We start from the raw sequence: 40,640 nt of genomic DNA, 5'->3' as shown, positions 1-40,640 counted from the left end.
GGCGGCGAGCGCGACGAGGTCATCGGCGCTGGTGGCCGCGAGGGCCGGGTGCGTGGAGGCGACGACGGCGAGCCGTCCCCGGCGGGGCGGACGCCGACGCTGGCGCCGACGACGACCTGGACGCCGGCGCCCTCGAGGTGCACGGGCCGCGCCAGCTCCTGGACGACGCGCCGGGCGAGGTCCTCGAGGTCGCGCGCCGGCCCGGCGGCGGAGCAGAGGGCGGCGAACTCGTCGCCGCCGAGCCGCGCCACCACGTCCTCCGGGCCCAGGCAGCCGCGCAGCCGGCGGGCCACGTGCTGGAGCAGCTCGTCGCCGGCGGGGTGCCCGTGGGCGTCGTTGACGGCCTTAAACCCGTCGAGGTCGAGGTAGAGCAGGCCGAGCGCGCGCGCCCCGCCGCCCGCGACGGCCTCGAGCCGCTCGCGCAGCAGCAGGCGGTTGGGCAGGCCCGTGAGCGCGTCGTGCCGCGCCTGGTGGGAGAGCCGCTCCTCGGCCTCGCGCTGCGCCGTGACGTCCTCGACGAGGCAGACCACGTACGGGTCGCCCGCCGCGGGGCGCACGACGGCGGCCGACACCGACCCCCAGCGGCTCGTGCCGTCGGCGCGCAGCACCCGCCGCTCGCACCGCACGCGCTCGTCCGCGCCGGCGAGGAGGTCGCGGAGCGGGCCGTCCCGGTCGTCGGGGTGCAGGAGGTCGAGGAGGTCGCGGCCGAGGAGGTCCTCCTCGTGGCGGCCGGTCAGCGCGCACGCCGAGCGGTTGACCCGCAGGAGGCGGCCCGGCGCGGCGGGGTCGAGGGACGCGAGGAGCATCGCGGAGGGCGCGACCTCGAACCCGAGGCGGAACAGCTGCTCGGAGTCGGCGAGCCGGCGCTCGGCCTCCAGGCGCCCCGTGACGTCGGTGGCCACGCAGATGAACCCCGTGGGCGTGCCGGCGTCGTCGCGCACGGCGGTGGTCGTGAGCTGGACCTGCAGGGTCGAGGCGTCGGCGCGGCGGTAGGTCCAGCGCCGCGTCTCGTGCCGCCGGCTCCGGGCCACGGACACGAGCGCCTCGAGCGGCGCCGCGTCGTCGGGCAGCGCGAGGGCCCGGGTGCGCCGGGCGAGCTCGTCGGCGTCGTGCAGCTCGACGAGGGCGCGCCCGAGCAGCTGGTCGCGCCCGCACCCGAGCATCCGCTCGGCGCCCGCGTTGACGACGGTGACGAGCCCGGCGGCGTCGGCGCCGATGATCGACTGCTCCGTCGCGCCGTCGAGGACGCCGGCCAGGAGGTCGCGGGCACGGGCGAGCTCGGCGGCGGCCTCGCGCGCGGCCGACACGTCGACGTACGCGGCGACGGCGCCCGTGGGCGCGCCGTCGGCGTCCGGCGGCAGGGGGCGCGCGGCCACGGACAGCACCGCCGGCTCCCGACCGGGGCGCTGGACCCGCACGTCGACGCCGTCGACGCTCTCCCCGGCGAGCGCCCGCGCGACCGGGAGCTCAGCGGCGTCCAGGGGGCTGCCGTCGGGGCGGGAGAAGCGGAAGAGCTCCGACCAGGTGGCGAGCGGTCCCGGGACCGGACCGACGAGGGCCTCGGAGGCCGGGTTGCGGCGGACCGCCCGGCCCGCCGCGTCGTAGACGTCGAGGCCCGTGCCGGTGGCCGCGAAGACCGCCTCGAGCAGGGCGTGCTCGCGGCGGTGCGCGGCGAGGGCGTCCTCGCGCTCGTCGCGGTGGAGGGCGAGGACGAGGCTCAGCAGCGCCACGACGGCGATGAAGCACTGCGCCTGGACGACGGCCTCGGGCGTCGGCAGGTCGCCGAAGGGGCCCGAGCGCAGGAGCGTCGCGGCGATCACCACCGCGGCGGAGACGATGACGTGGCCGGCGACGGCCGTGGTCGAGCGGCGCAGGGCGTGCCACACGCTCACGGGCAGCAGGGCGAAGGGGAGCAGGTCGCCCGTGGCGAACCAGAAGACGTCGGCGTAGCTGGCCGCGAAGGCCAGGACCATGAGGGCGCGCTCACGCCGTCCGGCGGCGGTGTGCTCCCGCGGCCGGGGGCGGGCCAGCAGGCGCAGGGCGAGCGGCACGACGACGACCAGGCTGACGAGGTGGCGCACCCAGTACTGGGCCGCGGTGGTCGCGGCGCCGGCCACGTCGCCGGTGGCGCCCAGCACCACGGCGGCCAGGGCCAGCAGCGCCCCGGCGGCCCCGGCCGCGAGGGCCGCGGCCGCCGCGAACCACCAGAGGTCCCGGGTCCTGCGGAGGCCGGTGGCGCCGTCGCCCCCGGGCCGCCGCGCGTAGACCTCGACGACGGCGAGCGCCTGGGCGGCGTTGAGCACGCCGAGGACGAGCGACAGGTCGACGCGCATGCCGGTGGCGGCGATGACGACGCCGACGACGCCCGCGACGACGACGGCGCCGGGGAGGTAGCAGCGCGTGCCGCGCAGGACGGCGAGGGCGACGACGGCCACGCCCGCCGCGGGCCAGACGAGCGAGAGCTCGCTGTCCGCGGGGCGGGTCAGGCGGCCGAGGACGGACGCGGCGACGAGCGCCGCGAGGAGGAGCACGAGGGTGGAGGGCCGAGCGACGGCGCGGGTCGCCGCCCCGTCGCTCGCCGCGGTGGTCTCCACGGTGCCCATGGGTGCTCCTCGGCAGGAGGGCGCGGCGGCTTGAGCGCGCCGTCCCGGCCGGGGACCGGCCGGCGACCGGGGTGGTCGACCGGGTGCCGGTGCGGTCGCCCGCGCGACGGACCGGGATGCTGGGGCGATGGACCCGCTGGAGCCCTCCGCCGCCCGCGCGCAGCGGCGGGCGCTGGCGCGGGCCGTGCGGGAGGTGAGGTCGGCGCTGGTGCGCCTGCCCCTGCCCGACGCCGCCCGCCTGCCCGGCACGGTCGTCCTCCCGGGCGGTCGGCCCGTCCGGCTCCCCCTCACCCGTCACGAGCGGCGACGGGCGCTCGTGCGACGGGCGGCCGCCGTCGCGCTGCCGCTGGCGTCGCTGGCGGCGTCCTACCTCGTCGTCGTCCGGCGCCCCTCCGGCGGGGACGTCGTCGCGCGGATGACCCACCGCGAGGTGTCGCCGACGGCGGGCGCCGGGTCGGGCACCGACGTCCCCCCGCTGCCGTCGTCGGGCGGGACGTCGGCCGGGTCCCTGCCCCCCGTGGTGCTCGTGCACGGCCTCGGCATGTCCTCGCGCTCGATGGAGGGCCTCGTGCGCGGGCTCGGGCGCTCGACGCGCGCGCTCGCGCCGGACCTGCCCGGCTACGGCCGCAGCCCGCAGCCGCGGTTCGGGATGCTCGACGTCGAGCAGCTCGGCGACGCCGTCGCCGCGTGGATGCGGGCCCACGACGTCGGCCCGGCGGTGCTCGTGGGCCACTCGCTCGGCGCGCAGGTGGCGGGCGAGGTCGCGCTGCGCGCCCCCGACCTCGTGCTGCGGCTCGTCGCCGTCGCCCCCACGGGCGACCCGGAGCGCCCCCGCGTGCGCGAGCTCGCCGGACGGCTGGCGCAGGACGCCCTGCGGGAGAGCCCCGGCCTGTGGGTCGTCGCTGCCCTGGACTACGTGCGGGCCGGTCCGGGCCAGATGGTCGCCCTCATGCGCCGCGCGCTGCAGCGGGCCCGGCAGGAGCTCGACGACCGGCTCGAGGTGCCGCTGCTCGTCGTCCGCGGCGACCGGGACCCGGTGTGCCGGGCCGGGTGGTGCGAGGACGTGGCCTCCTCGGTGCCGGACGGGCGCTGCGCCGTCGTCCCCGGGGCGCACGGCGTCGCCTACGACGCCCCGCCGGAGCTCGTCGACCTCGTCCTGGACGAGGTGCGCGCCGCGGCGCGCTGACCCAGGGCGCGGACGGCCCGCCACGACCTGTTCGTCGGAGGTGACCGTGCACGGTCACCTCCGACGAACAGGTCCTCCGGGGGCGGCGGTCTCGTCAGCCCGCGAGCACCGCCCACCCGTGCGGCGGCAGGACGACGCGGTCGCCGTCGAGCCGCGCGCCGTCGCCGGCGAGGACCTCGCGGGCGCCGGGGGCCTCGAGCGCCACCTCCTCGTCCTCCAGCGACAGGGCCAGCAGCAGGCGCTCGCCACCGCCGGACGGGTCCTCCGAGGCGACGACGAGGCGCCGGTTCTCCACCGAGACCACCGACGGGCGCGCGGCGTGGAGCCAGCGGTGGCGCCGACGCAGCGCGACGAGCTCCTGGTGGCGGTGGAAGACGGGCAGGCCGACCGGCGAGAGCTCCTCGGGCGCAGCGGGGAAGGACGGGCGGACGTCGTCGTCGCCGCCCTCGCGGTCCTCCTTGACGCCGCGGTAGGCGTGCTCGTCGCCGTAGTAGACCGACGGCGTCCCGCCCACCCCGAGGAGGACGACGAGGGCGTGCGCGAGGTGGCGGTCGTCGTCGAGGCGGCTGGCGATGCGCGTGACGTCGTGGTTGCCGACGAAGGTCTGCGGCGTGAAGGCCTCGAGGAACTCGGCGTGCCGGCCGAGGGCGTGGGAGAGCTCCCAGAGGTTGCCCTCGACGAGGCTCGACCACACCGCCTTCCACAGCTCGTACTGCGTGACGGCGTCGAGGTGGCCCTCGCGGACGACGCCCGCGTAGTCGCCGTGGATGACCTCGCCGAGCAGGTACGCGTCGGGGTGGCGCTCGCGCACCCGGTCGGCCACCTGGGCCCAGAACGCCGTCGGGACGGCGTACGCGGCGTCGAGGCGCCAGCCGTCCGCGCCGCGGTCGAGCCAGTGGGACATGACCTCGGCGACGTGGTCGACGACCGCCGGCGAGGAGTGGTCGAGCGCGACGAGGTGGTGGTGGCCCTCGAAGTCGTCGTAGTCCGGCTCGACGCCCGGCCGCCACCCGCCCTCGGGCCAGCGCAGGCGGAACCACGACGCCGTCGACGCCGAGGGACCCTGCTCGAGGACCTGCCGGAAGGCCCAGTGGTCGCGGCCCACGTGGTTGAAGACGCCGTCGAGCAGGACCCGCACGCCCTTCTCCCGCGCCGCGGAGAGCAGCGCGTCGAGGTCGGCGTCGTCACCGAGGCGGGGGTCGACGCGCCGGTGGTCGACGGTGTCGTACCCGTGCGTCTGCGAGGCGAAGACGGGCCCGAGCAGGAGGCCGTTGGCGCCGAGCGCGAGGAGGTGGTCGAGCCAGCCGACGAGGTGCGGCAGCCGGTGGACGACGGGCCCCTGGGGGTCGCCCTCCTTCTCCGCCCCCACGAAGCCGAGGGGGTAGACGTGCCAGAAGACGGCGTCCCGCACCCAGGCGGGACCCTCGACGCGCGCGGTGCTCATGGCCCCACCCTCCCGCACGGCGGGGGCGCCTCGCGCGCTCGCCGGACGGGCCCCCGGGAGGGCGAGTCGTCGCTGGTCCGCCCCCGGGCGTCAGCCGGTGGCGCCCTGGTCGGCGTGCTCGTACGACGTCGGCGCGGAGGAGAGCAGGTGGCGCGCGGCCGCCCCGATGACGGCGCTGTACGTCGGGTAGGCGTACTCGACCCGGGCGAGGGTGGCGACGTCGACGCCCGCGGCCATCGCCGTCGTCACCGCCTGCACCACCTCGACGGCGCTCTCGCCGACGGCGTGCGCCCCCAGCAGCTGCTCGCGCCGGCTGTCGGCGACGAGCTTGAGGAAGCCGCGGGTGCGGTCGTCGATGACGGGGCGCTCCATCTGCGCGAAGGGCACGAGCGCGACGACGCAGCCCGGGTCGCGCTCGCGGGCCTGCGCCTCGGTGAGGCCCACGTCGGCGTAGTCGGGGTCGGTGAAGCCGCCCGCGGGGAGCAGCTCGTGGCGGCGGCTGCGGCGCGGCCCGAGGACGGCGTTGACGGCGGCGTCCTCGGCCTCGCGGTGCGCCGCCTGCACGAGCATCGACTCCTGGTTGGCGTCGCCGACGGCGTAGACGTGCTCGACGTTGGTCCGCAGGTGCTCGTCCACGGGGATGCCGCGGCCGGTGTGCTCGACGCCGGCGGCCTCGAGGCCGAGGCAGTCGAGGGAGGCCGGCCAGCCGGTGCTCATGAGCACGGCGTCGAAGACCTCGGAGCGCTCCTCCCCGCCGTCGTGCTCGCCGTCGGTCCAGGTGAGACGCACGCCGTCGCCGTCGCGCTCGAGGGAGGAGACGCCCGCGAGGCCCGTGCGCACCCGCACGCCCTGCTCGACGAAGGCGCGGTGGACGGCCGCGGAGACGTCGGCGTCGGTCTGGGCGAGGATCCGCGGCGCCACCTCCAGCAGCGTGACCTCGCTGCCGAGGGCGTCGAAGACCGTGACGAGCTGCGCGCCCGTGTTGCCCGCCCCGATGACGGCGAGGCGCCGGGGCACGGCGGGCAGGTCGAGCACCTCCTCGGGCAGGACGGCGAGCTCCGCGCCCGGGACCGGCAGGCGCCGCGACCGCCCGCCGACCGCGACGACGACCGACCGGGCCCGCAGCCGGCGTCCCGAGCCCTCGAGCTCGACCTCGTGCGGGCCGGTGAAGCGGGCCCGCCCCTCGAGGACGAGGTCGACGCCGGCGGCGGCGAGCTTCTCCGGCTCGGCCTTGGCCTCCTGCACCCGCTCGATCGTCGCCCGCACCCGCGCGACCGTCCGCCCCCAGTCGACGGGCTGCTCGGTGACCGCGAGGCCGTAGTCGCCGGCCTGGCGCACCTCGCGCACGAGGCGCGCCGTCTTCGCGAGCACGCGCGTCGGCACGCAGCCGGTGTTGACGCACGTGCCCCCGGTGCGCCGCGCCTCGACGAGCGCCGTCCGGGCGCCCAGCCCCGCCGCCCGCAGCGCGGCGGCGGTGCCGGCGGGTCCGCCGCCGATGACGAGGACGTCGTAGGGCTCGGGCTCGGCACCGGTCGTCGCGCTCACGGGCGCCATGCTCGCCCGGCGGACGGCGCCCTGCTCGGTGACCGGACGTCCGCGAGGCCGTGCGGCGGCTCAAGGCGGCGCTCGGCGCCGTCGATGCCCGCGGCATGACCCCGGCGGCAGGAGCTCCCCCGTCGGGTGGGCGGCCGACGGGCGTGCTCACCCGGCTGCCCCTGCCCGTGCAGGTGCTGCTCATGCTCACCGCGACCGTCGTGGTGGTCCTCGGCGTCATGGCCGCGGTGCGCGCCGCGGGTGTCGAGGTGCCGCACCCCGTGGTGCAGGTCGCTGCCTGGTGCGTCGCCATGGGGCTGCGCGTCGACGGCGTCCAGCGCCTGCTCGGCGGCCCCGACCTCGACCGGCGCTCGACGACGCGGATGGTCCTGGGGGCCGCGGCGGTCGCCGCTGGACTCGTCGCGGGCGGCCTGCTCGTCCTCGTGCCGCAGGGCTGCGCCCTCGTGGTCGCGGTGAGCACCCAGTGGGACCGGCGGCCCTCGCTCGTGCGGGCGGCCGTGATGACCGGGGGGCTCACCGGGCTGGGGGCGGCGGCCGCCGCCACCGGGCTGGCCCCCCAGGTCGTCACCGGGGCGCTCGGGTGGGTGGTCCTGGGGGTCTCGGTGCTCCTCGGCCTCGGGCTCGCCGTCAACCTCGTCGTGCTGGCGCGCCAGCGGGCGCAGGCGGACGCGTCGCTGGACGAGGCGCGCCGCGCCCAGCACGCCGAGCTCCAGCACGCCGCCGACCACGACGCGCTCACCGGCGTGCTCGGCCGGCGGGGCTTCGGACGCCGGCTCCTCGAGCAGGGCCTCGTGGCAGAGGGCACCACCGGCCTGGTCCTCGACCTCGACGGCTTCAAGCCCGTCAACGACAGGCACGGCCACTCCGTCGGCGACGAGGTGCTCGTCGTCGTCGCCGAGCGGTTCCGCGCCGTCCTGCCCGCGGGGGCGCTGCTGGCGCGCACCGGCGGCGACGAGTTCGCGGCCGTCGTGCCCGAGGTGCCCGATGCCGCGGCGGCCGAGGCCCTCGCCCGGCGCCTCGAGCGCTGCCTCGACGCGCCCGTCCCGGCCCTCGGGGTGGAGGTGGTGCTCGGGGTCAGCGCCGGCGCCGCCTGGGCCGACGGCCCGGCGTCCGCCGTCGACCTCCTCGTCCGGGCGGACGCGGCGATGTACGAGGCCAAGGGCCGGCGGCGCGCAGGACGCCCCTCAGCGGTCGGCGACCTGCACCCAGGCCCCGGCGTCCCCCGGCAGGACGCCGCCGTCGACCTGAGCTGAGGCCACGAGCACCCGCGCGCCCGCCGGCAGCGCGACGGGCTCGGCGCCGAGGTTGACCCAGCACTGCACGTCGGTGCCCTCGCGGGCCAGCGCCAGGACGTCGGGCGACGGCGTCGGCAGCCACCGCATCGGCCCGGCGGGCGCGAGGTGCTCGCGGCGCAGGGCGAGGAGCCGCCGGTAGAGGGAGAGGGTCGAGGTCGGGTCGCCGTCCTGGGCCGCCGCCGTCAGCGCCGCCCACCCGGCGGGCTGCGGCAGGTGCGGCTCCGCGGCGGGCGAGCCGTCGGCGCGCGTCGGCGGCGAGAAGCCGAAGGGCGGCGCGTCGCCCGACCACGGCAGGGGCACCCGCGACCCGTCGCGGCCCGGGTCGGTGCCGCCCGACCGCCAGAAGATGGGGTCGGAGCGGCGCTCGGCCGGGACGTCCTCGACCTCCTCGAGGCCCAGCTCCTCGCCGAGGTAGACGTAGAGGACGCCGGGCAGCGCCGCCGTCAGCACGACGGCGGCGCGGGCGCGGCGCCGTCCGAGGTCCAGGTCGGGCACCTCGGTGGGCCAGCGGGCCCGCTCGGTCTCGTTCGTGCCCTTCTCGGGGAACTGGGTGCGCGCGTACCGCGTGGCCTGGCGGACGACGTCGTGGTTCGTCAGCACCCAGGCGCACGGCGCGCCCGTCAGCTCGGCCATGGCGAGCGAGCGGTCGACGACGTCGCGCCACGGCCGGGCCCGGAACGCCACGTGCAGGGGCTCGAACTCGAAGGCGGTGTGCAGCTCGTCGGGGCGCAGGTAGAGCGGCAGCCGCTCGGCGCGCCGGGCGGGCCACGCCTCGGCGACGAAGACCCGCGGCGGGTCGTAGGAGTCGGCGAGCGCCCGCCACTCGCGCCAGACGTCGTGGACCTCGTCCTGGTCCCAGCCCGGGTGCTCCTCGGTGCGCCGGTCGCGGCCCGCGGCGTCGGGCAGGCCGGGCGCCTTGACGAGGCCGTGCGCGACGTCGACGCGGAACCCGTCGACCCCGCGGTCGAACCAGAAGCGCAGGACGTCGAGCATCTCGTCGGCGACCTCGCGGTTCGACCAGTCGAGGTCGGGCTGCTCGGGCGCGAACATGTGGAGGTACCAGTCGCCCGGCTCGCCGGTGGCCGGGTCGGTCGTCCGGGTCCACGCCGGGCCGCGGAAGCAGCTCTCCCAGTCGTTGGGCGGCTCGGCGCCGTCCGCCCCGCGCCCGGGCCGGAAGAGGTAGCGCGCGCGGGCGGTCTCGTCGCCGGCGAGGGCCGCGCGGAACCACGCGTGCTGGTCGCTCGTGTGGTTGGGGACGACGTCGAGCAGCACCCGCATGCCGAGCGCGTGCGCCTCGCGGACCAGCGCCTCGGCGTCCTCCAGCGAGCCGTACCGCGGGTCGAGCCTTCGGTAGTCGGCGACGTCGTACCCGGCGTCGACCATCGGCGAGGCGTACCAGGGGTTGACCCACACGGCGTCGACGCCGAGGTCGCGCAGGTGCGGCAGCCGGGAGCGCAGCCCCGCCACGTCGCCGACCCCGTCGCCGTCGCCGTCGGCGAAGGACCGCAGCACCACCTGGTAGACGACGGCCGTCCGCCACCACGCGCGCCCGGCGTCGGCGGGCACGTCGAGGGGCGCGACGCCGTCGAGGGCCGGGTCGGCGGGGTCCGGCTCGGGGGTGCGCGCGTCCGTGCTGCGCGGCTCGAGGGGGCGCTGGGTCACGGGCGCCATCGTCACCCAGGCGCCGCGCGGCCTCGACGGCACCTCGGCGGCGTGCTCGCGGTCCGGCAGCGCTCCGGGTGGAACAGGAGGAGGCCCGGCGTCGCTGGCCGACCCGTGACCACGACGACGACCCCGTCCGACCTCGGCGCCCGATGGGCCGGCGACCCCGGCGCCGACCGCGCGCCCACGCCCGTCCGCACGCCCCCCGAGGGCGCGCACGCGCTCGTCGTCGGGGCGACGGGCATCACCGGCTCGGCGCTCGTGCGCCAGCTGCTCGACGCCGGGTGGCGGACGACGGGGCTCTCGCGCCGCCGCCCCGCCGACGACCGCGCGGCGCACGTCGCCGCCGACCTCACCTCGCGCGCCTCGCTCGAGGAGGCGCTGGCCGACCTGCGGCCGACCCACGTGTTCGTCGGCGCCTGGGCCCGGCAGGACACCGAGGCGGAGAACATCCGCGTCAACGGCGGGATGGTGCGCGACCTCCTGGCCGTGCTCGGCCCGCAGGGCTCGGTGCGGCACGTCGCGCTCGTCACCGGGCTCAAGCACTACCTCGGCCCCTTCGAGGCCTACGGCCAGGGCGAGATGCCGGACACGCCCTTCCTCGAGGACGCCGAGCGCCTCCCGGTCGACAACTTCTACTACGCGCAGGAGGACGAGCTCTTCGCCGCGGCCGACGCCCACGAGTTCACCTGGAGCGTCCACCGCTCGCACACCGTCGTCGGCCACGCCGTCGGGAACGCCATGAACATGGCGGCGACGCTCGGCGCGTACGCCGGGATCCAGCGCCGGCTCGGGCGCCCGTTCGTCTTCCCCGGCTCCCGGGCGCAGTGGGACGGCGTCGTCGACGTCACCGACGCCGACCTCCTCGCCGACCACCAGCTGTGGGCGGCGACGACGCCCGCGGCCGCGGACACGGCCTTCAACGTCGTCGACGGCGACGTCGTCCGCTGGCGCCGCCTGTGGCCCCGGCTCGCCGAGCACCTCGGCGTCGAGCCGCAGGGCCCCCGTGACGAGCCGCAGCCGCTCGAGGAGCAGATGGCGGGGGCCGAGGGCGTGTGGGCCGACCTCGTCGCCGAGCACGGCCTCGCGGAGCCCGACCTGGCGCGCGTCGCCTCCTGGTGGCACACCGACGCCGACCTGGGGCGCCCCTTCGAGGTCGTCGCCGACATGACCCGCAGCCGCCTCCTGGGCTACACGGGCTGGGTGAGCACCGAGCGGGCGCTGCTGCGCCAGGTCGACGCCTACCGCGCGGAGCGCCTCGTCCCCTGAGCTCCGCGCCCCCGGCGCGAAGGAGACGTCACCTTCGCGTCTGGGAGCCCGCCCGGCGTGAAGGGGGCGTCACCTTCGCCGAGGGGCGACCCCGGGCGGGCGGGACGACAGCGCCCGGGTGACGATCGGGCCGTGCCCCTCCTGCCCGCCCCGCCGACCGACCGGGACGGCGTCGTCGCCTACGTCGCCGAGCACCTGTCCCACCTCACGTGCGACGAGCCGGCCGCGTACGGGACGTCGAGCGTCCGCGGCGGGCAGGTCGCGGCGGACGCGGCGCTCGCCGCGCTCGACCTCACCGGGTACGCGCGGCGGCGCAGCGTCGTCGCCCCCGAGAGCGGTCGCGGCGCCACCCGGCTGAGCCCGTACATCCGCCACGGGCTGCTCCCGCTGCCCGACGTGTGGGACGCCGCCGCGGACGCCCCGGCCAAGGACCGCCAGCGCTTCCGCGACGAGCTGCAGTGGCAGGAGTACAGCCGCCACCTCTACGCCCGGGTGGGCCGCGAGCTGCGCGAGCCGCTGCGCGCCGGCTCGCCCGTCCCCGCGCCGGGCGCCCCGCCCGCCGACGCGGGCCTGCAGCGCGACCCCTGGCCCGAGCGGATGGCGTGCATAGCCGCGACGACGGGCGAGCTCCACGAGCAGGGCTGGCTCGTCAACCAGACCCGCATGTGGATGGCCTCCCAGTGGGCCGTGCGCGCCGGCGCGGACTGGCGGGACGGCCGCGACGAGATGTACCGCCACCTGCTCGACGGCTCGCCCTTCGCCAACGGCCTCGGCTGGCAGTGGACCGCCGGCACGGCCACGGGGAAGGTCTACGGCTTCAGCCGCTGGCAGGTGGAGAAGCGGGCCCCGCAGCTGTGCCGCTCGTGCGCGCTGCGCGACGCGTGCCCGGTGCAGGACTGGCCGGAGGCGCAGTCGGGCGCGCGCCTCGAGGGCCCGCCCGGCCTGTCCGGTGGCCCCACCGACGCCGGCCCACGGCGCCCCGAGGTCACCGGCGAGCCCGAGGCGGTGTGGCTCACGGCCGAGTCGCTCGGCGACGCCGACCCCGCGCTCGCCGCCCACCCGGACCTGCCGGCCGTCTTCGTCCTCGACGAGCCGCTGCTCGCGCGCCTGCGGCTGTCGGGCAAGCGCCTGGTGTTCCTCCTCGAGACCCTCGCCGAGCTGGGCGCGCAGGTGCACCTCGGCGACCCCGTCGAGGAGCTGGCGGGGCGCCCGCTCGCGACGACGTGGACCTTCACGCCCGGCTGGAAGCGCCGGTCGGCGCGCCTCGACGTCGTCGCGCTCCACCCGTGGCCGTGGCTGCGCCGCCCCGGCTCCGGGTCGCTGCGCTCCTTCTCGGCCTGGGTGCGGTCCGCACCCGGCCGCGGGTGAGGCGCCCGGTGGCGCCGTGAGCCGCAGCACGAGCCGCAGCGGGCGGGGGTCGGCGCGCGACGCCCTGCCCACGAAGCCCTGCGCGGCGTGCGGGCGCACCATCACCTGGCGCAAGGCGTGGGAGCGCGACTGGGACGACGTCCGCTACTGCTCCCAGCGCTGCCGCCGCTCCGGGGCGGACCCGGTGGGGCGCGACCTCGAGGCGGCCGTCCTGCGCCTGCTCGACGCGCGGGCGCCCGGGGCGACGATCTGCCCCTCGGAGGCCGCGCGCGCCGTCGGCGGGGAGGACTGGCGCCCGCTCATGGAGCCCGCGCGCGCCGCCGCCCGCCGCCTGGCCGCCGCCGGCGAGGTGGAGGTGACCCAGCGCGGGTCCGTCGTCGACCCCTCGACGGCGCGGGGGCCGGTGCGGCTGCGCCGCGCGGTCCGTCCCTGAGGGCTCCCCCGCCGGCTGGTGGTGCCGGCGTGCCTCGGAGGCCTCAGCCGTCGGCGCCCGGCGCCGCGCCGGCCGCGGTGTCGTCGGCGGGCGAGAGGCCGTGGTGCCGGTAGAGGGCCAGGACGTCGTCGGGCCCCACGTGCTCGACGTCGCCCGCGACGGGGGAGGCCTCGACGGCCGCGGCCGTGACGGCGAGGTGCAGGCGCGCGCCCTCGGTGCGGGCGCCGACCAGCGGCACGAGGCGCTGGCCGTCGGGCAGGGCGACGAGCGCCAGCTCGGCGCGGCCGGTGTGGTCGTCCTCGAAGACGGCGGTCACCGGCCCGACCTCGCGGCCGTCGACGTCGACGGCCGTCGTGGCGTCGTCGGGGGCGTCGTCGAGGGCCGCGTCGGCGGTCTCGTCGGCCGCCGGGGTGGCGACCTCGTCACGGCCCCCGGTGGGCGGTGGCGCCACGGTGCCTCCTCGTCTCGCGCGTGCGCGCCTGCGGCGCTGCCCCCCGTCCGGGCGACGCCCGGCGCTCGATCATCACCGCCGACGGGCGGGGGCGCGCGCGGGGGAGGACGATCGGCACCCGGAGCACGCAGCCACCCCGACGCGGTCGGGCGACGGCGCGCGGGCCGAGGTGACAGGAGCCCAGCACCCCGAGGAGGACCGGTGGTCGACGGCGAGCCGGCGGGCGAGCGCGCGGGGGCCACCCGCCGCCGCCCCGGACTCTCGCGCGCCGCCGTCCTCGACGCCGCGCTCGAGCTCGTCGACCGCGGCGGCCTCGCCCAGCTCTCGATGCGCCGTCTGGGCGCCTCGCTGCAGGTCGAGGCGATGGCGATCTACCGGTACGTGCGCAGCCGGGACGCGCTGCTCGACGGCCTCGTCGACCGCGTGATGGACCAGCTCTACGCCGACCCGGCCGTCCTCCTGCAGGAGGGCGACGACTGGGCGGACTTCCTGCGCCGCGTCGCCGACGGGGTCCGGCGGGTCGCCCGCCAGCACCCGCAGCTCTTCCCGCTCATCGCCACGCGCCCGCCCGCGGCGCCCTGGGTGCGCCCCCCGCTGCGGAGCCTGCGCTGGGTCGAGGGCTTCCTCACCGGTCTGCAGTCCCGCGGCTTCTCCGAGGACGGGGCCATCTACGCCTACCGCGCCTTCGCGTCCTTCCTCGTCGGCCACCTGCTGCTCGAGGTGTCGGCGAAGGGCGTGGACCCGGTGCCGGCGGAGCCGACGGGCCCGCCGCCGCCCGACGTCGACCTCTCGGCCTACCCCGAGCTGCAGCGGCTCGCGCCCCGCCTGGCCGTCGAGGACCTCGACGAGGAGTTCTCGCACGGGCTCGAGGACCTGCTCGAGCGCATCGGGGAGCGGGCTCGGCTCGCGCGCCCGTGAGGGCCGGTCTACCGTCCTTCGAGACAGGGTCCATACGGCGTAAACACGTCCGCGGTCCGCCGCGGGGAGCAGGAGCCCGACATGAGCGAGAAGTCGCCCGAGCGCAGCACGTCGTCGACGAGCACCACCACCTCCGCGCAGGGTGCGGCCTCGCCCAGCGCCCTCGTCACGAGCCAGGGCCGCACCTCCATCGCCGACAGCGTCGTCGCGAAGATCGCCGGCCTCGCGGCCAAGGAGGTCACGGGCGTCCACGCGCTCGGCGGCGGCGCGGCCCGCGCCATCGGCAGCATCCGGGAGCGCATCCCGGGCGGCCGCACCAACCACAGCCAGGGCGTGGGGGTCGAGGTCGGCGAGCGCGAGGCCGCCGTCGACATCGACCTCATCGCCGAGTACGGCGTCGCCATCGCGGACCTCGCGGCCGGCGTCCGGCGCAACGTCATCGCCTCCGTGGAGCGCATGACGGGGCTGAAGGTGACCGAGGTCAACATCGACGTCAACGACGTCCACCTCCCGCAGGAGGACGACGCCGACGACGCCGACGCCGAGCCCGCCCCCTCGCGGGTCCAGTGAGCTCCGCCCCGGGCGCCCCCGACCCCGAGCGCGACGTCGCGGAGGTCGTGCGCGACGCCGTGGTCGCGGCGCCCGGGGTCGTCTCCCTGCACGCCGGCCCCTTCGGCGAGGTGGGCACGTACCTGCCCGGTCGCCGGGTCGCGGGCGTGCGCATCTCCGAGGACGAGGTGGAGGTCCACGTCGTCGCCGCCCTCGGGCAGCCGGTGGCCGTCACGTCCGCCGCCGTCATGACGGCGCTGGCGGACCTCCCCGCGTGGACGGGACTGGCCGACCGGCCGGCCCACGTCGTCGTCGAGGACGTCGCCGACCCCGCCGAGGCGGCCCAGGCGGCTCTGCCCGCCGGTCCCAGCTCCTGAGCCGGGCCCACGCGCCCCACGCACCGCACCCGTCCGGGCCACCGGTCGGGCCACCGCACCACGGGCCCTCCAGGCCCCCCACCCTCTCGGAGTCGCCATGTCCCCCGCCGTGACGGGCCTGCTCGTCGGCCTCCTCCTCGCCCTGGTCGCCGCCCTCGGCGGCTTCGGCTACTTCCTCCTCGCCGTCGTGCTGGGCGCCGTCGGCTGGGTCGTCGGCGCGGCCGTCGACGGCAAGCTCGACCTGGCCGCCGTGGTGCGCGGCCGCGGTCGTGGCTGAGGCCCCGGCCGCCGCGGGAGCCTCCACCGGCCAGCCGCCGTCCGGGCCCGGTCCCGACGACGGCGCCGACCGCGGCCACCTCGTCGTGGCCGACCGGGTCCTCCAGCGCATCGCCGTCGTCGCGGCGCGCGAGGTCGAGGGCGTCGCGCCCGACGACGGCGGCTCCGGCCCCCTGGGTCGGCTCTTCAGCTCGGGCTACCCCGCGGTGGAGGTCGACCAGGCCGGCTCGCGCGTCCGGGTCCAGGTCGACGTGGCCACGCTGTGGCCGCGCCCGGCCGCCCAGGTCGCCGGCGGGGTCCGCGACGCCGTGGCGCGCCGGCTCGGCGAGCTCGCGGGCGTGCGCGTCGACGCCGTCACCGTCACCGTCCGCGACGTCGTCCGACGTCGTCCCCGGCAGCAGCAGGAGGCGAGGGCCCGATGAGCGGCACGACGCAGCAGACGCGCCCCCAGCAGCCCCGTCAGCAGCCCTCCCAGCAGCAGGGGGGTGCCGGCGGCGGGCGCGAGCCGATGCGCGCCGCGCCCGAGCGGACCGGGTCGGGGGCGGTGCCGGTCGTCGGCGTCCTCCTCGCCCTGTGCCTGCTCGCCCTCGCGGTCGCGCTCGTGCAGCACGCGCTCGTGGCGCTCGGCGTCATCGGCGGGCCGGCCTGGCCGCAGGTGCTCGTCGAGGGCGTCCGCGGCACGGCGCCCGCCACGTGGATGGTGCCGGTGGGTGTCGTCCTGGCCCTCGTGGGGCTGTGGCTCGCGCTCCGCGTCGCTCTCGGGCGCCGCACGCGCTCGGAGATCCGCCTCCGCTCCCGCACCGCGGTGTCGGTGGAGCCGCGCGACCTGGCGCGCCTGGCCTCCAGCGCGGCCCGCGACGTCGACGGCGTCCTCGGCGCCCGCTCGTCGGCCGACCGCCGCAAGGTCGTCGTCCGCGTGCAGACGACGGGCGAGGGGTCGGTGCCCGGTGCCGTCCAGCAGGCGGTCGCCGAACGCCTGCGGGCGGTCGAGCGCCAGCCGTCCGTCAAGGTCCGCGTCGAGGGGGGTGACCGGTGATCAAGCGCAGCGTCCTCGGCGTCGACCGCCTCGCCGCCTTCGTCGCGGGGCTCCTGCTCCTCGTCCTCGGCGTCGGCATGGTGCTCTGGTGGGGCGGCTGGCTCTCCTCGCTGTGGCCCCGCGCCCCCCAGGAGCTGACGCTCCAGACGGCGACCGACGCCTTCGAGGCGTCGTGGTGGTCGGGCGCCGCCCTCGGCGCGGGCGTCGTCCTGGGCCTCCTCGCCCTGTGGTGGCTCCTCGCGCACCGCACGCACCGCGGCGTGGGCCCGGTCCGCCTGGAGGGCTCCGGCTCCTCCGGCGAGCTGCTCCTCGACGGGTCGGCCGCGGCGTCCGCCGCGTCGGGCGCCCTCGAGGACGTCCCGGGGGTCCGGGCGGCCCGCGGCAAGCTCGTCCGCGACCGGGGGAAGCTCGTCGTCGAGCTGTCCGCCGTGGTCGAGCCCACCGCCGACCTCGAGCGGGTGGTCGAGGGCTCGGAGGCGGCGCTCGCCGACCTCGGCGCCGTCCTCGGGCGGCCCGACGTCCTCGCCCGCGTGCGCCTCGACGTCGCCCGCTCCGGCCCTGGAGGGGGGACGCTCGTGGAGACCATCGACGACTGGACTCAGACGTTGACGGCGGGCCCGCTGCTCGCCATCGCGGCGGCGGCGATCGCCGTCCTGCTCGTCCTCATCATCGTGTTCCGGGTCCACGCCTTCCTGGCGCTGATCCTCGTCAGCCTGGTGACGGCGTTCGCCACCGGCATCCCGCCGCAGTTCCTCATCTCGTCCCTGACGGCGGCGTTCGGCTCGACGCTCGCGAGCGTCGCCCTCCTCGTCGGGCTCGGGGCGATGCTCGGGCGCCTGGTCGAGGTGAGCGGCGGCGCCCAGTCGCTGGCCGACAGCCTCATCGGCCGCTTCGGCGAGCAGCGCGCACCGCTGGCGCTCGGCATCACCTCGCTCGTCTTCGGCTTCCCGATCTTCTTCGACGCCGGGCTCGTCGTGCTGCTGCCCATCGTCTTCACGGTGGCGCGCCGCCTCGGCGGCGGCGTGCTGCGCTACGCGCTCCCGGCGGCCGGCGCCTTCTCGGCCATGCACGTCCTCGTGCCGCCGCACCCCGGGCCCGTGGCCGCGACCGCGCTCATCGGGGCGAACGTCGGCCTCGTGCTCCTGATCGGGCTGGTCGTCGCCATCCCGACGTGGTTCCTGTCGAGCTACGTCTTCGGCCTGTGGATCGGCAAGCGGGTGGTCCTCCCGGTGCCGAGCATCCTCGGCGAGGCGAGCGACGAGGCGGAGGCGAACCCCCCGTCGCCCGGCACCGTCGTCGGGCTCCTGCTGCTGCCGCTCGTGCTGATCTTCCTCGAGACGGGCCTCAACACCCTGGCCACCTCGGGCGTCGTCGACAGCGGCGCCACCTGGGTCGCGGTGCTCCGCGTCTTCGGCTCCACGCCCGTGGCGCTGCTCCTCACCGTCCTGCTCGCGAGCCTCGTCCTCGGCACCCGCCGCGGTCGCCCGAAGGAGGACGTCGAGGAGCTGCTCAACTCGGCCCTCGGCCCCGTCTGCGCGATCATCCTCATCACCGGCGCCGGCGGGATGTTCGGCGGCGTCCTGCGCACCTCCGGCATCGGCGACGCCCTCTCGGACACCCTCACCGACGTCGGCCTGCCCGTCGTCGTGGCGGCCTTCGTCATCGCGACGCTGCTCCGCGTCGCCCAGGGCTCGGCCACCGTCGCGCTGACGACGGCCGCGGCCCTGGTGCAGCCGGCGGTGGCCGCCGGCGACTACAGCGCCGTGCAGCTCGTCGGCGTCGTCATCGCCCTCGCGGCCGGCTCGGTCGTCCTCAGCCACGTCAACGACTCGGGGTTCTGGCTCGTGGGCCGCTTCCTCGAGATGGACGTCAAGACGACGCTGAAGACGTGGACGGTGCTCGAGACCCTGCTCGGCCTCGTCGCCTTCGCGCTCGCGGCGGTCGTCTTCGTCATCGGCTAGCGCCCGCCGTCGTCGTCAGGGCGCCGGGGGGCTCAGGACTCGAGCGCGGCGTCCAGGGTGATCTCCACGCCGGTGAGCGCCTTGCTCACGGGGCAGCCGGCCTTGGCCTTCTGCGCCGCGTTCTCGAAGCCCGTGGCGTCGAGGCCCTCGACCTCGCCGCGGACGGTGAGGACGATGCCGGTGAGCCGGAAGCCGCCCCCGGTCTCGTCCGGACCGAGCGAGACGTCGGCCTTGACCTCGAGGCTCTGCGGCGTGCCGCCGGCCTCGGCGATGAAGGCGGACAGCTGCATCGCGTAGCAGGCGGAGTGGGCCGCGGCGATGAGCTCCTCGGGGCTCGTCGTGCCTCCGGCGTCGTCGGCCGCGCGCTTGGGGAAGGAGACGTCGTACGTGCCGACCTTCGAGCTGGACAGCTCGACCTGGCCGGAGCCGTCCTGCAGGCCGCCGTTCCAGGCGGTGCGAGCGGTGCGCGTGGGCATGGGACCTCCGAGGGGGCGGGCGCCGGATGCTCCGGCGCCGGTCGCGGTGACGTGCACGAGCGGCAACACCCTCGTCGCCCCCGGCGCTTCCCGCTCGCCGGAGGTCCACCCGGTCGGGGGGCGCCGCTCGGTGCCCGTGAGCGCCGGCGCACCGGCCCGCCGCCTACTGCAGCGCCGAGGTGAGGCTGGCGAGGTCCTCGACGACGCGGTGGCGCCGGGGGCGGGCCGCCCACTCCTCCTCGGTGAGCAGGTGGCTGACCTCGCGGCGGCCCTCCTCGGAGTCGCGCACGGCCGCGGTCGGCCCGTCGCCGCGGACGACGAGCGAGAGCTCGAGGTCCAGCTCGAAGGACCGGATGTCCATGTTGGCGGAGCCGAGCATCACCACGTCGTCGTCCACGGTGATGTGCTTGGCGTGCAGCACCGTCGGGGCGGGGTACAGCCAGATCCTCACCCCGGCCGAGAGCAGCGCCTCGTAGTAGGAGCGCTGCGCCGCGGTGGTGATCGCCTTGTCGGCGATCTCGCCGGTGAAGAGCTCGACCTCGACGCCGCTCATCGCCGCGGACGTCACGGCGTGCAGGAGCGACTCGTCGGGCACGAAGTACGGCGTCGTGATGCCCACGCGCCGCTGCGCGCCGCTGACGAGCGCCGTCGTCATCCGCAGGGCGCTCTGGCGGTCCAGGCCGGGGCCGCTCGGCACGACCTGGACGAGGTCGTCACCGCGGGGAGCGGGCGGCCGGTCGGCGAGCGGCGGCGGCTCGCCCGCCTCGCTGCGCCAGTCCGCGGCGAAGACGGCCTCGACCGCGGCGACGGCCGGCCCCTCGAGGTGCACGAGGACGTCCTGCCAGCGCAGGCCCTTCCGCCGGTTCGAGCGCTTCTCGTAGCCCGGGTCGATGAGGTTCATCGACCCGACGACGGCGACCTCGTGGTCGACGACGACGACCTTGCGGTGGTTGCGCAGGTCGGGGCGCTGGTAGCGGCCGCGCAGCGGCTGCACGGGCAGGCTGTAGCGCCAGTCGACGCCGGCCTCGTCGAGGGCGCGCCGGGCCGCCTCCCACCCGGGGTACGGCAGGCTCCCGAGGTGGTCGGCGAGCACCCGCACCTGCACGCCGCGGCGGCGCGCGCGCACGACGGCGTCGAGCACCGGTCGCGTCGTGTCGTCGAGGGCCAGCGTGTAGAAGGCGACGTGGAGGGTCTCCCGGGCGCCGTCGACGACGCGGGCCAGGTGGTCGATCTGGTCCTCGATGCCGAGGACGACCTCCACGCGCCCACCGCGCAGCAGCGGTGAGGCCCCCAGCGTGCCCATGAGCCGCGAGAGGCCGCCGAGCCACTCCGGCTCGGGGTCGTGGACGACGAGCTCGTCGAGCTCGGCCGCCCCGCGGGCGAAGCGCTCGCTGGCCCGCGCCTGGTGCTCGCGGCGCTCCTCGGGCAGCCGGGCCCGCCCGAGGACGAGGTAGACCAGCCCGCCCACGACCGGCAGGAAGAAGATCGCCATGAGCCAGGCGAGCCCCGAGGTGGGCAGGCGGCCGCGGGGCACGGTGAGCAGGGCCAGCACCCGGATGACGAGGTCGACGACGAGGAGGACCGCCCCGACCTGGGCGGGCAGCTGGAACAGCTCGGCGAGCACGAGACCCCCTCGGGCGGACGGCGAGGTGCCGCCCGGAGGAGGACACGGTGCCCGACGCGGGTGGTCGCCGCCCGTCCGCGCCCTGGACGGGCGCTGGGCGTCCCGGTCGCCCCGGTCGGGGCTGCGGGGTGCCGGCGCGGCCGCCCCCGGGGGAGGATCAGCCCGCGCCCGGAGCAGCCCGGAACCGCCCTGGGCCGGCCGACCTGGGGTCCGTGCCCCGCACCGGGCGGTCCGCCGTCGTCGCGCGTCGCGTCGTCGCCCGTCTCGTCGACCTCCGGAGCCGTCCGTGCCGCTGCCCGAGCCCGTGGTGCCCGAGCGCGTGGTGCCCGCCGTCCTCCGCGCCGTCCGCGCTGCGGCGCCCTACGCGACCGCCGAGGCCGCGCGGGCGGAGGTGCGCGCCCTCGACGTGCGGCCGCACGCCTACGGGCCGCCACGGCGGCTGCGTCGCGGCGTCACGACCACGGCGTCGCGCGTCGACGGCGTCCCCGTCCACACCGTGGCGCCCACGGACGGGCCACCCCGCGTGCGGGTGCTCTACGCGCACGGCGGCGGCTGGGTGCACGAGATCAGCCGGTGGCACTGGTCGCTCGTCACCCAGATGGCCGCCGAGGCGCACGCGGCCGTCACCGTGCCGATCTACCCGCTGCTGCCGCACGGCAGCGCGCGGGAGGCCGTCGACATCGCCGCGGGGCTGGTCGAGCGCCTGTCCGCCGCGGGGGACGAGGTCGTCCTGGCGGGCGACTCGGCGGGCGGCCAGATCGCCCTGTCGACGGCCCTGCTCCTGCGCGACCGGGGCCTCCGGGACCTGCGGACGGTGCTCGTGTCCCCGGCGCTCGACCTCACCGTCTCGAACCCGCGGATCCCCGACGTCGCGCCGTCCGACCCCTGGCTCGGCGTGGAGGGCGTGCGCTGGCTGGCGCAGGCCTGGGCGGGCGACCTGCGGCTGCGCGACCCGCGCGTCAGCCCGCTGGAGGGCGACATGGCCGGGCTCGGGCCGATGCTCCTGCTGACGGGGACCCGCGACATCCTCAACCCCGACGCCCACCTGCTGGCGGAGAGGGCGCGCGCGGCGGGCGTCGACGTCACCCTCCTCGAGCACGAGGGCGGGCTGCACGTCTTCCCCCTCCTGCCGACCCGCAGCGGCGCGCGGGCCCGTCGCCGGATCGTCGAGACGCTGCGCGGCTGACGCCGCCGGGGCGCGCTGCACCGGCGTCGTGCGTCGTCGAGATGGAGGCTGTCGTCACCAGCCGGGCCTCCCGGTGACCACAGGCTCCACCTCGCCGGGCGCGGGCGGGTCAACGCCGTCGCGGGAACCCGCGCTGGCGCGCCACCTCGTAGAGCGCGACGCCCGCGGACGCGGCGGCGTTGAGCGAGGACGCCGCGCCGCCGATGGGGATGGCCGCGACGTGGTCGCAGGCGCGCCGCCATGCGGCGCTCATGCCCGTGGCCTCCGTGCCGACGACGAGGACGACGGGGCCGGTGAGGTCGAGGGCGTCGAGGTCGGCGCCGCGGTCGTCGTCGGGAGCGGCCTCGTCGGTGCCGACGACGCGCAGCGGGACGCCGCGCTCGCGGTGGCGCGCCACCCACGCCAGCACGTCCGCCGGCGCGGGCGCCGCGACGACGGGCAGCGCCAGCGCCGAGCCCGTCGACGCCCGCAGCGCCCGGGAGTCCGTGGGGTCCGCGGCCCGCCCGCAGACGACGACGCCGTCCGCCCCGAGCGCGTCCGCCGAGCGCACGGCCGACCCGAGGTTGCCGGGGCTCGCCGGCCGGTCGAGCACGAGGACGAGCGCGTCGGGGCCCACGGGGATGCGGTCGAGGTCGTCGGGCGCCGTGCGCGCCACGAGGACGAGCTCGACGCCGTCCTCGCCCTCCTCGGCGTCCTTCTCCGAGAGGACGGCGAGCAGCTCCGGCGCCATGCGCGCCCGGACGGCGCCGGGGTCGGCGCGGTCCCACACGTCCTGCGCCCACGGGGACAGCCGCCGGTCCAGCGGCGCGAGGACGGCGGCCAGCGGCCACCCCCGCTCCAGGGCGACGGTGATGGGTCGCACGCCCTGGACGAGCATCTCCCCGGCGCGGTGGCGCTTCGAGCGGTTGCCGCGCAGCGCCTCCCACTGCTGGAAGCGCGCGTTGCGGGTCGTGATGCGCAGGACGTCGGCGGGCACGGGCGAAGGGTCCCAGACGGCGGGGCCCCCACGGAGGCGCGGGCGTCCCCGTCACTGGGCGTGCGACCCCGGCCGCGCGGTGCTGGGGTCGGGGCACCCGACCCGCGCGCACGGAAAGGACCCGCCATGCCGAAGCTGCTCGTCGCCCGCGACGACCGCACCGACGTCGAGATCTCCTACGAGGACCAGGGCACCGGCCGGCCGGTGGTGCTCGTGCACGGCTGGCCCCTGTCGGGCCGCTCGTGGGAGGCGCAGGTGCCCGCGCTCGTCGGCGCTGGCTACCGCGTCGTCACCTACGACCGCCGGGGCTTCGGCGACTCCTCCCGCCCGTGGCACGGGTACGACTACGACACCCTCGCCGCCGACCTCCACGCGCTGCTCGAGCACCTCGACCTGCGCGACGCCGCCCTCGTCGGCTTCTCCATGGGCGGCGGCGAGGTCGTGCGCTACCTCGCCCGGTACGGCACCGAGCGCGTGTCCCGAGCCGTGCTCGCCGCCGCCGTGCCGCCGTACCTGCTCCAGACGGACGACAACCCGGACGGCGGGCTGGACGAGGCGACGATCGGGCAGTTCGAGGAGGGGGTCGCGACCGACCGCCCGGCCTTCCTCGAGACCTTCGTCGAGAGCTTCTTCACCGCGGGCGACGAGGTCGTCGTCAGCGACGCCCAGCGGCGCTTCGCGTGGACCCTCGCGCAGGCGGCCTCGCCCCGGGCGACCCACGCGTGCATCGCCGCCTTCGGCCGCACCGACTTCCGCGACGACGTCCGCGCGCTCGACCTGCCGCTGCTCGTCGTCCACGGCGACAGCGACGCCGTCGTGCCCTTCGAGGTGAGCGGCGAGCGCACCGCCGAGATGGTCGAGGGCGCCGAGCTCGTCGTCATCGAGGGCGGCCCGCACGGGGTCAACGCCTCGCACCCGCGCGAGTTCAACCGCGCGCTGCTCGACTTCCTCGGCGGCGAGACGACGGCGGCGCGCGCGAGCTGACGAGGCCGGCCGCTCCCGACGCGAGGAGGGCCCCCGCCCCGACCGGTGCGGTCGGGGCGGGGGCCCTGTCGTCGTGGTGCTGGGTGGTGGTGCTCGCCCCGGCGGGGCGTCGGGTCAGCGGACCTGGACGGTCATGAACCCGTTGCGGTTGGCCTGGACGACGCGGATCTGCGTGCCCGTGCCGGCCACCTTGACGCTGTTCTGCGGGGCGGCCGGGTCGTAGTACGCCATGGGGTCGGAGTCGTCGAAGACCGAGACGGCCGGCCGCGACGGGACGTCGAGCGTCGTCATGCCCGCCGCGGTCTCGCGGTGGAGGCTGATCGGGTCCGTGGCCTCGGTGCCGAAGGTGGCGTCGAAGGTCTGGATCCGGTTGCGGGCCACCGTGCCGTCCGACCACCGCAGGGCGGCGGGCCGGGCGTCGACGGGCAGGGCCAGGCCCTCACCCGGGTGGCGCAGGGTCTGGTTGTTCGTGAAGGCGGTGTTCCAGTACGTCACGGACAGGCCGTTCTGGTACGGGAAGTGCTCGACGCGGTCGGGGGAGGAGAGCGGCCAGCCGAAGTTGTACGGGCCGGTGGCCAGGGTGCGGTCGTAGCCGACGTACTGGCGGTTCTCCGCGAGGTAGAAGCGGTCGTTGCCCGCGGCGTCGGGGCCGAGGTCGACGACGAGCGCCTGCGGCTTCTTCGTCGCGTGCTCGGCGACGCCGAGCTGGTGGGTCGACTTCTCACCGGCGCGGGCGACCTCGTAGTCGAGCCACCCGAGCTGCAGCTTCTCCCAGGCGCCCATGTGGTTCGGCACGGTGCCGATGGCGCCGTCGCCGTCGCCCAGCCACGAGCCGGAGCTCATGAGGGTCCAGAAGCCGGTGCCGTTCTCGCCGCCGCTGGTGTCGTAGAGGTCGGGCAGGCCGAGGTCGTGGGCGTACTCGTGCGCGAAGACGCCGAGGCCGCCGTTCTCCGGCTCCGTCGTGTAGTCGCGGATCCAGAAGCTGGACTCGCCGACCTGCACGCCGCCGAACTTGTTGAAGTCGGGGCCGTCGGTGCCGTAGCCGCGCTGGCCGACCGACCAGCGGTGCGCCCAGATCATCCACTCGGGGGCGCCGGCGGACTCGTCCTCGCCGGCGCGGACCGCCTGGAAGTGGTCGATGTAGCCGTCGGGCTCGTCGAAGACGCCGTCGCCGTCGTAGTCGTAGCGGTCCCACTGGTCGAAGGTCGCGAGGTACTCGTCGACCTCGGCCGGGGTCTTCCCCGTGGCGAGCTGGTCGGCGTACCAGGCGTCCGCGCTGTCCTGGATGAAGCGCGTCATGTCCGTCTGGCTCTCGGTCATGCCGTAGCTCGCGGAGCTGTAGGGCACCGTGACCCAGTCGCTGACGTCGCCCTCGACCGTGTAGCGGCCGCTGGAGAGCTCCTCGTAGACGCCCTTGAAGGAGTCGCCGCCGTCGCCGCGGGCGTCGAAGAACATGTCCATGAAGTGGTCGCGGCCGAGGTCGGCCTCCCAGTACGTCGAGTTGTCGACGCTGCGGTCCGGCTCGGGGATCTGGCCGGCCTCCGGCCCGGACGCCGGGGCGTCGGGGAAGCGCGGGTCGGCCTGGTCGCCGAACTCGACGAGGAAGGTGAGCAGCTGGTCGGTCTTCTGCGTGCCGTACTGCACCCACTGGCCGGGGGCGACGCGCACGGACTTCCCACCGCCGCGCTGCTGCGGCGTCGCCTCGCCCGAGAGGACCATCGAGACGGCCTCCTGCTGCAGGGCGCGCTGCTCGGCGACGACGGGGTCCGGCCGGTCGTCGACGCGCTCGGCGCCCTGCGGGGCGGGCGCGGCGGCGGGGGCGCCCGAGGCGGGGGCCGCGACGGCGGTGGACGAGACGGTGGTCGCGAGCAGGGCGGCTGCTGCCGCCCCGCCGACGACCGCGAGGGTGCTACGGCGCACGGGGGTCCTCCGGAGAAGGGGTCGTGGACGGGTCGTCCTGCGGCGGGGGTGCTGCGGGTGGGCAGCAGCATCCGTCCGTTTCGGGATGCTTCGTTCCCGCCGACGTGCTACCCGACCACACGATCGACGGTGTGTCGAGACCCCCCTCGCAGATCGGCGGCCGCCGGGGGCCGAGCCGGCCCGCCGTAGGCTCGGCCTGGCGCGGGCGCTCGTCGTCGTCCGCCGGGCGCTCGACATCGACGTCGCGGACCAGCGGTGTTCTGAGCCCACCAGGGCCTGCCGGTGGTCGCGGCGGTCGTCCTCGTGCTGGGCGTCCTGTCGATCCGGACCACCCTGGACACCGACGTCTCGACGGCGGTCGGTCTCGTCACCGCCGGACTGGCCTCGCCCCGCAGCAGGTGGTCCTGCCCGTGGTGCCTCAGAGCGTCTCGTCTCGGTCCTGGACCTCGATCCGCCGCTTCTCCGCGCGCAGCTGCTCGCGCTGCTCGAGTTTCGGGCCCAGGTCCTCCGCCAAGGCGGCTGACGCCTTCGACGCGAAGTCGGCCCAGTCCGAGGCGGCGCGATAACGGTCCTGGGAGAGCTCCTTCGCGTTGGCGAAGCCCATGCCGGCGTTGAGGGCACCTCCGACGACGAGGAGGAGCGCTACCGTCCCGCCGTCGAGTGCTTGCCTGTCGACGAGGACGCTGAGACCGGAGGCCCCCGCGAAGAAGCCGTAGACGAGCAGGTAGACGTCCTTCACCCGGCCGAAGACGCGCCAGAAGCCGCTGCTCCTCTTGCGGCGGGAGACGCGGGCGTCAGCTTCCACAGCCCAGCGAGCGAGCTCCTGGTCCGCCTGGGCGACGAGCCGGCCCTCACGCGGGAGGGACCGGTCGATGCTCTGCAGGAGATCCGTGATCGCCTGGTTGGTCTTCTGCTGCTTCCGGCGCTGTCGAGGCGCTGGTCTTCGTTCTTGCTGCGAGGCGGACACTTCTTGCTCCCGGAGAGTGCGGTGGATGCGTCAGAAACCGGCCTCGCGTCTTCTGCGCGCGCGTTCCGCCAGCCACCACTCGAGGTCCACGTCTCCCGTCACGATGTGGTAGGTCACCGTGTACTGCCACGTCGACCAGCCCCATCTGCCCGTCGTCTTCTGGAAGGGGACCGACTGGGTGCTCACGACCGTCGCCCGCACTCCGACGGGGTACTCGTAGAGGTGCTGCCCGAGCTCGTCGTCAGCGTCCAGCTGGACCGCCAGGCCGAGGCCCTGCACGGCGAGAGGCAGCACCTGGGCGGCGGCGACCGCCTGCGGGTTGCCGCTGGCCCTCAGGCCGTCGCTGACGTTCTTCGTGACCTTGGTGATCAGCTCTTCCCTGCGCGCCCAGTCCTTGCCGGCGTCCTCGTCCATGGCGGCGAAGGCGATCTTCAGGAGGCGCCCGTCCTCGACGTGCGCGTCGAAGACGGTGCCGCCGCCTTCGCCGAACTTCGACGTCTGACCGTTGTCGATGCTCAACGGTCTGGTGAGGATGGCCCTCGTGCTGGCCTCGTCGCCGGCCGTCACTGCGCCGACGAGGTAGAGCTCGTCGGCACCGGTCACGTCCTCGGTGTCGCGACAGGTGACGGAGTCGAGGGTGACGCGCATCCTGGGCACATCGGTCTCCTTCATGAAGAGGAGCTGGCCTGACGCCGGGCGCGACCAGGCCGTGATGATGTGAGGACTTCAAAGACTGCATCGACCGGGACGAGTGACGTGTCCTGCGCTTGGTGGGAGAAGCGTCGACCTGTCGTCACGCTCTGTCAATAGTCTCCTCACGTCGAGGAGCTGCAACGCCGGGCGGACGTCCGAACCGCTAGGACGCGGTCGTCACGCCCCCTCCGCGCTGCTCCCGGGGAGCTCGCGCAGCGGCGACGTCAGCGGGCCGCCTGCGTCCCCGGTGCTGACCGTCCCGGCCCGCTCGACGAGCACGGCGTGCACCTCCTCCTCGGCTCGCGGGCGGTGCGCGACGCCGAGCAGGACGACGAAGACGTCCTGCGGCCCGAGGACGACGTCGCGGTCGCGCAGCTCAGTCGTCAGCCGGCCGCTGAGCACGAGGAAGAACTCGTCGGTCTCGGGGTGGGTGGGCCGGACGAACTCGCCCTAGAGCCTCACGACTTTGACGTCGTGGTCGTCGACGGTCGCGAGCCGGTGCGGCGCCCAGTGCTCGGTGATGGCCGCGAGGGCGCCCGTGGTGCTGCGCACGCCGTCGCTCACGGCTCGAGGCTCGCAGCCCTCCGGCCGGTCGGCGAGACGGGTCGCGCCCGGCGCCCGCGGCCGAGGGCGAGGGTCAGGACGAGCGCGCCGACGGCCAGGGCCGCGCTCGTCGTCGTCAGCAGCGCCTCGCCCCGGGCGAGCAGCAGCCCGCCCGTCCACGCGCCGACGGCGATGCCCGCGTTGAAGGTCGCGTTGACGACGGCGGGGGCGGCGTCGGGCACGGCGGTCGCCCGCAGCGCCGAGAGCTGCAGGAGCGAGGGCAGCGCGCCGAAGGCGGCTCCCCAGGCGACGACGACGAGCGCCGTCGCGACGGGGGAGCCCGACGCGGGCGCGAGCGCCAGCAGGCACGCCGCGACGATCCCCACGGCCAGGCGCAGGGCGGCGACCGGGTGGCGGTCGCCCGTGGCACCGGCGGCGACGAGCCCGACGACGCCGGCCGCGCCGTACCCCAGCAGCACGAGGCTGACGAGCGCCGTCGGGACGCCGGCCTGCAGCACCAGCGGCGTGACGTAGGTGTAGGTCCCGTAGTGACCGACCATGAGCACGACCGTCACCCCGGCGACGAGCAGCAGGGCCGGCCGGCGCAGCTCTCCCAGCACCGAGGGGCGGGCGGGCGGCGCCCCCGAGGCGCGGGGCTGCGGGGCGTCCGCCGGGAGGACGAGGGCCGCCGCGACGGCGAGCCCGGCCAGGACGAGGGCCACGCCGGCGAAGGCCCACCGCCACCCGAGGGCCGTCCCGACGGCCGTCCCCAGCGGGACCCCGAGCGTGAGGGCCAGCGCGACGCCGCTGTTGACGAGGGCGACGGCCCGCCCCACCCGCCGGGGCGGCGTCACCGCGACCGCGACGGCGACGACGACGGAGAAGACGGCGGCGTGCGCCAGCCCGCAGAGCAGCCGGGCGGCCAGCGCCCACCGGTGGTCGTCGGTGAGGGCGACGGCGAGCGTGCCGACGGCGTAGAGCAGCGCGAGCCCGACGAGCACCCGCCGCTGCGGCCAGCGCGCGACGAGCGCCGTCACCGGCAGCGCCCCGACCGCCACGACGACGGCGTAGGCCGACACCCACGTGCCGATGGCCGCCTCGTCGACGCCGAAGTCCCGTGCCAGCTGGGGCAGGAGCCCGACCGGCAGCACCTCCGTGGTGACGGCCGCGAAGACCACGGCCGCCAGCAGCAGGAGCGTGCCGAGCGGGAGGCGGTCCGCCGTCCGGAGGGGCGCGCCCGTGGTGGGCGGGCCGGGCAGCGTCACCGCGGCACCGTACTGAGCCGCCGAGCGGCGTCCGGAGACCTGGTCGACGGCGGTGACCGTGCACGGTCACGAGCGTCGAACAGGTCCTCCGCGGCGGCCCTCGGGCGCGCCCGCCCGGACGGTCGCTGCTGCCCCGAGGTCGAGCCCCAGGCGGTCGCCGGGGCCGAGGGCTGCAGCACGGCCGGCGGGCAGCGCGACGACGGCGCCCGGCCACCCGTCGTCGGCGTCCTCGCCGCGCACGAGCACCACGCCACCCCGGGGTTCGAGGCCCGCCACCCTCAGCAGGACGGCGGCGGACTGGTCGTCCGCGGCGGGCACGAGGTCCTGCGGCGCCAGGTGCACGAGCGCGGCGTCGCCGGGCCGGACGCCGTCAGCGAGGCGGCTGGGGACGAGGCGGCCGTCGTCCGTGCGCAGCCCGCCGGCCTCGGCGGTGCCGCGCAGGACGGTGAGCCCGGACAGGCGCGCCGCGAAGGCGCTGCGGGGAGTCGCGAGGACGTCGGCGGCGGTCCCCGTCTCGACGACGCGGCCGTGCTCGAGGACGACGGCGCGGTCGGCGAGCGCGAGGACGTCGAGCGGGTCGTGCGTGACGAGGAGGGCGGAGCGGCCCTCCGCTCGCAGGACCTCGCGCAGCAGCTGGCGCAGCGCCGGGGCCGCGGCGACGTCGAGGGCGGCGAGCGGCTCGTCGAGGAGGAGCAGCCGCGGCTCCGCGGCGAGCGCCCGCGCGAGGGCGACCCGCTGGGCCTGCCCCCCGGAGAGCTGCGCGGGGCGGCGGTCGGCGAGGTCGCCGGCGCCGACCCGGTCGAGCCAGCGCCTCGCCGTCGTGCGGGCGTCGGTCCGGCCAGCCCCGCGGGCTCGTGGTGCGAAGGCGGCGTTCTCGAGGGCGGTGAGGTGGCCGAAGAGCAGCGGGTCCTGCGCGAGCAGCGCCGTGCGACGCCGGTGCGGCGGCACCCACGTGCGCGGGCGCCCGCCCTCCCCAGCGCCGTCGTCGCCGGCGTCGGCGAGGACGTCACCGTCGAGGACGACGCGCCCGCGGTCGGGGCGCAGCAGCCCGGCGACGAGGCCGAGCGCCGTCGACTTCCCCGCGCCGTTCGGGCCGAGGAGGGCGACGACCTCGCCCGGCGCGACGGCCAGCTCGACCTCGAGGTCGCGCGCGTCGACGCCGGCGTGCAGGTCGAGACCGGCCGCCTCGCAGGCGCTCACAGCGCCGGCCGCCCGCGCACGGCCACGACGACCACCGCGGCGACGACGACGAGGAGCAGCGCGAGCGCGACGGCGGCGTCCGGGTCGGTCTCGCGCTGCAGGTAGACCTCGAGGGGGAGCGTCCGCGTCGTCCCCTGCAGGCTGCCGGCGAAGGTCAGGGTGGCGCCGAACTCCCCGAGCGCTCGGGCGAAGGACAGCACCACCCCGGAGGCGAGCCCGGGCAGGACGACCGGCAGCGTCACGCGCCGCAGCACCGTCCAGGGGCCGGCGCCGAGGACGGCGGCGACCTCCTCGTGGCGGCGGCCGGCCGTCCGCAGCGCCCCCTCGAGGCTGACGACGAGGAAGGGCAGCGCGACGAAGGTCTGCGCGAGCACGACCGCCGCCGTGGTGAAGGCGATCGAGACGCCGAGCGCCTCGAGCTGCCCGCCGAGGAGGCCGCGCCGGCCGAAGGCGTGGAGCAGCGCGAGCCCGCCGACGACCGGGGGCAGGACGAGCGGCAGGAGCACGAGGGAGCGCAGCACCCGCAGCCCGGGCAGCGACGTGCGCGCGAGGACGAGCGCCATCGGCACCCCGAGCAGCACGCACAGCGCCGTCGCCGCGGCCGACGTGCGCAGGCTGAGGGCCAGCGCCGCGCGGGACGCCTCGCTCGACAGCAGCGCCGGGAGGTCGGCCCAGTCGACCTGCAGCACGAGCGCCGCGAGCGGCAGCAGCACGAGCAGGGCGCCGACCGCCGCGGGTGCGAGCACCCAGCGCGGCAGCTCGGCACCGGCACTCGCGGGACGCCGCGCCGCCCTGCGCGGGACCGGGCTCACGACCCGTCGGGCGCGCCGAAGCCGGCCTGCGCCAGCACCTCCCGCCCCTCGGGCCCGGTGAGGAGGTCGACGAAGGCCCGCGCGGCCGCGGGCTCGGCGGCGTCGTCGAGCACCGCGACGGGGTAGGTGTTCACGGCGCCGTCCGCCGCGGGCACCGCGACGGTGCGGACGGCGTCGCCCGCCCGGCGTGCGTCGGTGGCGTAGACGACGCCGGCGTCGGCCTGGCCGCTCGTCACCGCGCCGAGGACGTCGGTGACGGAGCCGGCCTCGCTGACCGGCGTCAGGGTCGTGCCCGTCAGCTGCTCGAGCCGTTCCGTCGCCGCGCCGCACGGCACCTGCGGCGCGCAGACGACGACGGCCAGGCCGGACCGCGCCAGGTCGGCGAAGGAGGCGACGCCGCCGGGGTCGTCGGGCGGCGTGACGACGGCCAGCGTGTTCGTCGCGAAGGGCACGGGGTCCGCGGCGAGCCCGGCGTCGACGACCCGCTGCATCGTGCGCTCGTCGGCCGTCGCGAGGACGTCCGCGGGCGCGCCCTGCTCGACCTGCGCGGCCAGGTCGGAGGAGCCAGCGAACGACGTCCGCACCGTGAGGCGGGGGTGCTCTTGCTCCATGACCGTCGCGAGCTCGCCGACGACCTCCGTGAGCGACGCCGCGGCGAAGACGGTGAGCGTGCCGTCGAGGCCGTCGGCGGCGGGGGCGGGCGCCGTCGCCCCGGCGGGCGCGGTGTCGGGCGGGGCGGCGTCGCCGCCGCCGCACGCGGCGAGCAGGAGGGCGGCGACGGCGACGACGCCTGCGGCCGTCCTCACGACGCGCCCCGCGGCGTCTCGACGACGACCGTCGTCGCCTTGACGACGGCGACCGCGACCGCTCCCGGCTCGAGCGCCAGCTCGCGGGCGGCATCGGCGCTCATGAGCGAGACGACGGCGTGCGGGCCGCACTGCACCTCGACCTGCGCCATGACGCCGTCGACGACGACGCGCGTCACGAGCCCGACGAAGCGGTTGCGCGCCGAGCGCGCGACGCCGGTCGGGTCGCTCGCCGGGGCGCCGGCGTGCTCGCGGGCGTGAGCGGCGAGGGCGGCGCCGTCGACGACGAGGCGACCGGCGACGTCCTTCCCCGCGTCGAGCGCACCCGTGTCGACCCAGCGGCGCACGGTGTCGTCGCTGACGCCGAGGAGATCGGCGGCGTCGCGGATCCGGAAGTGCGGCACGAAAACAAGATTACTGCCGTACATGCGGCCATGGGAGCGCGACCTCCGCCCGGTGCGCGCGTCACCGAGGAGAGGGGGCCAGTCCGGCGCTCTTCACAAGTCAGGGCAGACGTGCCAATCTCCGCGCGTCCCCACCCCCTCGAGCACAAGGACGTGAGCGTCGAGATGAAACGATCCATCGTGATGGTGCTGGCCACCGCCACCTCTGCGGTGATGGCGGCGACGATGACGACCGGCGTGGCGGCGCGTCCCGCGCAGGCTCCGGCCGAGGCGGCGCCTGCGGCACGGGGCGATGCCGCCCCGGCGGCCTCCACGCTCCTCGACACCGGCCTCGAGGACCCGCTGACGCACCCCGGCACCTTCGCCGAGCCGCCCGAGGAGGTCCGGCCCCGGACCCGCTGGTGGTGGGGCGAGACGCTCACGCCCGAGCGGACGCGGGCGGAGGTCGACTCGCTGCACGAGGCGGGCTTCGGCGGCTTCGAGGTCGCCTTCGACGCCGACGAGTGGGCGACCCAGGAGCAGCGCGACAACCTGCGGGTCGCCGTCGACCGGGCGAACGAGCTGGGCATGTCGGTGGACGTGACCCTCGGGGCCGCCTGGCCGATCCGCACGCCGAACACCGGCGCGGGGACGGGCCTGTCGCAGACCGAGCTCATCTACGGGCGCGCGGACGTCGCCGGCGGCTCGACGTTCGACGGCCCCCTGCCCCGGCCCTTCGACGACCCGGAGAACGAGAAGCAGGGCCGCGTCGTCGGCGTCTCCGCCGCGCGCGTCCTCGAGCGGCACGAGCCCGCCCGGCTCCTGCCCGAGGAGCAGCAGCCCCGCTTCGGCAACCCCATCGCGGGGCCGGAGCGCTCGACCGTCCTCGACCCGGACTCGCTCGTCGACCTCACCGACGAGGTCGAGGGCGACGCGCTCACGTGGACGGCGCCCGAGGGCGACTGGATCGTCTTCGCCTACTGGGCGCGCGACGCGGAGGAGTCGGTGATGAACCACTTCTACGCGGAGTCCGCCCGGGCCGCCGGCGAGTACCTCGTCGAGAACGAGATCGGGCCCGAGAACGTCGAGGCGCTGCGGCAGGCGGGCGGCGCACTCTTCGAGGACTCCCTCGAGCACAGCGCCGTCTCGCTCTACTGGTCGCCCGACATGGCCGAGCAGTTCAAGGAGCGCCGCGGGTACTCGCCCACGAAGTACCTGCCGCTCATGTACGAGCACGGCATGACGAACTACTGGGTGCCGGGGCCGGCGGACGAGCCCGTCCCCGACTTCGACACCCCGGACGCGGACGGCGAGAAGGTCCGCGACGACTACTACACGACCATCACCGACCTCTACGTCGACGCCCACATGCTCGCCTTCCAGGACTGGGCCGACGGGTTCGGGATGGACTTCAAGAACCAGGTGGCCTACGGCCTCCCGCTCGAGCCGGTGCGCAGCGCCCGCGAGCTGGCGCAGGACGGCGGCCGCGTCGAGAGCGAGTCCTTCAACTCGGGCGACCGCATCCCGTGGGACCAGGAGGACAACCCGCTCTGGCGCTACTCGCTGGACCACCAGCGCACGCTCGTCGGCGGAGCCCACCAGGGCGGGGCGACGCGCATCTCCACCGAGCTGGGAGCCCAGTACTTCAAGACCTACGAGTTCAACCTCGCGGACTACAAGGGCTTCATGGACAAGGAGTGGGCGGCCGGCATCACGCTGCCCTTCCTCCACGGCTACCAGTACGACACCGGCGAGGACCGCTGGCCCGGCACCACCCGCTTCGGCGACGTCACGGCGGAGAGCTGGAACGACGACTTCCCGCAGCACCAGCACTGGCCGGGGCTCACCGACTACTGGGCGCGCGGCACCTACGTCCTCGAGGCGGGCACCCCGCGCACGGACGTCGCCGTCTACCGCGACGGGTTCCTCACGACGACGGCCCGCGGTCGCAACCCGCTGCGCGACGAGTACGGCGCACCGCGGAAGCTGTACGACACGGCTCCCCTCGAGCGCGAGGGCTACAGCGTCCAGTACCTCGACCCGCAGGGGATCGTCGACGAGGCCGCCGGCCGCCGCGGCGTCCTCTTCCCGGGCAGCTCGTCCTACCGGGCGCTCGTGCTCGACACCGAGGACATCACCGAGGAGTCCGCTCAGGCGCTGGTGAGCCAGGCGCGGCGCGGCCTGCACGTCGTCGTCGTCGGCGACGCCCCGTCGCGCGCCAGCTCGCTCGAGGGTGGCGACGTGGCCGACCGCCGCGTCCGGCGCAACATGGACCGGCTGCTGGGCATGGACACCGTCATGCAGGTGGCCACGCCCGCCGAGGTCGCCTCCGCCCTCGAGGGCGCCGGCGTGGTCCCGCGCGTCGCGATGGACGACTCCCCCGTCCTCACCCAGGCGCGGCAGACCGCGGAGACGGACTACTACTACCTCTACAACCCGTCCACCGACGCCGTGGAGGTGACGCCGTCCTTCGCCTCCGTGGGCGCGCCGTCGACCATGGACCTCGCCGACGGGTCCATCACGCCGCTCGGCCAGTTCTCCCAGGCCGACGGGCGCACGACCGTCCCGCTGCGGCTCGACGGCCTCGGCAGCGCCGTCATCGCCTTCGACCGCGACGCCCAGCCCGGCCCCCACGTCACCTCGACCGACGAGGTGCTCGACGTGCGGGTCACCGGTGACGGCCTCGTCCTGCGCGCGACGAGGTCGGGCGTCCACGAGGTCGCCCTCGCCGACGGCAGCACGACGAGGGCCGTCGTCGACGAGCCGGCGGCGCCGTACGCCGGCATCGGGCCGCGCAGCTGGGACCTCTCGCTCGACCGCTCCGGCCCCGAGGGCGTGGAGGACGTCGCGCTCTCCCTGCCCAACGGCTTCCTGCAGGACTGGCGCGACATCGAGGGCCTGCAGGACGCCGCCGGCGTCGCGACCTACACGGGCACCTTCTCGGCGCCGTCCGAGCTCTTCGCCGAGGGCGCTGGGGCCTACCTCAGCCTCGGCGAGGTCCACGGCAGCGTGAAGGTGCGGCTGAACGGCGAGCTCGTGGCGCCGGACAGCGTCGCCGGCCGCCAGGTCGACGTCTCGTCCCTGCTCGTCGAGGGCGAGAACGAGCTGTCCATCGAGCTGGCGTCGACCCTGCGCAACGCCGTCACCGCGATCAACGGGACGAGCGCGCGCACGCAGGCGCAGGGCCTCCTCGGCCCCGTGCAGCTCATCCCGTACGCGAGCACCCCGCTGGGCTGAGCGCGCACGGAACGGCGGGCGGCCGCCCCACCCCGGACCCGGGGTAGGGCGGCCGTCCGCGTCCGGGAGCGTCCCGGGCCGCGGGGCACCGGTGTCCGTGGCGCTGCTGCACGACCTCCCGGACCTCGGCGTCCGGCCGTCCGCCTCGGTCGACGCCCTGGACGCGGCGCGCGAGGGACGCTGACCGGTGGCCGTCGTGCTCGACGCCTCGGCGGCGGTGCACAGGCTCCTCGGTGACGGGGACGCCCGTGCGCTCATGGCGACGGAGGTCCTCCACGTGCCCCACCTGGCGGACAGCGAGATGGCGGGCGTCCTGCGCCGGCACGTCTCGGCCGGGCGCCTCGCCGTCGACGACGGCCGGCGCGCCCTGGTCACGTGGGGTCGCGTGGGGGTGACGCGGCACCCCGCGGTGGGGCTGCTCGACCGGGTGTGGGAGCTGCGCGGGAACGTCAGCGCCTACGACGCCACGTACGTCGCGCTGGCGGAAGAGCTGGGGTGCGCCCTGGTCGCGGGAGACGCCCGCCTCGGCCGGGCCCCCGGCCTCCGGTGCGACGTGCTCGTCGTCCCGGGCTGACCGCCTGCGCCGGGCGGTCTACCGGTCCCTCCGCCGCCGCGGCACCAGCCGCACGCCCGGCAGCGGCGGGGCGGGGATGCGCGCGTCGCCGTGGCCCGCGACGACGCCGAAGCGGGCGCTGCGCTCCTCCCACTCCTCGCGAGCGGCCACGACCTCCTCGTGCGTGCGGGCGACGAGGTTCCACCACATGAGCAGGTCCTCGCGGAAGGGCTCGCCGCCGAGCAGGAGCACGCGCACGTCGCCGCGGGCCTCGAGCGCGAGCTCGGTGCGGCCGGTGCCGAGGTGCAGCAGGCCGGGGCGGGCGCCGTCCGGCAGCAGGGGTGCGCCGTCGACGTCGAGGTCGGCCGGGTCACCCGTCAGGAGCAGGAGGGCGTGCTCGTCGCGCGGGTCGAGCGGCAGCACCGTGGTGCCCGGGCGCAGCGCGACGTCGGCCGCGAGCGCGCGGGTGTGGACGAGCGCCGGGGACTCCGCGTCGCCGAGCCGCCCGACCATGACCGTGCTCGCCGACGCCGGCCCCCGTAGCACGGGCAGGTGGCGGTGCTGCTCGAAGCGCGGGGCCTGGTGGCGCACCTCGTCCGGCAGGGCGATCCACAGCTGGACGCCGGACAGCTCGGCGCCGTCGTCGGCGATCTCCGAGTGCGAGACGCCGTGCCCGGCGGTCATGAGGTCGAGCTCGCCGGGGCGCACGACGACGTCGCTGCCGGTGCTGTCGCGGTGGCGGATCGGGCCGGACAGCGGCCACGTGACGGTCTGCAGCCCGGTGTGGGGGTGGGGCAGGACGCGCATGGGCGCCGTCGACGGGCCGTACCGGTCGACGAAGCACCACGCGCCGACGGTCGGGACGTCGCGCTGGGGGAGTGTCCGCTCGACCTCCGTGCCCCGGACGCCGCCCAGCGGCACCTTGCGGGCGGTGAGGAGCTCGCGCCGCGGGCCCCCGGCCGCGCCCATCGGCTCGGCGGGCACCGCGTGCTCGGTGGGGCGGGTGTCGAGGTCGCTCACGACGTCCTCCTGCGGGGGTGGCCTGGCGTCCATGGTGGACGACGTCGCACCCGGGCACGAGGGGGCGAGTCGTCGCCTGTTCGCCCTTGGAGGGGGCGTCGAGGGGCGAGTCGTCGCCTGTTCGCCCTCGGAGGGGGCGTCGAGGGGGCGAGTCGTCGCCTGTTCGCCCCGGAGGTGGGCGCGGGGCGGGCGGCTGGAGACCCGCCCCGCGCGGTGACGCTCAGGCGCCGGTGGACTCCGCCTGCTCGGCGGCGGCGACCTGCTCGGCGCCGCTCGTCTGCTGCTGCGCGGCGGCCGCGGCGACGGCCTTGCGGCGCTGGGTGATGACGTGGGCGGCGGCCAGGCCGAAGAGCGGCAGCGCGACGGCGGCCATCCACGGCTTGTCGAGCTTGTGGCCCAGGGCGTGGTCGAGGGAGTAGCGGCCCGGGCCGGCGACGGCGAGGGCCGAGCCGACCGTCGCGAGGACGGCGTTGTACTCGAAGCCGCCGTCGGTCACCCAGAAGCCGGCGGGACCGTGCACGGTGCCGGCCGTCGTCATGGTGGCGGCGGCCGCAGCGCCGGCCGCCGGCGTCGCGAGGCCCAGCGCGAGGGCCGCGCCGCCGCCCGCCTCGCCGAGGCCCGCCATGAGGGCGCTGCGCTTGCCGGGGGCGAAGCCCATGGACTCCATGGCCCCGCCGGTGGCCTCGAGGCCGTAGCCGCCGAACCAGCCGAAGAGCTTCTGGGCGCCGTGGGCGAAGAGCGTGCCGCCGACGCCGGCGCGCAGCGCCAGGAGGCCGAGGTCGGTGCGCTTGCTGCGGTGGTGCGTCATGGGTTCTCCTCGCCGACGCGGCGACGTGCGCCGGTCGACCGTTCGTGGCCGCCGGCAGGCGGTCCGTGGTCGGTGTCGGCGACGTCGGTGGCGCCGCCGATGACGGTACGTCGATCTAGTTGAGCGCACAAGCAGCCGTCGCGGACGAGCGTCCGGAGCGTTGCTCCGCGAGGGGGCGGAGCGCCCGTCCGTCCCCGCGGAGCGTCGCTCCGCTCGCTGACCGCCGGGTGCGGCCACCGTCGCTCGCCGCCTGCCACGCTCGCACGCCCCGGCCGGCAGCGCCCGCCCGCGCCGGTCCGGCGACGTCGGCGCAGACTCGCCCGGTGAGCCCCGCCCGCCGCCCCCAGCCCGTCGCGCCCGGCCCCGGCCAGGAGTCCGTCTGGGACTACCCGCGCCCGCCCGCCCTCGTCCGCAGCGAGCGCCTCGTCGAGGTGCGCCTGTCCGACGACGGCCCCCTGCTCGCGACCACCCGCCGCGCCTGGCGCGTGCTCGAGACGAGCCACCCGCCGACCTGGTACGTGCCGCGCGAGGACGTCGCCGACGGCGTCCTCGCCCTCTCGGACGCCCCGGCGACGACGTGCGAGTGGAAGGGGCGGGCGACGTACTGGGACGTCGCCGAGCCCGGCGGCCGCGGGGAGCCGCGCCGCGCGGCCGCCTGGAGCTACGAGGACCCGACGTCGCGCTTCCGCGAGCTGGCGGGCGCCATCGCCTTCACGCCGTCGCAGGTCGTCGCGACGGTCGACGGCGAGCGCGTGCGCCCGCAGGAGGGCGGCTTCTACGGCGGCTGGGTGACGGACGACGTCGTCGGCCCCTTCAAGGGCGGCCCCGGCACCTGGGGCTGGTGACCCGGTCGGCCGCCCCCGCGCCGCCGGACGCGGCCGACGAGCGCTCAGGCCAGCAGCACCTCGCGGTCGCGCCGCAGGCGCACGTCGTCGGGGCGCCTGACGTCGGTGCCCGGCCCGCGCCCCGGCTCGGCCTTCTCGAAGACGACCCGGGCACCGGGGCCGGTGAGCTCCAGCGTGGCGAAGCCGTTGCCGAACATCGGCCCGGTGGTGGAGCGCCAGGTGACGCCGAGCGGCGCCGCGCCGACCGAGCGCCGCAGCAGGCGGCCGAGCAGCCGCGCCGGCGGCGTGTGCAGGAAGCGGAACATCGCGGGGAGGCCCTTCGGCAGCGCGTTGCGCAGCGGCGAGCTGACGACCTGCACGACGGGGGAGCGCACCCCGCGCTCGACGGGGTAGCGCAGCGGCGCGACGTAGCCGTGGTGGACGTCGCCCGAGAGCATGAGCACCGAGCTCGGCGCCCGCCCGAGCCGGCCGGCCGCGACGTCACCGAGCCGGTCGACCAGGCGGTGGAAGGAGGACTCGAAGGCGCCCCAGTGCTCGAGGTCCACCGCCTGGCGCAGGGCCTCGGCGTGCGGGCGGAAGCGCTCGCCCCACGCGCCGGCCGACGCCGTCTCGGCGTTCCAGAGCTCCACGTCGTGCAGCGCCGGCTCGAGCAGCACCGGCAGCGAGGCGGCGACGAGCAGGTGGTCGACGTCGCCGGTGAGGTGCTCCTCGACGTCGGCCCACTCCTGCTCGTCGAGCATCGAGCGGTGCTCCTCGGAGAGCACGCGGCCCGAGCGCGTGTCGACGACGACCAGGCGCGTCCGCCCGAGGTCGCGGACGTAGGACCACTCCGAGGTGCCGCCGCCGTCGATCTGCTCGTCCGCGGCGACGGCGAACTCCCGCAGTACCTCCGCCGCGTCGCCGTCGCGGCCGACCTCGCGCACCCGGGCCCACAGCTCGTCCTCCGCGAGCCGCGAGGGCATGAGGTTGCCCAGGTGCTGGTGCAGCCAGTAGGCCGCGTAGGCGCCGACGATGCGCTCGCGCCACCACGGCAGCCGCTGGACCTGCTCGCGCCACGTGCGCGAGGTGTTCCAGTCGTCGCGGACGTCGTGGTCGTCGAAGATCATCGCCGTCGGCGTGGTGGCGAGCAGCCAGCGCACCTCCGGGTCGGCCCAGCTCTCGCGGTACAGCCAGGTGTACTCCTCGAAGTCGCCGATCTCGCCCTGCGGGTCGGCGTCCCCGCGCTTGTCGCGGATGCGCTCGCGGAGGTAGGGCGACAGGCCCTCGTCGGCGTAGACCTGGTCGCCGAGGAGCAGGAGGAGGTCCGGCAGCTCCCGGCCGGCCTGGCACTCGGCGGACAGGGCGACGAGGGCGTCGACGCCGACGCCCTCGGGATGCTCGCGCACGGTGCGCGTGTACGGCGGCTCCATGGGCCGGTCCACGCGGCAGGAGCCGAGGGCGATGCGCAGCCGGGGGTCGCCCCCGGAGCTGCGGGTGGCGTCGCCGGGCGCCGGCAGCGGCCGCACGACCGGCCCCGGACGGTGGTCGTCGGGCCGCGGCCACGCCCGCTCGCCGTCGAGCTCGACGACGTAGGGCACCTGCCGGTCCGGCTCGAGGCCCTCGACGACGACGAGCGCGTAGTGGTGGCCGCCGACCGTCACGGTGCGGTCGCGGCCGACGGCGCCCCCGGCCCGGACGACGACCTCGCCCCGTCTCGCCGTCTCCACCCACACCGTCGCGCTCGTGCTGTCGACGTGGCGCAGCAGCGGGCCGAGCACGAGCGGCCCCTTGACCTGCGTGCCGGGTGGGGCGGCGTCCAGGGTGTCCGCGTCGTCGCCGTCCCCGTCCTCGTGGGGGACCGCCGGGTCGCTCGTCGTCACGCGCCGATGGTCGCAGGCGGCCCTGCGGTCGGCGCAGGGACCACCCGTCGGGGTGACCCGGGCCGCGCGGGGCGCGGCGGGGCGACGCACGCCCCGCGCGG

At 76.8% G+C, this 40,640-nt stretch carries 36 protein-coding genes and 1 pseudogene; 17 read left to right on the top strand and 20 right to left on the bottom strand.

Annotated elements, in window-relative coordinates; translation table 11 throughout:
* Positions 1–2,603 (bottom strand): sensor domain-containing protein (locus HLB09_RS01465; RefSeq protein WP_171201634.1); only part of this gene is annotated, 2,603 nt, incomplete at its 3' end.
* Positions 2,604–2,730: 127 nt separating this feature from the next.
* Here HLB09_RS01465 and HLB09_RS01460 point away from each other — a divergent pair.
* A complete protein-coding gene (locus tag HLB09_RS01460) occupies positions 2,731–3,789 on the top strand; it encodes an alpha/beta fold hydrolase (protein ID WP_171201633.1) in 1,059 nt (352 codons plus the stop codon).
* A 94-nt stretch (positions 3,790–3,883) separates the two neighbouring features.
* Here HLB09_RS01460 and HLB09_RS01455 read toward each other — a convergent pair whose 3' ends face one another.
* Positions 3,884–5,233, bottom strand: a complete 1,350-nt coding sequence (locus HLB09_RS01455; protein WP_171201632.1) for an alpha-amylase family glycosyl hydrolase — start codon at positions 5,231–5,233, stop codon at positions 3,884–3,886.
* 90 nt (positions 5,234–5,323) lie between these two features.
* On the bottom strand, positions 5,324–6,787 hold the full coding sequence (locus HLB09_RS01450) for a dihydrolipoyl dehydrogenase family protein (protein ID WP_171201631.1): 1,464 nt from the start codon (positions 6,785–6,787) through the stop codon (positions 5,324–5,326).
* Positions 6,788–6,837: 50 nt separating this feature from the next.
* On the opposite strand from HLB09_RS01450, the gene HLB09_RS19660 reads away from it, so the two are divergent.
* Positions 6,838–8,040, top strand: a complete 1,203-nt coding sequence (locus HLB09_RS19660; RefSeq protein ID WP_171201630.1) for a diguanylate cyclase domain-containing protein — start codon at positions 6,838–6,840, stop codon at positions 8,038–8,040.
* On the opposite strand, the gene HLB09_RS01440 is transcribed toward HLB09_RS19660, so the two are convergent.
* Positions 7,972–9,648 carry an alpha-amylase family glycosyl hydrolase gene (locus HLB09_RS01440; protein ID WP_344553017.1) on the bottom strand — a complete coding sequence of 559 codons (1,677 nt, stop codon included), beginning with the start codon at positions 9,646–9,648 and terminating at the stop codon, positions 7,972–7,974. The two genes, HLB09_RS19660 and HLB09_RS01440, sit on opposite strands and share 69 nt — an antisense overlap.
* 210 nt (positions 9,649–9,858) lie before the next feature.
* Between HLB09_RS01440 and HLB09_RS01435 the strand changes: the two genes are divergently transcribed.
* The 3 genes from HLB09_RS01435 to HLB09_RS01425 all read left to right on the top strand — a co-directional run bounded on the left by HLB09_RS01435 (position 9,859) and on the right by HLB09_RS01425 (position 12,814).
* Positions 9,859–11,013 carry an SDR family oxidoreductase gene (locus tag HLB09_RS01435; protein WP_171201629.1) on the top strand — a complete coding sequence of 385 codons (1,155 nt, stop codon included), beginning with the start codon at positions 9,859–9,861 and terminating at the stop codon, positions 11,011–11,013.
* Positions 11,014–11,145: 132 nt separating this feature from the next.
* On the top strand, positions 11,146–12,381 hold the full coding sequence (locus tag HLB09_RS01430) for an FAD-binding domain-containing protein (protein WP_171201628.1): 1,236 nt from the start codon (positions 11,146–11,148) through the stop codon (positions 12,379–12,381).
* 16 nt (positions 12,382–12,397) lie between these two features.
* Positions 12,398–12,814, top strand: a complete 417-nt coding sequence (locus tag HLB09_RS01425; RefSeq protein ID WP_322789980.1) for a DUF2256 and DUF3253 domain-containing protein — start codon at positions 12,398–12,400, stop codon at positions 12,812–12,814.
* 43 nt (positions 12,815–12,857) lie between these two features.
* On the opposite strand, the gene HLB09_RS01420 is transcribed toward HLB09_RS01425, so the two are convergent.
* Positions 12,858–13,265, bottom strand: coding sequence for a hypothetical protein (locus HLB09_RS01420; RefSeq protein WP_171201627.1), 408 nt, complete (start codon positions 13,263–13,265; stop codon positions 12,858–12,860).
* A 201-nt stretch (positions 13,266–13,466) separates the two neighbouring features.
* Here HLB09_RS01420 and HLB09_RS01415 point away from each other — a divergent pair, with 201 nt between their 5' ends.
* The 7 genes from HLB09_RS01415 (at position 13,467) to HLB09_RS01385 (ending at position 18,382) form a co-directional block, all read left to right on the top strand.
* Positions 13,467–14,183: a TetR/AcrR family transcriptional regulator gene (locus tag HLB09_RS01415; RefSeq protein WP_212755719.1), complete on the top strand. Its 717-nt coding sequence runs from the start codon at positions 13,467–13,469 to the stop codon at positions 14,181–14,183.
* An 81-nt stretch (positions 14,184–14,264) separates the two neighbouring features.
* Positions 14,265–14,753: an Asp23/Gls24 family envelope stress response protein gene (locus HLB09_RS01410; RefSeq protein ID WP_171201626.1), complete on the top strand. Its 489-nt coding sequence runs from the start codon at positions 14,265–14,267 to the stop codon at positions 14,751–14,753.
* Positions 14,750–15,109 carry an Asp23/Gls24 family envelope stress response protein gene (locus HLB09_RS01405; RefSeq protein WP_171201625.1) on the top strand — a complete coding sequence of 120 codons (360 nt, stop codon included), beginning with the start codon at positions 14,750–14,752 and terminating at the stop codon, positions 15,107–15,109. The genes HLB09_RS01410 and HLB09_RS01405 overlap by 4 nt, the downstream gene beginning before the upstream one ends.
* A gap of 97 nt (positions 15,110–15,206) precedes the next feature.
* Positions 15,207–15,386: a DUF2273 domain-containing protein gene (locus tag HLB09_RS01400; protein ID WP_171201624.1), complete on the top strand. Its 180-nt coding sequence runs from the start codon at positions 15,207–15,209 to the stop codon at positions 15,384–15,386.
* On the top strand, positions 15,379–15,807 hold the full coding sequence (locus HLB09_RS01395) for an Asp23/Gls24 family envelope stress response protein (protein WP_171201623.1): 429 nt from the start codon (positions 15,379–15,381) through the stop codon (positions 15,805–15,807). The genes HLB09_RS01400 and HLB09_RS01395 overlap by 8 nt, the downstream gene beginning before the upstream one ends.
* Positions 15,804–16,421 carry a DUF6286 domain-containing protein gene (locus HLB09_RS01390; protein ID WP_171201622.1) on the top strand — a complete coding sequence of 206 codons (618 nt, stop codon included), beginning with the start codon at positions 15,804–15,806 and terminating at the stop codon, positions 16,419–16,421. The genes HLB09_RS01395 and HLB09_RS01390 overlap by 4 nt, the downstream gene beginning before the upstream one ends.
* 575 nt (positions 16,422–16,996) lie before the next feature.
* Positions 16,997–18,382, top strand: coding sequence for a GntP family permease (locus HLB09_RS01385; protein ID WP_344552968.1), 1,386 nt, complete (start codon positions 16,997–16,999; stop codon positions 18,380–18,382).
* Between the two features lie 32 nt (positions 18,383–18,414).
* Here HLB09_RS01385 and HLB09_RS01380 read toward each other — a convergent pair whose 3' ends face one another.
* Together HLB09_RS01380 and HLB09_RS01375 are read right to left on the bottom strand one after the other, a co-directional pair.
* Positions 18,415–18,858 (bottom strand): OsmC family protein, encoded by a 444-nt coding sequence (locus HLB09_RS01380; RefSeq protein ID WP_171201621.1) that lies wholly within the window; start codon positions 18,856–18,858, stop codon positions 18,415–18,417.
* A gap of 163 nt (positions 18,859–19,021) precedes the next feature.
* The gene (locus tag HLB09_RS01375; RefSeq protein ID WP_322789978.1) at positions 19,022–20,482 is read right to left on the bottom strand and encodes a phospholipase D-like domain-containing protein; all 1,461 of its coding nucleotides are present in this window, start codon (positions 20,480–20,482) and stop codon (positions 19,022–19,024) included.
* Between the two features lie 286 nt (positions 20,483–20,768).
* On the opposite strand from HLB09_RS01375, the gene HLB09_RS01370 reads away from it, so the two are divergent.
* Positions 20,769–21,668 (top strand): alpha/beta hydrolase, encoded by a 900-nt coding sequence (locus HLB09_RS01370; RefSeq protein ID WP_322789977.1) that lies wholly within the window; start codon positions 20,769–20,771, stop codon positions 21,666–21,668.
* Positions 21,669–21,777: 109 nt separating this feature from the next.
* Here the strand turns inward: HLB09_RS01370 and HLB09_RS01365 are convergent, their stop codons facing one another.
* Complete coding sequence (locus HLB09_RS01365) at positions 21,778–22,644, bottom strand: TrmH family RNA methyltransferase (RefSeq protein ID WP_212755717.1); 867 nt, start codon at positions 22,642–22,644, stop codon at positions 21,778–21,780.
* Between the two features lie 126 nt (positions 22,645–22,770).
* Between HLB09_RS01365 and HLB09_RS01360 the strand changes: the two genes are divergently transcribed.
* Complete coding sequence (locus tag HLB09_RS01360; RefSeq protein ID WP_171201619.1) at positions 22,771–23,628, top strand: alpha/beta fold hydrolase; 858 nt, start codon at positions 22,771–22,773, stop codon at positions 23,626–23,628.
* A gap of 114 nt (positions 23,629–23,742) precedes the next feature.
* Here the strand turns inward: HLB09_RS01360 and HLB09_RS01355 are convergent, their stop codons facing one another.
* From HLB09_RS01355 to HLB09_RS01315, 9 genes and pseudogenes are all read right to left on the bottom strand, one after another.
* A complete protein-coding gene (locus HLB09_RS01355; RefSeq protein ID WP_322789976.1) occupies positions 23,743–25,548 on the bottom strand; it encodes an immune inhibitor A domain-containing protein in 1,806 nt (601 codons plus the stop codon).
* A 418-nt stretch (positions 25,549–25,966) separates the two neighbouring features.
* Positions 25,967–26,515, bottom strand: a complete 549-nt coding sequence (locus HLB09_RS01350; protein WP_171201618.1) for a hypothetical protein — start codon at positions 26,513–26,515, stop codon at positions 25,967–25,969.
* Between the two features lie 30 nt (positions 26,516–26,545).
* Complete coding sequence (locus HLB09_RS01345; protein WP_344553015.1) at positions 26,546–27,163, bottom strand: hypothetical protein; 618 nt, start codon at positions 27,161–27,163, stop codon at positions 26,546–26,548.
* Positions 27,164–27,385: 222 nt separating this feature from the next.
* A pseudogene (locus HLB09_RS20240) lies at positions 27,386–27,772 on the bottom strand (cupin domain-containing protein).
* Positions 27,769–29,016 carry an MFS transporter gene (locus HLB09_RS01335; protein WP_171201617.1) on the bottom strand — a complete coding sequence of 416 codons (1,248 nt, stop codon included), beginning with the start codon at positions 29,014–29,016 and terminating at the stop codon, positions 27,769–27,771. The pseudogene HLB09_RS20240 and the gene HLB09_RS01335 overlap by 4 nt, the downstream one beginning before the upstream one ends.
* 66 nt (positions 29,017–29,082) lie before the next feature.
* Positions 29,083–30,216: a sulfate/molybdate ABC transporter ATP-binding protein gene (locus tag HLB09_RS01330; protein WP_171201616.1), complete on the bottom strand. Its 1,134-nt coding sequence runs from the start codon at positions 30,214–30,216 to the stop codon at positions 29,083–29,085.
* On the bottom strand, positions 30,213–31,028 hold the full coding sequence (locus HLB09_RS01325) for an ABC transporter permease (protein ID WP_171201615.1): 816 nt from the start codon (positions 31,026–31,028) through the stop codon (positions 30,213–30,215). Before HLB09_RS01325 ends, HLB09_RS01330 begins: the two co-directional genes overlap by 4 nt.
* Positions 31,025–31,834: a molybdate ABC transporter substrate-binding protein gene (gene modA / locus HLB09_RS01320; RefSeq protein ID WP_322789974.1), complete on the bottom strand. Its 810-nt coding sequence runs from the start codon at positions 31,832–31,834 to the stop codon at positions 31,025–31,027. Before modA ends, HLB09_RS01325 begins: the two co-directional genes overlap by 4 nt.
* Positions 31,831–32,238 (bottom strand): TOBE domain-containing protein, encoded by a 408-nt coding sequence (locus HLB09_RS01315; RefSeq protein WP_171201637.1) that lies wholly within the window; start codon positions 32,236–32,238, stop codon positions 31,831–31,833. Before HLB09_RS01315 ends, modA begins: the two co-directional genes overlap by 4 nt.
* Positions 32,239–32,349: 111 nt before the next feature.
* Here HLB09_RS01315 and HLB09_RS01310 point away from each other — a divergent pair, with 111 nt between their 5' ends.
* Entirely contained in the window at positions 32,350–35,454 is a 3,105-nt protein-coding gene (locus HLB09_RS01310) for a glycosyl hydrolase (protein ID WP_171201614.1), read from the top strand.
* 187 nt (positions 35,455–35,641) lie between these two features.
* Positions 35,642–36,028, top strand: coding sequence for a type II toxin-antitoxin system VapC family toxin (locus HLB09_RS01305; protein WP_171201613.1), 387 nt, complete (start codon positions 35,642–35,644; stop codon positions 36,026–36,028).
* Positions 36,029–36,046: 18 nt separating this feature from the next.
* Here the strand turns inward: HLB09_RS01305 and HLB09_RS01300 are convergent, their stop codons facing one another.
* Complete coding sequence (locus HLB09_RS01300; RefSeq protein ID WP_212755711.1) at positions 36,047–37,027, bottom strand: pirin family protein; 981 nt, start codon at positions 37,025–37,027, stop codon at positions 36,047–36,049.
* 220 nt (positions 37,028–37,247) lie between these two features.
* Positions 37,248–37,835: a DoxX family protein gene (locus HLB09_RS01295; protein ID WP_171201611.1), complete on the bottom strand. Its 588-nt coding sequence runs from the start codon at positions 37,833–37,835 to the stop codon at positions 37,248–37,250.
* A 323-nt stretch (positions 37,836–38,158) separates the two neighbouring features.
* On the opposite strand from HLB09_RS01295, the gene HLB09_RS18060 reads away from it, so the two are divergent.
* Positions 38,159–38,680, top strand: a complete 522-nt coding sequence (locus tag HLB09_RS18060; RefSeq protein WP_171201610.1) for a DUF427 domain-containing protein — start codon at positions 38,159–38,161, stop codon at positions 38,678–38,680.
* A gap of 44 nt (positions 38,681–38,724) precedes the next feature.
* Here the strand turns inward: HLB09_RS18060 and HLB09_RS01285 are convergent, their stop codons facing one another.
* On the bottom strand, positions 38,725–40,539 hold the full coding sequence (locus HLB09_RS01285; RefSeq protein WP_212755709.1) for an alkaline phosphatase D family protein: 1,815 nt from the start codon (positions 40,537–40,539) through the stop codon (positions 38,725–38,727).
* Positions 40,540–40,640 lie beyond the last annotated feature (101 nt).

Origin of the sequence: Pseudokineococcus marinus (assembly GCF_013004605.1) — a bacterium.
GTDB classification, from domain to species: Bacteria; Actinomycetota; Actinomycetes; order Actinomycetales; family Quadrisphaeraceae; genus Pseudokineococcus; species Pseudokineococcus marinus.
Note: the sequence above shows the minus strand (reverse complement) of the source record. Positions and strands in the feature narration are given on the sequence as shown.

Excerpts from the sequence above, each read along its gene's own strand:
- HLB09_RS01295 (WP_171201611.1), bottom strand. The coding sequence starts at position 37,835 with ATGACGCACCACCGCAGCAAGCGCACCGACCTCGGCCTCCTGGCGCTG.
- HLB09_RS01360 (WP_171201619.1), top strand. The coding sequence starts at position 22,771 with ATGCCGAAGCTGCTCGTCGCCCGCGACGACCGCACCGACGTCGAGATC.
- HLB09_RS01460 (WP_171201633.1), top strand. The coding sequence starts at position 2,731 with ATGGACCCGCTGGAGCCCTCCGCCGCCCGCGCGCAGCGGCGGGCGCTG.
- HLB09_RS01455 (WP_171201632.1), bottom strand. The coding sequence starts at position 5,233 with ATGAGCACCGCGCGCGTCGAGGGTCCCGCCTGGGTGCGGGACGCCGTC.
- HLB09_RS01390 (WP_171201622.1), top strand. The coding sequence starts at position 15,804 with ATGAGCGGCACGACGCAGCAGACGCGCCCCCAGCAGCCCCGTCAGCAG.
- HLB09_RS01400 (WP_171201624.1), top strand. The coding sequence starts at position 15,207 with ATGTCCCCCGCCGTGACGGGCCTGCTCGTCGGCCTCCTCCTCGCCCTG.
- HLB09_RS01380 (WP_171201621.1), bottom strand. The coding sequence starts at position 18,858 with ATGCCCACGCGCACCGCTCGCACCGCCTGGAACGGCGGCCTGCAGGAC.
- HLB09_RS01345 (WP_344553015.1), bottom strand. The coding sequence starts at position 27,163 with ATGCGCGTCACCCTCGACTCCGTCACCTGTCGCGACACCGAGGACGTG.
- HLB09_RS01450 (WP_171201631.1), bottom strand. The coding sequence starts at position 6,787 with ATGGCGCCCGTGAGCGCGACGACCGGTGCCGAGCCCGAGCCCTACGAC.
- HLB09_RS01410 (WP_171201626.1), top strand. The coding sequence starts at position 14,265 with ATGAGCGAGAAGTCGCCCGAGCGCAGCACGTCGTCGACGAGCACCACC.